This is a genomic window from Niveibacterium sp. (genome assembly GCF_041909475.1).
GTDB lineage: Bacteria > Pseudomonadota > Gammaproteobacteria > Burkholderiales > Rhodocyclaceae > Niveibacterium.
Genome location: NZ_JAYRDJ010000022.1, coordinates 1 through 55,635 on the forward strand (window position 1 = coordinate 1; position 55,635 = coordinate 55,635).

The following is a 55,635-nucleotide window of genomic DNA, read 5'->3' on the forward strand; positions in this document are numbered from 1 at the left end:
TCTAACCTGAACGCTGCGCGCCGAGTAGTCGGGGCACGCGCGGGGCGGCGGGCGCCGCCCCGCGAAACCTTCCGGCATCTTTACTGCCGGAAATGCGATGAGGTGGGGGCCACGTCGCATGGGGATACTGGGTCTTCGGGCTGTCCGGCGCGTGTTCGATGTCTTCTGTGCCGGGGCCAATCAACGGGCAGTCTGCGCACTGCCGCGATCAATCGTTGTCACGAAAATACGCTTGCACCATACGCATGCGTATGGTGCAATGGCTGTCATGACAGGGTCGATCGGGGAGGTCGGCGAGCTGTCCAACTGCAAGGAGTCTTAGCGTGAGTAACTTCATCATCCGCAAGGTTGCGGTGCTCGGCGCGGGGGTCATGGGGGCGCAGATCGCGGCGCACTGTGCAAACGCCGAAGTACCCGTCGTCCTGTTCGACCTGCCCGCCAAGGAAGGCGACCCCAACGGCATCGTCAAGCGCGCGCTCGACGGGCTCAAGAAGCTCGAACCCAGCCCGCTCGCCACCGCCGACCGCGTGCAGTACATCGAGGCCGCGAACTACGAGCAGCACATTGCAAAGCTCGCCGAGTGCGACCTCATCATCGAAGCCATTGCCGAGCGCATGGAGTGGAAGCTGGACCTGTACGCCAAGGTCGCACCGCACATCCGCCCGGATGCGATCTTCGCCACCAACACCTCGGGCCTGTCGATCAACAAGCTCGCCGAGGGTTGCCCCGATTCGCTGCGCCCGCGCTTCTGCGGCGTGCACTTCTTCAACCCGCCGCGTTACATGTCGCTGGTGGAGCTGATCCCCTGCAAGGGCACCGACGCCCCGCTGCTGGACAACCTCGAAGCTTTCCTCACGACCACCCTGGGCAAGAGCGTGGTTCGCGCGATCGACACGCCGAACTTCGTCGCCAACCGCGTGGGCGTGTTCTCGATCCTCGCCGTCATGCACCACACCCAGCGCATGGGTTTGGGCTTCGACGAGGTCGATGCGCTGACCGGCCCGCTGATCGGTCGCCCGAAGTCCGCCACCTATCGCACCGCCGATGTCGTGGGTCTGGACACCATGGCGCACGTCATCAAGACGATGACCGACAACCTGCCGAACGACCCCTGGGCGCAGTACTACGCCGCGCCGCAGTGGCTGCAGGCGCTGATCGCCAAGGGCGCGCTGGGTCAGAAGACCAAGGCGGGCATCTTCCGCAAGCAGGGTAAGCAGATCCAGGTGCTGGATCTGGCGGCGCAGGATTATCGTGACTCGACCGGCAAGCCCGCCGAAGAAGTCGTCGCGATCCTGAAGAACCGGAACCCGGCCGAGAAGTTCGCGCAGCTGCGTGCCTCGGCGCACCCGCAGGCGCAGTTCCTGTGGGCGATCTTCCGCGACATCTTCCACTACGTGGCGGTGCATCTGGAAACCATCGCCAACAACGCGCGCGACATCGACTTCGCGATGCGCTGGGGCTTCGGCTGGCAGCAAGGCCCGTTCGAGACCTGGCAGGCTGCGGGCTGGAAGGCGATTGCGGACGCGATCGCAGCCGACATCGCCGAAGGTAAAACCATGGCCAGCGCGCCGCTGCCGGCCTGGGTCTTTGAACGTGAAGGTGTACACGAAGCTGCCGGTTCCTACTCGTCGTCGGCCAAGGCGATCCAGGGCCGCTCCACGCTGCCGGTGTACAGCCGCCAGCTATTCCCTGAGCGCGTCTTCGGTGAAGCCGAAGAGCGCGGCACGACGATCTGGGAATCGGAAGGCGTGCGTATGTGGACCACGGGTGACGAGGACGGCAAGCGCGTCCCCATCCTCTCGTTCAAGTCCAAGATGTGCGCGGTTGGCGCCGATGTGCTCGATGGCGTGCAGGAAGCGATCAAGCGCGCCGAGCGTGACTACCACGGTTTGGTGATCTGGCAAGCGAAGCCGCCGTTCTCGGTGGGCGCGAACCTGCAGCAGATCAAGCCGGTGCTCGAAGCGGGTGACTTCGCCACGCTCGACAAGGTGGTGGCCAACTTCCAGGCGACCTCGATGGCGATCAAGTACGCCAAGGTGCCTGTGATCACCGCGGTGGCCGGCATGGCGCTGGGTGGCGGCTGCGAGTTCGTGATGCACTCGCCGCGCGCCGTGGTGGCGCTGGAGAGCTACATCGGCCTCGTCGAAGCCGGTGTCGGCCTGATCCCGGCCGGTGGTGGCTGCAAGGAATTCGCGATCCGCGCCGCGCAGGCCGCTTCGCGCACTGCCACCAACGATGCGATGAACTTCCTGCAATCGGTGTTCACGACCATCGCCATGGCCAACGTCAGCAAGAGCGCGAAGAACGCGAAGGAGCTGGGCCTGTTGAAGCAGGAAGACCTCGTCGTCTTCAACGTGAACGAGATCCTGCATGTGGCGCGCAAGAACGCGCTGGCGATGTACGAATCGGCTTACCGCCCGGCGCTGTCGCCGGCCGGCATCCCGGTCGCTGGTCGCAACGGCATTGCCACGCTTGAGATGATGCTGGTGAACATGGTCGAAGGCGGCATGATCAGCGCCCACGACTACAAGGTTGCCCGCGCTGCCGCTGTCGCCCTGTGTGGTGGCGAGATCGAGTCCGGCTCGCTGGTCTCCGAAAAGTGGCTGCTCGACATCGAGCGCGCCCAGTTCGTCGACCTGCTCAAGACCGAGAAGACCCAGCAGCGCATCGCGCACATGCTCGAAACCGGCAAGCCGCTGCGTAACTGACCGGCACGCCAAGGAGAACAGATATGACCCGTCAGATTCAGGACGTCTACATCGTTGCCGCCACGCGCACGCCGGTTGCCAAACGCCGCGGCGCCTTCAAGAACGTGCGCCCCGACGACATGCTGGCCCATGTGCTGTCCGCCGTCGTGAAGCAGGTCCCCGCCTTCGATCTCAACGAGATCGGCGACGTGGTGGTCGGCTGTGCGATGCCGGAAGCCGAGCAGGGCATGAACGTGGCCCGTATCGGCACGCTGCTCGCCGGCTTCCCCAACACCGTGCCGGCGATCACCATCAACCGCTTCTGCTCGTCCGGCGTCAATGCCGTGGCGGATGCGGCGATGAAGATCATGATCGGCGAATGCGACATCGCGATCGGTGCCGGCACCGAGTCGATGACCATCATGCCGACCATGATGGGCAACAAGGTCTCGATCAACCCGGTGGCTTTCGCCAGCACCGACGAGAACCGCGCCATCGCCTTCGGCATGGGCCTCACCGCCGAGAAGGTTGCGCAGAAGTACGGCGTGTCGCGTGAAGATCAGGATGCCTTCGCGATGGCCTCGCACCAGAATGCCTGCGCCGCGATCGCGGCCGGCAAGTTCAAGGACGAGATCACGCCTTACCTCGTGCGCGAACAGTTGCCCGATTTCAAGAGCGGCGCCATCAAGGTCGTCGAGCGCCTGTTCGAGAACGACGAAGGCCCGCGCCCGGATTCCTCGATCGAAGGCCTTGCCAAGCTGAAGACCGTGTTCGCCGCCCGCGGCTCGGTCACCGCGGGCAACAGCTCGCAGATGTCGGACGGCGCCGGCGCGGTACTGCTGATGTCTGAGGCCGCAGTGAAGCGCACCGGAGCCCGCCCGATCGCGCGCTTCCGTGGTTTCTCGGTCGCCGGCGTGCCGCCGGAAATCATGGGCATTGGCCCGATCGCCGCGATTCCGAAAGTGCTGTCGCACGCCGGCGTGAACCTGAGCGATGTCGACTGGTTCGAACTCAACGAAGCCTTCGCCGCGCAGGCGTTGGCGGTGATGCGTGATCTGAAGATCGATCCGGCCAAGGTGAACCCGCTCGGGGGCGCCATCGCACTGGGCCATCCGCTCGGCGCCACCGGCGCGATCCGCGTGGCGACGCTGATGTCGGCAATGAAGCGCGGCGACGCCAAGCTCGGCATGGTGACGATGTGCATCGGCACCGGCATGGGCGCGGCGGGCTTGTTCGAGGCGGTCTAACCTGTCGGCGCGAGGCGGGCGGCGTTTTCTTCGTCGGCCTGCCCAAAAAAAGCCCGCATTTTGCGGGCCTTTTTTTAGTCCGGGCGGATCAGTACGACGTTACGACGTTGCCGCCGTCGCCCACCGCGATGTAGCCGCCGCTGTACCACAGCACGCTATTTTCATTCGCGCCGGTGCTTGTGGCGACCCAGGTCTTGCCGTCATTACTGACCCAAGCCTGGCCGGCTGCGCCAACGGCCATGAAACGCGAACCATGCGCAACGGCCTTCATGTCACCCATTCCAGGCACTGCGATTTCGGTCCAGGCAAGCGTGCTCGGGTCGGTATTCCGATAGACCTTGCCATCGCTGCCGACCGCGAGATAGATCGCCTCGTTGTAGTAACCGTAGGTGACTGAGGTCAGGTTGGCGGGGGCGCTGGCGGTGACTGTGTGCTTACGCCAGCTGATGCCGTCGGAACTCGTGATGATCCAGCCATTGTCGCCCACAGCGTAATACGTGCCGTTCAGCACGCTGATGGACTTGAGGTTGATGCTGGCGTCGGCCGCCGCGGAGGCCGACGCTGTGTAGCGATCGGTGGCGTTGTTGGCGGTATTCGCGGCGGTATCCACGGTTAGCCGATACGCCGTCCAGGTCACGCCGTCGGCGCTGATCGACACCGCACCGCTGTCGCCCACTGCGACGAAACCGACGCTGCCCAGCGCGATGCCGTGCAGGGCCGATGTGGTGTTCGAACTGCGGGCGACCCATTGATCGAGGTAGTTTGTGGACGAACCGTCGCTCGTCCAGATTGCGGCTTTCCCGTTGCCGTCGAGGTCGCCGACGGTCACCGTGCGTGGCGTCGTGCTGTTGTAGGCCGCACCGTAAAGTTTCGGCTGTGAGCTCGCACTCCCCGCCAGCGCCGGAACGGTGCCTGCGCTCGCCCATGTGAGCACTGGTGTGCCCGTCGCCCACGACACGGTACCCACCTGCACGGCGCCGCTGTCACCGACGGCGAGGAAGCGGCTGTAGGCAAACGAAACATGGTTCAAATTGCCAGCGCCCGCTGCAACGTTGGTCGTCCAGACCGAACCCGATTGCCGGGGGATGATGTTTCCAGCCGTCGGTGTTTCGCCGCCTGCCGGGCCGTTCCCGTGTGTTGCATTCAAAAAGAACGAGTACGGCAAACCATTCGTGAGGCCGCTCAAAATATACGGCGAGGTGACCGGCGCAATGATCCCCGCCTCCGGGTACTTGCGATAGTCGTCGCGCGTGGCGTTTTCTGCTTGCGCCTTGAAAAGCCAGTAGCGGAGGTCGGACGTGGCACTCTGATCATCCCAGGTGATCGTCACTTGGCCGTCGCCGGGAACGACCTTGAGGCCGGTCGGCGCATCCGGTTTGTTGTCGTTGCTGCTGCTGCCGCAACCGGCAAGGAGGGCGAGCGAAGTCAGCGTGGCGAGCGCGACGGCGCGCGAGCGGGTGGTGAACACGAGAAGGATTCCTCCAGCAGATTCGGGGCGGCGCGTCGAGCGGGGCTCGCGCAAGTCTTGGTGGTGCAAAGGGATGCCCGCATCGGGCGTGCATCCCTCGCTGCGGTTGGCCGCCGGGGCAAGAAAACGCGTCGAGTCTAGCCGATGGCCCCAAGGCGCACAAACGCCGAACGGTGAGCAAATCTTCCCGCGCGGATTAGGCTGTGCTCCCTAAGCGTTCCGTTGGCGCTTCCGTTTTGTTGTGCCATACCGTACCGTACTGATACGAGCGGCCGGACGCGATCCAGAACAGAGCCGCCGAGGAGACAGACATGAAGCTCACCGACCTGCCGCAAACCGGCCTGGCTGCTGCATTTGCCGCGCAACGCGCCGCGTTTGCGCGCGAGCCGATGCCGGATGCCGCCGCGCGCCGCGCGAACCTCGACCGCCTCGCGCAGCTGCTGAAACAGAACCAGCAGGCGATCTGCGAAGCGATCAGTGCCGACTTCGGCCACCGCTCCCACACTGAAACCCGGCTGATCGAGATATTCCCGAGTCTTGAGGCGATCCGCTATGCGCGGGCCAAGCTCGCGGGCTGGATGAAACCTTCGCGGCGGCACACCGGGCTGTGGTTCCTGCCGGGCCGTTCCGAGGTGCGTTATCAGCCGCTCGGCGTGGTGGGCGTAATCGTGCCGTGGAACTATCCGCTCTACCTTGCGATTGGCCCGCTCGTTGGCGCCTTGGCGGCGGGCAATCGCGTGCTGATCAAGATGAGCGAATTCGGGCTGAACTTCGGCGCGCTGTTCGCACGCCTGATCGGCGAAGCCTTTCCGCCGGATCTGGTCAGCGTGGTGCTGGGCGGTGCCGATGTGGCGGCCGAATTCTCTGCCTTGCCCTTCGATCACCTGTTGTTCACCGGCTCGACGCCGGTCGGCCGCATCGTGATGGCCGCCGCGGCAAAGAACCTGACGCCAGTGACGCTGGAACTGGGTGGCAAGTCGCCCGCGATCGTCGCACCCGGATTCGATATCAAGACGGCTGCGCAGCGTATCGGCTTTGGCAAAACCATGAACGGCGGCCAGACCTGTATCGCGCCGGACTATGTGTTGCTGCCGCGCGGACAGGAAGAGGCCTTCCTCGCCGCCATGCGTGCGTTCGCACACAAGCTCTACGGTGATGCGGCCTCGCCGGATTACGCGAGTGTCGCGCACGACCGCCACTACGCCCGCCTGCAGGCCCTGCTCGATGAGGCGCGCAGCATGGGCGCGCGGATCGAGCCGCTGCTGCCGGACGGCGCGATCAGCGGGCGCAAGATGGCGCCAGTGGTGCTGCTCGGTGGCACACCGCAGATGCGCGTGATGCAGGAAGAGATCTTCGGGCCGATCCTGCCGGTGATCCCGTATGACTCGCTTGATGACGCGATCGCCTACGTCAACGAGCGTGATCGCCCGCTGGCGCTGTATGTGTTCGACGACCAGCGCGGCCGCGTTGAAGCGCTGCTCGATCGCACCGCCTCCGGTGGCGTCACGGTGAACGACTGCATCCTTCATATCGCACAGGACGACATGCCGTTTGGCGGTATCGGCCCGTCAGGCATGGGCCGTTACCACGGGCCGGAAGGCTTCAAGACCTTCTCGCAGCAGCGTGCAGTGTTCCGGCAGGCGGCGCTCAACGGTTCCTCGCTGTTGCACCCGCCGTTCGGCAAACCGCTTGCGGACAAACTGATCAAGCTGATGTTGCGCTGAGTCAGTTGCGGCACCGTGCTTGTGGAATTCCGTCGGTGCCGCTGGCGTCCAATCACAAGAGTGATCGGACTCGCGCAGGTAGAAATGCAAGCATGGAGTCGGGCCTTCGCATCATGAGCATCAACGCATCACGACGTCGCTTCCTGTTTCTCGGCATCAGCGCCGGGGTCGCCACCGCGCTGGGCATCACCGCTGCGTGGCCCGACAGCGCCGCGTTGGAAGACGACGCTTACCACTACGGCTTTCTCACCGCGCAGGACCGCGCGATTCTCGCCGCGCTCGCGCCCGCAATGTTGGCCGGCGCCTGGCCTGCGGATGCCGCGAAGGCCACGACCGAGACGCTGAGCTTGCTGCGCGGCATCGATACCGCCTTGATGGGGATGCCGCCGCGGGTGCGCGACGACATGCGCAAGCTCTTCGGCCTGCTTAACCGTCAGGCGGGCCGCGTGCTGGCCGCCGGTTCGCTGGCAGGCTGGGTGCAGGTCGACCCGATCCGCGCAGCCGCCATCATCACGCGCTGGCGCGACCATTCGTTGGCGCTGATGCAGCAGGCTTACGGCGGGTTGCACGACCTCACCCTCGGCGTCTGGTACGGCAACCCCGAGCATTTTGCGGACTGCGGTTACAGCGGCCCGCCTTCACTGAAGCTGAATCCATGAGCACGCCCCTGCACAATCAGCTACCCGATCCGATCGGCGATGCCTTCGCCGGCAAGTGGCGCGACCATCACATCGACGGCGCGGCGCTCGACAGAGACCTTACGCTCGAAGCCGATGTCGTCATCGTCGGCACTGGCGCGGGTGGCGGCACCACCGCCGAGCGGCTCGCACAGGCCGGCTTGTCGGTGATCTTGCTGGAAGAGGGGGGGCTGAAGACCTCGCGTGACTTCCAACTGGAAGAGCGCTTGTCCTACCCCGCGCTGTATCAGGAATCTGCCGGCCGCAAGACGATGGATCACGGCGTCGGCATCCTGCAGGGCCGTACCGTCGGCGGCTCCACCGTCGTCAACTGGACGACCAGCATCCGCACGCCGGACAACACGCTCAAGCACTGGCGTGAGCAGCACGGTCTCGGTGCGTTCACGCCTGAAGCGCTCGCCCCCTGGTTCGAGCGGCGCGAAGAACGCCTGTCGATTGCCAGCTGGCCGACGCAGCCTAACCGACACAACGCCTTGTTGCGTGACGGCGCCTACAAGCTCGCGATCGAGCCGGTGACCATTCATCGCAACGTCAAAGGCTGCTGGAACCTGGGCTACTGCGGCATGGGTTGCCCGACCAACGCCAAGCAGTCGATGCTGGTGACGACCATCCCCGCAGCGATGGACCATGGCGCACGCCTGCTTTCGCATATGCGCGCTGAACGTTTGGAGCATGCGAACGGCCGCGTCACTGCGCTGCTGGCCCACCCGATCACCGCGCAAGGGCAGGTCAGGCGCGAATACGCGGTACGGCTGCAGGCCAAGCACTTCGTGCTGGCGGGCGGGGCGATCGGCACGCCCGCGCTGCTGCTGCGCTCCAATGCGCCCGACCCGTATCGCCACACCGGTGCGCGCACCTTCCTACATCCGGTAGTGCTGTCGGCCGCCTTGATGCCCGAACCGGTGGAGGCCTTCACCGGCGCACCGCAGTCGATCTACATCGATGAGTACCTGTGGCCGAAGGATGGCAGCATGGGCTTCAAGCTCGAAGTGCCGCCGATTCATCCGCTGATAGCGTCGGTCGTGATGTCCGACTTCGGCGCCGCGCACCGCCACTACATGCGCCAGATGAATCACTGGTACGTGGCGATTGCGCTGCTGCGCGATGGCTTCCATGAGCAGAGCCAGGGCGGCCGTGTGGTGCTCGACGGCCATGGTGACCCGCAGCTCGACTACCCGCTGACCGACTACATCTGGGACGGCGCACGCAAGGCCTTCCATACGATGGCGGATCTGCAGTACGCCGTCGGTGCGAAGACGGTGTTGCCGATTCATCTTGATGCGACAGCGAGCACTCGCGCTTCCGACGCCCATGCGCAGATCGATGCACTGAAGCTCGCTACGCGGCGCACCAAGGTTGTGAGCGCGCATGTGATGGGCGGCGCGGCGATGGCGCCGGACGAGAAGGGCGGCGTGGTGCGGCCCGATGGCGTGCATCACCAGCTCGAAAATCTGTCGGTGCACGACGGCTCTGTCTTGCCGACTTCGCTGGGGGCGAACCCGCAGCTGACGATCTACGGCATCACCGCGATGCTGAGCGAACAACTCGCCCAGCGTCTCGGCAGGGCCTGATCAGGCCGCTGCGCAGCTTGGCCAGATACTGCGTTCGGCAAACACCCCGCGCGCGGCGAAGAGGCCGTTGAGCGCAGCCGGAAAGCCCGCATACACCGCCATCTGCATCAGCACCTCGACGATCTCGTCCGCGCTGATTCCAACATTCAGCGATGCGTGCAGGTGCACCTTGAGTTGCGGGGTGGCGTTGCCCAGGGCGGTGAGCGCGGCGATCGTCGCGATCTCGCGTTCGCGAAGCCCGAGCTGTTCGCGCCGGTAGACGTCGCCGAACGGAAACTCGATCAGATAGCGCGCAAAGTCGGGTGCAATGTCGCGCAGGCTGTCGACGACCCGCTCACCGGCCTCGCCGTCGATCTGTTGAAGGGTTTTCCAGCCCTGTGTGTAACGTTCGCTGTTCATCGTCTGCTCCGGTTGATGTGGATGGCAGAGAGACCGATTGGGCAATCGCGTCGCGGTACCAGGCGAGCTTGCTGTCCAGCGCTGCGAGGTTGTCCTGCAGGCTTGCGAGGCGCGCGGCAACGGCTTCGCGGTGCTTACTGAGCAGCTCCAGGCGTTCGACGAGCGTCGCATCCCCGGCGGCGCGCAGCTGCGCATAGCGGCGCATATCGCGGATCGGCACGCCCATCGCGCGCAGGCGCATCAGGAAGGCCAGCCAGGCAACATCCCGTTGCGCGTACTGCCGCCGGCCGCCCGCATCGCGATGCACCGGTGCCAGCAGTCCGGCACGCTCGTAGTAACGCAGCGTGTGTGCGCTGACGCCAAAGTGCTGCGCCATCTGCGCGATCGACAGGAATCCGTCCATCGGTTTCTCCATGGCCCCGAGCATCGAACTTTGAGTGCACTCCAAGTCAAGCGTTAATTGCCACGTAGCCGTAGTGCCAGCAGTCCGACCCATTCGTGCAGAGCGTAGAAGCCGCCGTAGGCGCTGCTGGCGCTGGGCAACGCCGGCAGGGCTTGCGCTTCGCCGCCTTGCGAACCGAGGTACGCGGTGGGAGCGGGATACACCGTGAAGCCGGCACGTTCGAATTCGCCGACGGAGCGCGGCATGTGAGCCGCGTGGGTGACCAGTGCGATGCGGGTGTAGCCCTTGGGTTGCAGCAGCTTCGCGCTGTACAGCGCATTCTCGTGCGTGTCGAGTGAGTCGCCTTCAACCCAGCGCGTCGCAATACCGAAATCCTCTTTCAGGGTGCGCCGCATCAGTTCGGCCTCGGAGGTGCCGCTGGTGGGCGAGCCACCGCTGACCAGCACAGGCAAGCCGGTCTCGCGCGCGAGTCGCGCGCCATAGCGCACGCGCTCCAGCGTAAGACGGTTCACCGTTTCGCCGCCGAGTTCGGGGGCGTTGCTGCGACGCCCGCCGGCGAGAATCACGATCGCTTGCGCCTGCTTCAGTTGCGCGGCGGCAATCGGCCGGTCGTGTTCCAGCCCGCGCAGCAGCCACGCAACGCTGTCGGGCCAGCACACGATCAGACCAATCACGAGCCCTGCCCACGCAATCCAGCGGCCTGCGCGTGGCCGCCAGCTCTGCCACAGCAGGCCCGCGGCGATGATCACCAGCGGCAGCATCGGTGGCAGCAGGAAAATGCCGATCAGCTTCTTGGCGACGAATGCGATCGAGAGTTGTTCCATGGTCGGCGTTGTGGCGAGCGGGGCGGGGCCAGTATTATCGCAGGCGGTAATCGCCGCCACGGCGTAGGATTCACCCCGTTGCCGCGCGACGGTTCATTGGAGAGCGATCTTGGGTGTGCGTGAAGTCATTCTGGGCGTAGTGGTGCTGCTGTGCCTCTATCTCGCCTATGTCGTCATGCGCCTGTTCCGCGTCTCGCGCCCGCCGCGCCCCGCCACGCCGATCGAACCCGAATACGAAACGATCCTCGATACCGTCGAGGACATTTCGCCCGCACCCCCGGCGACACAGATCGCAGCCGAATCCCTCACGCAAGCCGACCCGGCCCAGTCGCGCACCGAACGCGAAACCTTCGACGCGCTGGTCGAACTGGCGCGTTTGCGCTTTCAGGTTGAAGCGCTGGAAGCCTCCAACGCTGAGCTGCGCGAAGAGGTCGCCAGCTTGCGCGAGACGCTGGGCGCCGACATCGCCGCGCTGCGCAACGCACGCAGCGTATCGCCGCAATACGGCGAAGCCGTCGTGCTCGCGCAGCGGGGCCTTGAAACCGACGCCATCGCCGAGCGTTGCGGTATATCGATCTCTGAAGCCGAACTTGTTGCCGCGCTGGCCCGCGGCGCCCGAACCCAGGAGTAATGCGCATGGCCCCAGCCCGCCCCGCCGCCCCGCCGGAGAACGACGAGCGACGCCAGTTGCTGATGCGCGGCGGCGTTGCCGCTGTGGTCGTGGGGATCTTGCTGGTCGGCCTGCTCGTCTGGGAGCGCACCGCGCAAGAGCCGCTGCCGGCGGTGGAAACGAAGACGGCCGTGGTGCCTACGCCGGCGCAGATCCGCGCGGCGAGCGGCGATGCCGCGCCGGTTGCGCAGTCCGCGGTGCTGACCGAGGCCTCTGCGCCGGTACCGGCTGCCGTGGTCGAGCCGCCCGCGCAGAGCGAACCCGCGTCGGCGGACGTGGCGGAAGAAACCCGCGGCGTGTCGGCGCCCGAGCCCGCGCCGGAACCGGCGCCGCAGCACGCCACACGCAAACCCGCTGCGGCGGCTGAAAGCACCGGCGGCCGCGTGCATCTGCAGGCCGAGCCGGCAACGCCCGCACCTGCGCCGCGCCTCATCGTGCAGACCGAACCTGCACCCGCCGGTGCAAAGCCGCCAGTCGGCCGCGCCTTTGCACTGCAGGCAGGCGTATTCTCCACACCGAAGAACGCCGAAGAGTTGCGTGCCCGGCTGGAGTTGGCGGGCGTGCCGGCACAACTCGAAACCCGGGTCGTGGTGGGCCCGTTCCGCACCCGTCAGGAGGCGGAGCAGGCGCAAGGAAAGCTCAAGGCCCTGGGGCTCGCTCGTGGTCAGTTGGTGACCGTGAAGCAGCCGTAACGAATGACAGAAGACGGCCCTTGTCGGCCGGACAAAGGAGAGGGGAAGCATGCAGATCGACAGCCCGAAGTTCGGCCGTATTGAAGTCGCCGACGACAAACTGATCACGTTCCCGGCAGGCCTGCCGGGCTTCGAGGACTGCCGCCGGTTCGCCCTGCTGCACCCGGATGCGGCCCAGCCGCGCGTGTTCTACCTGCAGTCGGTCGAGCAACCGGATGTGGCGTTCTCGATCGCGTCGCCCGATCAGTTCGGGCTCCACTACGAGTTCAGCCTCAGCGATGTGGAGCTCGCCTCGATCGGCTTGCAGCGCGCCGAGGATGCGGCGGTGATGGTGATCCTGCGGCGTGATGATCCGGACAGCGCCACCAGCCCGCTGCGCGCGATCCTGACTGCACCGCTGGTGATCAACCTCGGTTCGCAGATGGGGCTGCAGAAGGCCATCGCCAATATCGGTTGCGACATCACGCTGCGTTCCGCCGACTGAGTCGCCTCAACCCATTCAGGAGTTTGCTGTGAGCAAGGAAATCATCTCGACCCCGAAGGCGCCCGCCGCGATCGGCACCTATTCGCAGGCGGTGAAAGCCGGCAATACGGTCTATCTGTCAGGCCAGATTCCGCTCGATCCGGTGACGATGACGCTCGTCGACGGGGGCTTCGAGGCGCAGACGGTGCAGATGTTCGAAAACCTCAAGGCCGTTGCGGAGGCGGCGGGCGGTTCGCTCGCCGATGCCGTCAAGCTGACGATCTACCTGACCGACCTGTCGAACTTTGCCACCGTCAACGCCGTGATGTCGCGTTACTTCACCGAACCGTATCCGGCGCGTGCCGCGTTGGGCGTGAAGGAATTGCCGCGCGGCTCGCTGGTCGAAGCCGACGCGATTCTCGTGCTCGGCGCGTAAGCGCGTTTGTACACATCGGGGCCCGCAACTTGCGGGCCTTCTTGCTTTGAGGGCGGCCGCCATGCGATTCGAAGACGACACCGGAAGTGACAATATCGAAGACCGCCGTGGCAGCGGTGGCGGCGGTTTGCCGATCGGCGGGCGTTCGATCGGCGTCGGCACGATCGTGCTTGCGATTGCCGCGTGGTACTTCGGCATCGACCCGTCGGTGGTTCTGAACCTCGCCTCCAACGCTCCCGCGCCACAGCAGCAGCGCCCCGCAGGCCCGGTGCAGGAATCGGCCAGCGAGGCGCAGGCGCGCAAGCTGGTCAGCGTGGTGCTGCACGACACCGAAAAGACCTGGAGCCGCATCTTCCAAGCGGGCGGTGCCGAGTATCCGAAACCCAGGCTGGTGCTGTTCCGCGGCCAGACGCCCACCGCTTGTGGCACCGGCGAGGCGGCGATGGGGCCGTTCTACTGCCCGGGGGATACGAAGGTCTACATCGACCTGGCTTTCTACGACGAGCTTTCGCAGCGTTTCAAGGCGCCCGGAGACTTCGCGCAGGCCTACGTGATCGCGCACGAGGTGGGCCACCATGTGCAGCATGTGCTGGGCATCTCGGACAAGATGCGGCAAGCCCAGCAGGGGCGCAGCGCCGCGCAGAAGAACGCGCTTTCGGTGCGGCTTGAGCTGCAGGCGGACTGTTTCGCCGGCCTGTGGGCCAAGCAGGCGGTTGCGTCGGGCAACCTGACGCTCGAGCCGGGTGACGTCGAAGAGGCACTGACCGCCGCAACCGCGATCGGCGACGATACGCTACAGAAACAGGCGCGCGGTGTGGTGGTGCCTGAGAGCTTCACGCACGGATCGTCCGAACAGCGGGTACGCTGGTTCTCGCGCGGATTGGAGCAGGGCGAGATTGCCGCCTGCGACACCTTCAAGGCGCGCGAGCTGTAACCGAGGCCTGCGCGAAGCTTCGGCGCACGGCGTCTCTGCCCCAGTGGTGGTCGGCGATACGCCCGAACGCTGAGTGCGCCGGGCGCTCGTGGGCCGATAGCTGCCCGGCGCCTCGCAATCAGGTACTGCGCTGGATCACCTCGTCACGCAGTTTGCGCAGCCCCGGTGGCATTTGCAGTGTTGTTCGATCCCAGCCTTCGAGCTCGAGTACGCGATCAAGGCAGGCTTCCATGATCGCGTGCGCTTGATGCGCCGAGGCCGCAATCGTCTCGTGCACGGCCTTGGGCGTTCGGGCTTCGACGATGCATTCGCCCTGATAGCGGATCAACTGCCGCAATTGTCGAATCTCGTTTGCGACTTGCCCCGGGCAAGCGCACATGTAGATCGCCGCTTCGTCGACGATCTTTTCCAGCTCTGCGTCAGAGTATTTTCGGTTCAGGTCCATCATTCCCCCCATTGCAGCGAAAACAATCTGCAGCCCGATGTCGATGGGCGCGGTGAAGTACTGGCGCGCTGCGACGCTTCGAATTCTCCACTTTTTCCGACAATGCGGTCATCGATTGGTGCGGACAGCAAGCCGCAAACGACCGATCGCAGGCACACTCACCATTTCTCGCGTTCATCCATCGCGCTAACCATGCCTACAACCCAGCTTTACCTGGTCCGCGTGATCGACAGCGCCCACCAGTCCGTGGTGATGAGTGGCATCACCGTTGCCGGGGATGCGCGTGAAGCTGCGCGACGCATCTGCCGCGCCCGCTTTGGTAAATGGACTGGTGCAGATCGGGTTGAGACCGTGACGGTCTCGGGGCTGATCGAGCAGTTCGACTTTGCCGACGTCGCGCCGTCGGAGCAGGACTGAAGACGCGTGCGCAGGCTGCGTCGCGGCGGGCGTGATAGCTACGAAGCTGTAACCCCTTACAGTGATTGGCGTCGCGTTCTAGAATGCCGGCCATGCCCGCTGCCCAGCCGACGTCCTCGGACGTTTCCGGATTCTCGACCCTGCCCAAGCCGCTCGCGAGCCGGCTGAACAAACTTGGCCTTTTTCGCGAAGCGGATCTGGTGCTGCATCTGCCGCTGCGCTACGAAGACGAAACGCAGGTATCGCCGATCGCAGGTGCGCCGTTGGGCGTCAGTGCGCAGGTCGAAGGCGTGGTGCTCAGTTGCGAGGTGGGCTTTCGCCCGCGTCGGCAGCTTGTCGCGCGCATCGCCGACGAGACCGGCGAGCTGACGCTGCGCTTTCTGAATTTTTACCCAAGCCAGCAGAAGCAGCTCGCCGAGGGCGCGCGGGTGCGGGTGTTTGGCGAAATCCGCAGTGGTTTCTTTGGCGACGAGATGGTGCACCCAAGGGTGAAGACGGTGCGGGAGGGCGAGGCGTTACCCGCGGCGCTGACGCCGGTGTACCCGACCACGGCGGGGCTTGCGCAAAGTGCGCTGCGCAAACTGATCGACCGCGCGATGAAGCAGATGTCACTCGCGGATCTGCTGCCGGAGGCGCTGCGAAAATCGCTGCGCCTGCCTGAGTTCGAGCGTTCTGTGCGCGCGCTGCATCACCCGCAGCCAGGCATGTCGATCACCGCGCTGGAGGATCGCACGCATCCGGCGTGGCGTCGCATCAAGTTCGAGGAATTGCTCTCACAGCAGCTCTCGCTGCGCAAAGCCTATGCCGCCCGCCGCGCGCGCCGTGCACCGGTGCTGCGCGGCTCTGGCGCGCTAAGTGGCCCACTGCTGGCGAGTCTGCCGTTTGCGCTGACCGGCGCGCAGCAACGCGCGGTAGACGAGATCGCGCGCGACCTGGCGACTCCGCATCCGATGCAGCGTTTGTTGCAGGGCGATGTCGGCTCCGGCAAGACCATCGTCGCCGCGCTGGCGATGCTGCAGGCAGCGGAGGCGGGCTGGCAGGCGGCGCTGATGGCACCGACCGAGATCCTTGCGGAGCAACACTTCCGCAAGCTCGACGCGTGGCTCACGCCACTGGGCATCAAGGTCGCGTGGCTTGCCGGCAGCCAGAAGAAGAAGGCGCGCGAGGCGGCGCTGGCGATGCTGGCCTCCGGCGAAGCCTTGCTGGCCGTCGGCACCCACGCGCTGATCGAAGACCCGGTCGCCTTCCCGAAGTTGGGGCTCGCGGTGGTCGATGAGCAGCACCGCTTCGGCGTCCGCCAGCGTCTGGCGCTGCGTGAGAAGTACGAAGGCTCGGATTCGCCGCTGCCGCACATGCTGATGATGAGCGCCACGCCGATCCCGCGCACGCTGGCGATGAGTTTCTACGCCGACCTCGATGTGTCGGTGCTCGATGAGCTGCCACCTGGCCGTACGCCGATCGTAACCAAACTGGTGGCCGATACGCGCCGCGACGACGTGGTCTCGCGCGTGCGCGATGCCTGCCGTGAAGGACGGCAGGCCTACTGGGTCTGCCCGCTGATTGAGGAGACCGAAGGCGGGGGCGATAGTGGGCGGGGTGGCAAGGGACGTGATCGCGAGGCGCTGCAATTGCAGACTGCGGTGGAGACTTGCGAGCGCCTGACAGCCGAGCTGCCGGAACTCCGTGTCGGGCTGGTGCACGGGCGCTTGAAGGCAGACGAGAAGGCCGCCGTGATGGACGGCTTCATTCGCAACGAAGTCCAGGTGCTGGTGGCGACCACGGTGATCGAGGTGGGCGTGGATGTGCCGAATGCGAGCCTGATGGTGATCGAGCACGCCGAGCGTTTCGGCCTCGCGCAGCTGCATCAGTTGCGCGGGCGGGTAGGGCGTGGCGCGGCCGCCTCGGCCTGCATCCTGATCTACAGTCAGCCGCTGTCTCAGACGGGGCGCGCGCGACTCAAGGTGATCTACGAAAACACCGACGGCTTCGTGATCGCGCAAGAAGACTTGCGGCTGCGTGGCCCCGGCGAGTTCATCGGCGCGCGGCAAAGCGGTAGTGCGCTGCTGCGCTACGCCGATCTGGAAGCCGACGCCGATCTGGTCGAGGCTGCCCGAACTGCAGCGGAAGAACTGCTCGCGCGCCAACCGGCTGCGGCCGCTGCGATACTGGAGCGGTGGCATGGCGGGCGCAGCGAGTACCTGAAAGCCTGAACGTGCACGACAACATCAACAGGGACACGGCATGCATCCGAACGCGCAACTGATCCACGATTTCTACGCCGCGCTGGCACGTAAGGACGGCGCGGCGATGGCTGCCTGCTACGCGCCGGACGGCCAGTTCAGTGACCCGGCGTTCGGTGTGCTGAATGCCAGCGAGGTCGGCGCGATGTGGCGGATGCTGACGGCGCGTGCGGCGGATCTGAGTGTCGTGCTGAGCGATGTGCAAGCTGACGCTGACACGGGCTCGGCGCATTGGGACGCGAGTTACACCTTCAGCAAGACGGGTCGAACGGTGCTCAACCGGATCGACGCGCGTTTCCGTTTTCGCGACGGCAAGATCCTGCAACACGATGATCGCTTCAGCCTTTGGCGCTGGGCAGGTATGGCGCTGGGGCCCAGCGGTGCGTTGCTGGGTTGGGCGCCGCCGATGCAGGCGGCGATCCGTCGGCAGAGCCGGCAGGCGCTCGACGCCTGGCAGCAGCGCGAGGCGCAGGGCCGCTGAGTTTTCCGCGTCGCGTTGGCCGCAGACGTTTTCTGGCGCCCATTTTGTCGGCCTGTGGCACAAAAGCGACGCTGCCCGCGCGCGAGTCCCCAAGCGCGGCCCGCGGCAGTCCTGACAGTAGCAACACCCGCTAGGATCAAGCACGTACCGGCATATCTCGATTGCGCGATTCAGCATGCCCCCAATTCCATGCAGCGCGCATTTGGTACGATTGGCGAACTAAAAAAGAAAAAGAGGTTGTTGATGTCTTACGATGAGCTTGTCACGCTCCAGGCAAACGGCTGGACGGCGCAGGTTGCGCCGGAGTGTGGCGGCCGGCTGTTCTCATGCCAAGCCGAATTCGGCGGCGCAATGCGCGAAGTGTTGGTGCCGGTTCCCCTCGGCCTGCCGCGCGAGCAGGCGATTCGCAATGCAGGCTGCTATCCGCTGGTGCCGTTTTCGAACCGCATCGCGCAGGGGCAGTTCCGTCACAACGGCAACGATGTGCGACTGGCGGCCCACCCGCTCGGTGCACCCCATGCGATCCACGGCATCGGTTGGGTTCGACCCTGGGATGTCGACACCGAAAACGAGCGTGCCGTGACGATGCGGCTCGATGTGCCGGCGGGCGAGTGGCCGTGGGCGTTTACGGCCGAACAGACGATCACGCTCGACCCGGGTGGCCTCACGATATCGATGCTGGTCACCAATCGAAGCAGTACGCCAATGCCCTGTGGCATGGGCTTCCATCCGTACTTCCCGCGCCCGGCCGGCACTCGCTTGCGCGCCCGCGTGCGTGACCACTGGCTCGTGCAGCCAGACCGGATCCCCCACGGTACCGAGCGTGCGCTCGGCCGCTTTCCGCTCGATGGCACGAAAGTGCTCACCACCGGGTTGGATGACGGATTCTCTGGCTGGAACCGCCGCGCGCGGCTGGACTACGCGGATTACTCGATTGCGCTGACGGCCACGCCGGGGCTCGATCACCTTGTCGTGTACTCGCCCGAGTCGGCACCCTTGGTCTGTGTAGAGCCGGTTAGCCATGTGACCAATGCCGCGAACCTGCCGTTTGCGGCGCGCCAAGCGGCTGGCTGGCGCGAGATTGCGCCGGGCGGTTCGTGGCTGGAATCGATGCATCTTTCGGTGCTGCCACCCCGGCGCTGAGGCATGTGGGCGCAAACGGCGCCTGATCGGGCTGTGGTATAAGCGGCGGAGCCCTTGTCCCTGCTGGTATCCCCCCATGAAACGCCTGATTCCGACCCTGTGCGCCGCGCTTGCAGTGACCTACGGCCCTGATGTGCTGGCTGCGAGCAAGACTGCGCCGAAGGCCGAGGTACCCGCAGCGGTGACGCCGGTAACGGGCAAGCGCCCGCGTGTCGGCCTGGTGCTCGGAGGGGGTGGGGCGCGCGGTCTGGCGCATGTCGGCGTGCTTGAAGCGCTGGAGCGCCTGCATGTGCCGATCGACTGCATCGCAGGCACCAGCGCGGGTGCGCTGATCGGCGGCATCTACGCGTCCGGCATGCCGTTGCCGGAAGTCCGCCGGCGCCTTGAGGACGCTGACTGGGACAAGCTGATCGCCGGATCACCAGACCGCCGCAACCTGCCCTACCTGCGCAAGAAAGACGACTACCAGAACCTGGCGGCGATGACGTTCGGCGTTGACGACAGCGGGTTGAAGGTGCCCCGCAGCGTCGTCGGCTCGCAACTGATCGACCGTTTCCTGCGCGAAATGACACGCGACATCTATCGCGAGTCGTTCAGCGATCTGCCTATCCCGTTCGAAGCGGTTGCGACCGATCTGGAAAAGGGCGACATACGCGTGTTCAAGGGCGGCGATCTCGCGATTGCGCTGCGCGCCAGCATGGCGGTGCCGGGCGTGTTCGATGTCGTGAACGACAACGGCCGGCTGCTGGTGGACGGCATGTTCGTGCGCAACCTGCCGATCGAGAACCTCAAGGACAAGGCGCCGGGCTCCTGCGGTGCGGACGTGGTAATCGTGGTGGACGTCGGCACGCCGATGCTCAAACCCGATGAAATCCGTACCTTTGTCGACGTCGCCGCGCAGGCGATGAATATCGCGACCGGGCGCAATGTGCTGGAACAGCGCAAGCTGCTTGCACCGGGCGACGTGCTCATTGAACCGGATCTGACCGGTTACTCCCCGGCGAGCTTTACCTCGGTGAAGGAGATCATCGAGCGCGGCCGGGCCGCAGCACAGCCGCTGGAGGCGCAACTGAGCGCCCTCGCGGTGGACGATTCCGAGTACCGGGGATGGCTTGCAGGGATCGCATCGCGCGCAACCGAGTCGCAGAAACCTTACGACCGCCTGGAGGTCACGCAGACGCGCTTCGTGCCGCCCGACCGGGTCGAGGGCGTGATCAGCGGCAAGGTGCCGCCTGCAACGCAGGAGCAGTTGCTTGAGCGCTTCGATGCGCTCTACGACACCGGCGACTTCGACTCGATCAACTATCGCCTGCACAACGCAGGAGGCCAGCAGGTCGCAACCGTCACGCCGCTGGAACGTAGCGTGGGCCCCAACTACCTGCGAATGGGCATCGACTTCAAGTTCGACACCTACCGCACTGCGACGATCGGCTTCCTTGGCAACTATCAGATGACATGGCTGAACCGCTGGGGCGCGCAGTGGCGCAACGACATCCGGCTCGGTGCCGAATCGTCGTTGAAGTCGGAGATCTACCAACCGCTGGGTCACTCACCGACCTTCCTGGTGGGCAGCGTCTCGTTCGGAAGTTCGTCCTTGCCGCTGTTCGATTCCGAGGGCAACAAGTTGCTGGAAATCGGCGTCAATCGTCGCGGTGCTGAAGTGGGTGGGGGCTACGGCCTTGGCCGTTATGGCGAGCTTCGACTCACGGCCTTCACCGAGCATGTCGAGGGCGAGGTGCTGACCGGCGGCTTGGGCATCACATCCAACGCCACGACGCGGTTGTATGGCGGACGCGCTCAACTCGTGATCGACCAGCTCGACAATCCGAAGTGGCCACGTCACGGGTATTTCCTGCGGACCGACTACGCGGCCGGCCGCATCAAGGACGAGGACGATCTCGCTCAACTGGTTGAGGTGGATGGCGACGCCGCGAGCACCTTCGGCACCTTCACCGTGCGGTCCACGGTGCGGGTACGGGGCTCCCTGGATCAGAAACTCTCGTCGGTGCCGATCCCGTATCAGCTGGGTGGCTTCCTGCAGGTTTCGGGTATGCAGACCAACGAACTGACCGGCGCACGTACCGCGCTGGGCCGCGTCATGGCGTACAAGCAGATCAGCTCGTTGCTGCCGCAGTTGGGTTCAGGTCTCTACGTCGGCGGCTCGCTCGAGGCCGGCAAGGTGTGGAACCAGATCTTCACCGCCAGCAACACGAAGGTGATTCCGGCGGGATCGGCCTACCTCGGCGTCGATACCTTGCTCGGGCCGCTTTACATGGGTGTCGGTTGGGCGGACTACAACGGCGGCAAGTGGGCCGGTTATCTCTATCTCGGCTATACGAACTGATTGCTCGCCCGAAACAAAAAGGGCCGCGTTGTCGCGGCCCTTTTTTTATTGTTATGCCCGAAGTCAGTTGCGGGTATCGAGCTTGAACGGGTTGAAGTCGGTGTGCCGGTCGTACCAGTCCTCGTTCTCGTGTTTCTTCAGCTTGTTCACGATCACATAGGTCAGCGGCGTGAAGAGTACTTCGACGGCGGTCTTGGTGATGAATTGCGACAGCATGAGCGTCGGCACCAGCTCGTTCGGCATGATGCCGCTGTTCCAGAACGCGAGCGGATAGAAGAGTGAGGAGTCGACCGCTTCGCCGAAGATTGTGGAGCCGATCGTGCGGCTCCACAAATGCTTGCCTTGCGTCAGGATCTTCATCTTCGCGAGTACGAAGGAGTTCACGAACTCGCCGCAGGAGAAAGCAATCAGCGACGCGATCGCGATCCGCCAGGTCGAGCCGAAGGCGGTTTCATAGACCGCCTGATTGGGCCAGGTTGGCGCAGGCGGCAAGGCCACGATCACGTAGGCCATGACCGATGCGAACGCGAGGCCCGCGAAGCCGGCCCAGATCACCCGTCGCGAGTAGGCGTAGCCATACACCTCGGTGAGGATGTCGCCAAAGATGTAGCTGATCGGGAAGAACAGCACGCCGGCACCGAAGGTCAGCGTGCCGACCAGCGGCAGGTTCAGCTGCGCCGCCTTGGCGGGGCCGATCAGGTTGGAACAGATCAGGACGGTGACGAAGGCCACCATCACCAGGTCGTAGTACTTGTACTGCCGGATAGGCCGATTCATGGGGGGCTCTCTCTGCTTGAAGGGTCAATGTGAAACATGTATTGGTTTTGTGCCGAGATTCTGGCACGCGCCGCCCCAAGCCAGAACCCACGCACTTCAGGGCACTACAAACACTTCGATCACGATGCGGCGCCGCGGATCCTTGTCGTCGCGCAGCTGTCCGATACGCGCCTCGACCGCCGTGCCGGCGTCCATCGCGGCAGACACGGCATCGTTTTCGGCGCGCGGCAGGTAACCGAGTTTGTGCCCATCCCAATGCACCGTTATCGCGCGGGCGTCGTGCGGGTTGTCGGCTTCTCGCTGCAAAGCGAGCGGGGCGCCGGCGCGCAACTGCGCCCACACCGAGGGCGCTTCGTAGTGGGTAAATCCGGCCAGCTGCGCGCGCTGCACCAGCACGCGCAGGCGTGGTGCGGCGAAGGCTGGCGCCAGGGCGGCGAGCAGCGTCGCCGCGATCAGTAGGCGTCGAAGGCCCCGCGAATCCATTCGATATGCGCGAGGTGGAGGCGGTCGAGCAGCACGACGTCGAAGCGGCAGGGGCGCCCGACCCAGGCCTTGCCGCCATTGGCGAGAAACCACTCGGCGGTGCGCACGAGCTTGGCCTGTTTGGCGGGGGTGATGCTCGCCGCAGCCCCGCCGAAACGCGGGTCGGTGCGCATGCGTACTTCCACGAACACAAGCATTTCACCGTCGGTTGCGACGAGATCGATCTCGCCCAGCTTGCAGCGGACGTTGCGTGCGATCACCTTGAGCCCTTGCCGCGTAAGCCAGGTTTCGGCCAGGCGTTCGGCAAGCGAGCCGTCGCGCAGATGCGGCGGAACTTGCGGTGCCTCGGGCTCGGCCGCAGAATGCCCGCCGCCCAGCACCTTTGAGAAGCCTTCATGGATTCGTCGGATCAGTCGCACGCCCTACCTCCTGCCAACCGCGTTTTGCTCTCGAAGCCGGCGCTCTACATCGTCGCGACCCCGCTCGGAAATCTATATGACATAACCATGCGTGCCGTCGCGGTGCTTGGCAAGGTGGACGCGATCGCCGCTGAGGACACACGTCACACCCGGCGCTTACTCGATCACTTTGGTATCCGTACGCGCCTGCTGGCGGTGCATCAGCACAACGAGCAGGCCGCCGCCGACGGCCTTGTAGGACTGCTTGAGCAGGGGCAGCACATTGCGCTGGTCACGGATGCCGGCACGCCCGCCGTGTCGGACCCCGGAGCGCGCGTTGTGGCGCGGGTGCAGGCGGCCGGCTTCCCGGTCGTGCCGGTGCCGGGCCCGAGTGCGGTGACCACGGCGCTGTCGGCTTCCGGCCTGGTTGAAGGGCGCTTCCTGTTCGTCGGCTTCCTGCCGCCCAAATCGTCGGCACGCTGTGCAGAGCTCGAAGCGCTGGCCGGCACGCAGGCGGCGCTGGTGTTCTACGAGGCCCCGCACCGGGTGGTGGAGTGCGTCGCGGATATTGCGGCGGTTTTGGGCGGGCAGCGCGAACTGGTGGTGGCGCGTGAGCTGACCAAGCTGCACGAGCAGATCGCCCGCATGCCGCTGGCCGACGCGGCCGAGTGGTTTGCGGCGGATTCCGACCGCTGCCGCGGCGAGTTCGTGCTGATCGTGGCGCCGCCGCTCGTCGTGGAAGGTCTGTCGCCCGACACGGAGCGCACCTTGCGCCTGCTACTCGATGAACTGCCGCTGAAAACGGCCGCCAAGCTCGCCGCGCAATTGACTGGCGCGAACAAGAACGCGTTGTACGAGCGGGCGCTCGCGCTCAAGGACGCGGGCTAAGTCTGGGCCGGCGAGCCCGGCTGGTAAACTGTCGCATTCACCGTTCTTCCGGATTCAGCCATGCAGACGATCACGATCACCCGCCCCGACGACTGGCACTTGCACCTGCGCGACGATGCCGCGCTGGCCGCCGTGCTGCCCGATACGGCGCGCCGTTTCGGCCGTGCGATCGTGATGCCGAACCTGCGCCCGCCGGTCACCACCGTCGCGCTGGCGGCCGAGTACCGTGCGCGAATCCTCGCTGCGCTACCGGCGGGCCTCAAGTTCGAGCCGCTGATGACGTTGTACCTCACAGACAACACGTCGCCAGACGAGATCGACCGCGCCAAGGCAAGCGGCTTCGTGCATGCGGTCAAGCTGTATCCGGCTGGCGCCACGACCAATTCGGACGCGGGCGTGACTGCGATCGACAAGGTCTATCCGGTGCTCGAACGCATGGAGCGTGTTGGCCTGCCGCTGCTGGTACACGGGGAGGTGACCCATGCTGACGTGGATGTCTTCGATCGCGAGCGCGTGTTTATTGATCGCGTATTTGCGCCGGTCACGGCGCGTTTCCCGGGTCTTCGCACGGTCTTCGAGCACATCACGACGGCGGATGCCGCGCGATTTGTGAGCGAGGCCGGAGACAACATCGCTGCCACCATCACCGCGCATCATCTGTTGATGAACCGTAATGCCATCTTTGCCGGTGGCATTCGGCCGCACCACTATTGCCTGCCGGTCTTGAAGCGCGAAACGCATCGGCAGGCGCTGGTGGCTGCGGCAACCTCCGGCTCGAAGAAGTTCTTCCTCGGTACCGACTCGGCGCCGCATGCCAGGTCGGCCAAGGAGGCAGCCTGCGGCTGTGCCGGTTGCTACACCGCCAACGCCGGCATCGAGCTGTATGCCGAGGCCTTCGACCAGGCCGGCGCGCTCGACAAGCTCGAAGCCTTCGCGAGCTTCAATGGCCCGGACTGGTATGGCCTGCCGCGTAACGCGGACACGCTGACGCTGGTTAAGGATGCCTGGACTGTTCCCGCGCAGCTCGATTACCTCAACGGTGATCCGCTGGTGCCGCTGCGCGCCGGCGAGACGATCGCCTGGAAACTCGCCTGAGCTGAACCATGCGCCTGCCTGCACTGTTCGCCGTTGTCGCCGCAACATCCCTCCCGCTCTGGCTGACGGGTTGCGAGAACAACGCTGCCGCGTATGAAGTGGATGGTCGCAACCATGCGATCTCGCTGGTGCGCGAGCGCAACTACATCTGGAGCGATGAGGTGAAGCAGGCGCTCGTCGCCGCGCGCTTTCCGGTTTGCCAGCGCCGCTGGGAGATCGTGCCGGGCAACACCGAAGGCCCGAAGATGTCGCTGTACGAGATCCGCGACGGCTTGTTTGTGGCCGTGCAGGGCAAGCATTGGTATGCCATCGGCACTGAGAAGTGCGAGGTTGCCAAGATGGAGCCAAACGGCGACACGCCGCCGGGGCAGTTGCTTGGGGCCTTCGTGCGCAAGGACGATGTGCTGAGTTTCGTGCCAGACCCGGCTGCACGCGCGGCGGGTGCTGCAGCCACGGCAGAGCAGTCGGCGCCGCAGTGAGTGGCCCGGGCCCGGCGGACTTCGCCGATCGGCCTCTGTTCGAATCCTACGCGGACGGCCTTCGCGCCAGCGGCGGACAGCTTCCGTCGCGCGAGCTGCTCGATGCCATGTTCGAGCGGCCGGGGCCTCGCCCCTGTCTGCTGGACGGCTCGCCAATCCATCTGGTCGATGCGCCTCAGCCCGAAGGCTACGAGGCCGGTATCGCCGTCAGTGGCGGCGTGCCGACCCGCGAATTCGACTGGCATGACTACTTCAACGCGCTCGTCTGGCGCCGCTTCCCGCGTGCCAAGGCGGCGCTGAACGCCGCGCACATCGCGGCATTGCAGGAGCGAGGCCCAGCTGCGCCACGTGGCCCGCGCCGCGATGCGCTGACCCAATTCGATGAGTGTGGGGTCGTGGTCTTGGCGTCGGAGCCGGCGCTGCTGGATGTGTTACGCGGCCATTGTTGGCGGGAGTTCTTCTTCGACCGGCGCGGCGCGTGGGGCAGGGCGATCGAGGTGATCGTGTTTGGCCATGCAACGCTCGATCAGTTGCGCGCCCCGTTTGTCGGGCTCTGTGGCAAGGCGCTGCTGCGTGCGGTGTCGCCAGCGTGGTTTGCGCAGCCGCTCGCTGCGCGCTGTGAACCGCTTGATCTGTGGTTGGCCGACGTCATCGCAGACCCCGCTGGGATCGGCGGCGGCCTGCGCTTGCAACCGTTGCCCTTGCTCGGCGTGCCTGGCGTGGTCGCGGACAGCGACAATCCGGACTATTACGCGGACACGCGCCAGTTCCGGCCCTTGCGGCGGGTAGCGCCAACCGCCTGATGTTCCGTATTCGACCCTAAATGAAGGACTGTGCCTCGGCGAGCATTGCCGGGCCGTCTTCGAGGATTGCGCTCAGCTGTTCGGCGTCAAAAGCCAGCTTGTCCAGCCATTCGGTCGGCACCGCCTCGGCGATGGCGTCGCCGGACATGCCTTCCATCAGGCTTTGCGCGCACACACTCGAAATGGCGACGACGGCCGCAAAGGGGCTGGCTTGTTTGGACACGGGGTAGGCGTAAGCCCCCAAGGCATTCTGGATCGCGACCGGGAACTGCCACAGGCGGGCGAGCTCTGCGCCGGCCGCGCAGTGGTCGGCACCAAAGCGCTCGCGTTCAGCTTCGCAACGCTCGGCAGGACTCGCATCAACCATTTCAGCGGCAAGCGCCTGGGCTTCCGCCGGGTGCGCGAGATGCAGCAGAAGATCGCCGATGCGGTGCATTAGCGCGGCGGTGTAGGAGAACTCCACATCGATCCGCGCCCGCCGCGCGATGGAGCGCGCCAGTGCGGCGCTCAGCAAGGCGTGGCGCCAGAACGGCTGCAGTTTCACGCCGGGCACGGCCTTGAAGGTGTTGGTCATGCCCGAGGCAATCACCAGTGTGCGCAGCGCGTTGAGGCCGATGCGGGTGACGGCCTCTTCGATCGCACCGATCTTCCGCGTGGCGCCGTAGTAGGCCGAATTGGCCATGCGCAGCACGCGGGCGGAAAGCGTCGGGTCGTGTTTGACGGAGTCGGCGAGGTCGCTGAGGTCTGCGCTGTCGTCTTCCATCGTCCGCACCAGATCCTGCATGACCTTGGGCATTGCAGGCAGGTCGGGGATGCGTTCAAAGAGTTGTTCGATGGTGCTCACGATCAGGCTCCGGCGGACTGTATTCCAAGAATATCGGCGTCACCCGGCCAGACTTGAATGCAGCAGGGCCGACCGGCGTGAGCGCGGGTCGGCCCTGATCTGCGGCATGCGAGGTCTACTGCTTCTTCATCGGGCAGGTGTTGATGCCCAATAGCCCGTATGCCGGGCATACGCCGAACAGGCCGGTTGCGAGCGGCACGACGCCGATCCAGCCCCAGGCGCCCACGATGCCGGCCGCTGCCAGCCCCACCAGTACCGCACCGCCGCCGATGCGAACCACCTTGTCGATGCCACCCACGTTTGCAGCCATGTCGTGCTCCTTGCCGGTTTGTGTGGGGGTGATTGGATACCGGCTTGCCGCGGCGCGTATGTAACCCTGGTTACACAGCCTCGGGCGCGGCGAGCCGACGCAGGCCGGCCGGGTCGATGACCTCGATCCGCTCGCGCCCGAGGCGGATCAGCCCTTGGTCGGCAAAGCCCTTCAAAAGCCGGCTGACCATCTCGCGCACGCTGCCCAGTTCGTCGGCGAGTTGCTGGTGCGTGATCTGCAGCAGGCGTCCGCGCCCGAGCAGGTGGTTTGCGAGCCGCGCGTCGAGCCGGCGGAAGGCCACTTCCTCGACCAGTTGCATCAGATCCGCCATGCGCTCCGAGACGAGGCGGAAGATGAAGTCGCGGAATGCGGGTTCGGCCATCAGCGCTTCGAAGTCGGGCTGCGGCAATAGCAGCAGGGTGCTGTCGCGCTCCGCGATGCCGCTGGCGTTGTAGTCCGCGTGGCCGAGCAGACAACTCGTCGACACGATGCAGGTCTCGCCCGGCAGCACGCGGTAGAGCGGTAGCTCACGCCCCTGCGCCGAGCGCTTGATGACACGGATCGCGCCTTCCAGTACGAACGGAAATCCGCCGCAGCGCTGGTGCTCGTCGAACACCTGCGCGCCCGCGGGCACGCAGATCCGTTGCCCGCACTGCAGGATGCGTTCGCGCGCCGCTGGCGAGAGGGCGTCAAGCGCGGTGTAGCGGTCGAGCGCGTCGCTCATAGATCGAGGACGGCGACAACCGGGGCGTGGTCGCTCGGCCTTTCAAGCACGCGGGTGCTCTTGTCGACACTGCACTGCGACAGCGCCGCAGCCAACGGCGGCGTCAACAGGATGTGGTCGATGCGCAGACCGAAATTGCGGCGGAAGGCATTCATCCGGTAATCCCACCACGAGAAGCTCTTTTCCGGATGCTCGAACTGGCGGAAAGCGTCGACCAAGCCTAGGTTGGTGAGGGCTTTGAAGGCGTCGCGCTCGGGCGTCGAGACGTGGATTTCGTCTTTCCAGTCGGGGTGCGCGTCGCAGTCTTCTGGCGCGATGTTGAAGTCTCCGGTCAGCACCAGCTTCGGGTGCGCAGCGATCTCGCCCCGCAGCCATTCGGTCAGTGCAGCGAGCCATTCGAGTTTGTAGGCGAACTTCTCCGAACCGACTGCCTGGCCATTCGGAAAGTAGGCGCCGACAACGCGCACATCGCCGATCGTCGCGGCGATCACGCGCGCTTGCGGATCAGCAAAGCCGGGGACATTGCGTTGCACCGCGTCCATCGGCGCACGCGACAGGATCGCCACGCCGTTGTAGGTTTTCTGGCCGTGCGTTTCGAGTCGATAACCGGCAGCTTCGATGTCGGCGCGCGGTACGGTGCTGTCTTCGCACTTGAGCTCCTGCAGGCATACGACATCGGGTTGTTCGCGTGCGAGCCAGTCAAGCAGATGCGGCAAGCGGACCTTGAGCGAATTCACATTCCAGGTGGCGAGCTTCAAGGCGGACCCCAAAAGAAAGAGACCCGCCGATTCTACCGGCGGGTCTTCTTGGGGGGTACGGAGCGGTTATTGAGGCTTGGATGGGTAGCCCGCCCCACTCAGTTCCGACGACCATTCGGATTCAAGGAAACCGTGAATCGGCTTCGCTCCGATGAGCAAAGCCGGCAGACCGATCTCTTCGGGCTTGCTCTTGCCGAGCATCTTGGCCGCGGACGCGGCCTCTTCGGCGTTTGTCAGCCTGACCTCAGAGAACGGGATCCCGCGGCCCTGCAGATACTTGCGCGCGGGGTCGCAGCCATCGCAACGTTCTGCTGCCGTGTACAAGGTTACCGGGTAACGAGACGCCGCCTGCCGGGTCGCGTAAGACATCCTGTCCATCTGGATCGAGCTGCCCTTCAGCATGCGTTCTTCCACCCGTTTCGCATCGGCCGGCGGCGGCATGTCCGAGTAGTGCACCCGGCCGCTTGAATCAACCCAGCGGATGATGCTCTCGGCGTGTGAGGCGGGCGCCGCGCCAAGGAGCCCGATCGCAAATATGGCGGAACAAGCGATTTTGGTGTTCATGCCGTAATCATACCGTGATGGCGCAGCAATGCGTCAGGCTTTGGTGGGCGGCCGCGGAAGGCGGTGAAGGATTCGAGCGCCGGCCGTGAGCCGCCGACGCCGAGCACTTCCTGCATGAAACGTTCGCCGGTGGCGCGGTCGAGCACGCTGCCAGTCTTTTCGGCGGCTTCTTCGAAGGCCGAATACGCGTCGGCCGACAGCACCTCTGCCCAGTGGTAGCTGAAGTAGCCGGCCGAATAGCCACCCGCGAAGATGTGGCTGAACGCGTTCGGGAAGCGTTGCCAGGTCGGCGGGTGGATCACCGCCACCTCGTCACGCACCTGGCGCAGCAGCGCCATCACGTCGCCCGCTGCGGTGTTGAATTCGCTGTGCAGGCGCATGTCGAACAAGGCGAATTCCACCTGCCGCAGCATGCCCAGCCCGGCGTGGAAGTTCTTCGCCGCCAGCACGCGGTCGAACAGCTCGCGCGGCAGCGGGGCGCCGGTTTCCGCGTGCGCCGTCATGTTGCTCAGCACTTCCCATTCCCAGCAGAAGTTCTCCATGAACTGGCTCGGCAGCTCCACCGCGTCCCATTCAACGCCGTTGATACCGGACACGCCGGGCTCTGCGACCCGGGTGAGCAGGTGATGCAGGCCGTGGCCGGCCTCATGGAACAGCGTGATGACCTGGTCGAAGCTGTACAGCGCGGGGCGGCCATCGGCGGGCGGCGATGCGTTGCAGACCAGGTAGGCGATCGGCGTTTCGCGGCCGGCGGCGGTCTCGCGCAGCGAGCGGGCTTCGTCCATCCACGCGCCGCCGCGCTTGGTGTCGCGCGCGTAGGGGTCGAGGTAGAAGTGGCCGATGTCCTTGCCGTCACGCGTCAGCGTGAAGTAGCGGACATCCGGATGCCATACGGGCGCTGAGTCCGGCCGGATCGTCACGTCGTAGAGGCGGCCGACCACGCCGAACAGCCCGTCGAGCACCTTGTGCTCGGGGAAGTACTGGCGCAGCGCTTCTTCCGAAAAGTCGTAGCGCGCCTGCCGCAGCTTCTCCGCGGCGTAGCCCATGTCCCAGGGTTGAAGGTCTGCGATACCCAGCGACGCTGCCGCGAACTCGCGCAGGTCGACCAGGTCACGCTCGGCCGACGGCCGTGCGCGACGCGCGAGGTCGAGCAAAAACTCAATCACTTCTTCCGGCGAGCCGGCCATCTTTGGCACCAGCGATACGCTGGCGTGATTCGGATAGCCCAGCAAGCGCGCGGCTTCCTCGCGCAGCGTCAGGATGCGCGCGATCAGCGGGCCGTTGTCCCATTCCGGGTGGCCGATCTCTGCCGAGAATTCCGAGGCGCGCGTCGCATTGGCGCGCCACACGCGTTCACGTAGCCCGCGGTCGTCAGCTTGCCGCAGCACGGCCATCACGCACGGACCTTGCAGCGTCAGCCGGTAGCCGGTGACACCTGCCTTTTCGGCTACTGCCTTGGCGTTCGCGATGGTGTCGGCGGGCAGGCCGGAGAGCGCTTCCGGGCTCGCAAAGTCCTCGTGCCAGGCGTTGGTCGCGTCCAGCAGATTCTCCGAGAACTTGGCCGACAGCCCTGCCAGTTCCTCCTGGATCGCCTGAAACCGGGGTTTGTCGGCGTCCGGCAACTCGGCGCCGGAAAGACGGAAATCGCGCACGGCATCTTCGATCACCTTGCGGCGCGCGCGCGGCCAGTTTGCGAAATCGCTGCGCGCGGCAAGCGCCTTGTAGCCACTAAACAGCGCAGCGTTTTGACCCAGCTCGGCAAAGAAGCGCGTTACCTCCGGCAGCATCGCGTTGTAGGCTTCGCGCCAGGGAGGCAGATCCAGCACCGAATGCAAATGGCGTACGACACCCCAGGCGCGGCCAAGCCGATCGCTGACATCCGACAGGGGCTGAACGAAGTTCTCCCAGGTCGGCCCGCTGGGCTGGCTGGTCAGCGTTTCGACCAGCGCGCGGGCTTCATCGAGCAGACTGGAAATTGCCGGCGAGACGTGTTCCGGGGTGACAATGTCGAAGCGCGGTGCGCCGGAGAAGTCGAGCAGGGGATTGTTCATGTCGATGACCCAAAAGTTGTGCCGCTATTGTGCCGAAAACACTGCTTGGGCGGTGCGGGCCTGAAACCAGGCCACTGCCACCCGAATACCCCCGCATCGGGGGCGCCATTTTTCCGGAGGTAGTACCAGATGGACAACGCCCAGTCGCAGCGCGAGGCACTTGGTGCCGAGATCGAGCGCGAACTTGCCGACGGCAGCCTGAACTTCCCGACCTTCCTGGAGGTGTCGCAGAAAATCCAGAAGACGCTTGAACGGGAAGACGCCGGACTTGATGCGTTGGTTCCCTTGATTCAGCTCGAGCCGGTGTTGGCGGCGCGCGTGGTGGGTCTCGCCAATTCGGTGCTGTATGCGGGGAGTGGCACGCAGGTGAAGGATGTGAAGTCCGCAGTCATGCGGATCGGACACGCCGCGGTGCGGAGCCTCGCGCTCGCGGTTGCCACTGCCCAGTTGGCGCACGGCGAACGGCTTGGTGCAGCGCGGCGCTATGCAACGCTGTTGTGGGATCACAGCCTCGACGTAGCCGGCTGGGCCTACGCGATCAGTGCCACCTTCCGCACCGTGAGGCCTGACGACGCCCTGCTTGCCGGCATGTTGCACGACATCGGCCAGTTCTACCTGCTCGGCAAGGCAGCGGACTACCCGGCACTGCTGGATTCGGAGAGCGAACTCTCCGACATGCTGCTGTGCTGGCACAAACCGATCGGTGAGGCGGTGCTCAAGGCGCTTGGCATGGCGCCGGAGCTGGCGGATGCGGTCAATGATCGCGAGCTATACGGCTCGATGTGGCCGCCCGCAAGCCTGCCGGATGTGCTGATGGTGGCCTGTCTGTTGGCCGACACCCCGAACCCGCTCACGCTGATGAGCGAGGACGCGCGGACCAGTCTGCGCAAGATCGTCGCGCACGGGATCCCGGACGACGTGCTTGAACAACTGCACCTGGATGCGGCGGACGAGCGGCGCAAGGCGCTTGCTGCGTTGGCGGGTTGAGCCCGCCGCGGCGCGGCAAAACAAAACGCCCGCATCAAGCGGGCGTTTTTCATGGTGTTGCGGGTGACTTAACCGAGCGATTTGCCGGTCAGGCGTTCGTAGGCTTCCACATACTTGGCGCCGGTGCGCTCGGCGACTTCGGTCGGCAGTTTCGGGCCCGGCGCCTGTTTGTTCCAGTCCAGTGTTTCCAGGTAGTCGCGCACGTACTGCTTGTCGTACGACGGTGGCGAGATGCCTTCGCGATAGCTGTCGGCGGGCCAGAAGCGCGACGAATCCGGCGTCAATGCCTCATCGATGATGTGCAGCGTGCCGGCAGCGTCGAGGCCGAACTCGAACTTTGTGTCGGCGATGATGATGCCGCGGCCGGCGGCGTAGTCACGGGCTTCGGAATACAGGCGGATCGCGGTGTCGCGTACCTGAGCGGCGAGGGCGGGGCCAACCAGCGCCTCGCATTTCGCGAAGTCGATGTTCTCGTCGTGTGTGCCGAGTTCGGCCTTGGTCGACGGTGTGAAGATCGGCTGCGGGAGCTTCGCGGCCTGTTGCAGGCCGGCCGGCAGCGCGATGCCACATACGGCGCCGGTCGCGAGGTAATCCTTCCAGCCTCCGCCGATGATGTAGCCGCGTACCACTGCTTCGATCGGCAGCGGCTTCAGGCGCTTCACCACCAGTGCGCGGCCGCGCACCTGCTCGCGTTCGTCTTCGGCCACCACGCTTTCGGGGTTGATGCCGGTCAGTTGGTTCGGCACCACATGCGCGAGCTTGTCGAACCAGAAGTTCGCAAGCGCGGTCAGCACTTCGCCCTTGCGCGGGATCGGGTCGGGTAGCACCACGTCGAAAGCGGACAGGCGGTCGGTGGTGACGATCAACAGCTTGTCATCACTGACGGCGTAGATGTCGCGCACCTTGCCGCGTCCGAGGAGCGGCAGGCTCTTGATCGAGGACTCGAAGAGCGGCTGGGTCATGGCAGGAATCCGGGTAAAACGCGGATTATACCGGTCGCCGCCGCCGACTCAGATGCCCAGGAAACGCATCGGGTCCAGCTTCCATTTCGCCGGATCTTCGTGGCCGACGATACGGTCACCGCCACCACTGCCCAGCGGCCGCGAAAGGTCGAGCAGATACGGCTCGACATAGCCGTTCGACTTGGCCGAGAAGAACACCTTGATTACCGGCGTCAGCAGGCTGCTTTCGTTCTGCTCGGTGACCACACCCAGCTTGCCGGATTCAAGCTTTACCAGCGTGCCGACCGGGTAGATGCCAACGATGCGCATGAAGGCCTGCACCAGCGTCGGCTCGAAATGGAACTTGCTCCATTCGTAGAGCTTGCGCAGTGCGTCGGTGGCCGGCATGCCCTTGTGGTAACAGCGGTCGGCTGTGATGGCGTCGTACACATCGACGATCGCGGCCATCTTCGCAAGGGTCGAAATCTTGTCGCCGGGCAGCTTGTCCGGATAGCCGCTGCCGTCGATTCGTTCATGGTGGTGCAGTGTGATGTCGAGTGGAATCTCGCCGATGTCCGGCGTCTTCAGCAGCACATCCCAGCCGTCCTTGGGGTGGCGCTTGATCAGGTCGAACTCTTCGTCGGTCAGCCGGCCCGGCTTGTTGAGTACCGCATCCGGCACAAAGGCTTTGCCGGTGTCGTGAAGCAGGCCACCGAGGCCGGCCTGGTGGGTCAGCTCGGCGTCCATGCCGACACCGCGGCAGAAGGCGATCAGCAGCGTGCCGACGCTGACCGAGTGCAGGAAGGTGTAGTCGTCCTTGTTCTTGATGCGCAGCAGCGTCAGCAGTGCGCCGCCGTTGCGCAGAACCGACTCTGTGATGTCTTGCACCAACGGTTCAACGGCTTCCATCTCGACGGCCTTGCCCAGCCGCACGTCCTGCATCACGTTGCGCACCATCGCTTCGGCCTGGCTCTTGATCTGCTTGGCGCGGGCCATTTCTGCGGCAACGTCCAGTTTCAGCGGCACGACCGGCTTCTGTGCCGCCAGTTCGATCATTTCCCGCTCGATCGTGGCTTTCACCTCTTCGGCGGTTGGCGCATCGGTCACGTCCAGGCCGCGCGACGTATCGATGTAAACGTCGTGAATACCGGCTGCCATTACCTTTTCGATCTGAGCATCGTCGGAGAGCAGGAAACGGTTGCGCAGGAAGGGGTGTTCCATCCATCCACAATCGAGGTCGTGCAGGAACATGCCAACGCGCAATTGTTCGGCGGATATCTTCTTGATCGAGGACACGGCGGGGATTCCGGACGATGTTGACGACAACGCTTTAACGGCCGTGCCGGCCAGATCTGAACGGCAGCGGAGGCGGGGGCGGCACAGGTGCATGCAATAATTCGTTAATTGGCGGCCTATGCTCCTCGGTGCGCTGCAGCGCCAGGCTGATCCGCCAAGTCTCTGTGCCTAAGCCCCGCTTAGGCGTTTCGTTGATCCATTCCCCTGAAGCTCGAACGAATGTCCTCCCGCCCCCCTACGCCGGCCGAGATCGTGCCGGCTTGGCGCCATGTTCTCAGTGCCGATCTGGCTGCACACGCGCAGCATCCCGCCGCGAGTTTCGTGCAGCTAGCAACGCTCGATGTCGACGGCTTTCCGGCGAATCGCACCCTAACGTTCCGTCGCTTTGGTCAGACCAGCGAGTTGGTCTTCACGACCGACCTTCGTAGTCAAAAATGCGAGCAGATCGCGCACGACGCGAAGGCCGAAGCGTGCTGGTACTTCGCCGACGCGCGGGTGCAGTGGCGCTTGCGCGGCCGTGTCGGCGTTGCTGGCCCGCGTTCGCGTACGTATCAAACCCTTCGTGCCGAGGTCTGGGCTCTCCTTTCCGAATCGTCGCGCCGGCGTTTCCTGTGGCCGACGCCGGGGCAAGCGCTTGGCGAATCGATCGACGCCAGCTTGTCAACACCGAATAGCCCGCCAGCGAGCTTCGGTTTGCTTGTCTTGTCGCCGCTGCGCGCCGGGCGACTTGATTTACGTGCGGCGCCGAATCGACACCTGAGCTGGTCGGCGACCCGCAGCGGGTGGCGAATGACCGAGCTGAACCCCTGACGCGGTACAATCCGCCTTGGAAGTCCGCCAGGCAGTCGCGGTACCGCGAGGTATCGAGGAAAGTCCGGGCCCCGCAGGGCAGAATGCCGGCTAACGGCCGGGCGCTATAAGCCGAAAGGCCCAAGGCGACGGAAAGTGCAACAGAGAGCAGACCGCCGATGGCCCCGCGAGGGGATCAGGTAAGGGTGAAACGGTGGGGTAAGAGCCCACCGCGGACGTGGTGACACGGACGGCACGGTAAACCCCATTCGGGGCAAGGCCAAATAGGGGAGCGTTGAGGCGGCCCGCTGAGCTCCCGGGTAGGCTGCTAGAGCTTCGCAGCAATGCGTCGACCAGAGGAATGACTGCCCCGTCACCGCAAGGGGGCGCGACAGAACCCGGCTTATCGGCGGACTTCCACTTCCCGCCTGTTTTCTGCAGCGATGTTCGGCCGCGATACGCATTTGCTGTATCCGGCCAATCGCTCGCCGCGCCTGCGCTCCAGGCGATGACGATCTTCCGCTAGGCGACAAAATTCAAGCGCTTTCTGCGCTTGTTTCGCTATCCCATTGGATTAATTGAATATTTCTCTGCGTGAAATTTCGCTCGGAGCGATAAGTCATTGTGTTGCTTGAGAAAAACGTCGCGGGGCTCGCTTGACCGGGTTGTTTCTTTTACCTAAAGTGGTGCGAAGTGGAGAAAAATGGGAAAAAGTGGACGTAAGCCCTCTGCGCGTGTCGCAAAGTGGCAGAGCCGCCTCCCGATGAGCTGAAAGGGTTTCGATGTTTCAGGGCGCTGCCGCGCTGAGTCTCGATGCGAAGGGTCGCCTGGCGATCCCGTCGCGGCATCGTGACGCCCTGACCGTCATGTCGAGCGGTCAGCTCGTGATCACTGCGCACCCGCATCGCTGCCTGCTCGTCTATCCGGTGCCCGCCTGGGAACCGATCCGCGACAAGGTCCTCGCCGCGCCCAGCCTTGAGGCGCGTTCCGCGTTGCTCAAACGTTTGCTGGTCGGCTTTGCGCGCGACGAGGAAATGGATGCCGCTGGCCGCGTGCTGATCGCGCCGGAGCTGCGCCAGTTCGCCCAGCTCGACAAACAGGTCTGGCTGGTGGGGCAGGGCAATCACTTCGAGTTGTGGTCCGACGCCGGCTGGCAGAAGCAGCAGGAAGAGATGCTGGCCCTGGGCGCCGATCTGCTTCCGCCTGGTCTGGAGACCTTGTCGCTGTGAGCGCCGAACTGGCGCACGTGACAGTCCTGCTGGACGAGGCGGTCGAAGCGCTCGCCATCCGGCCGGACGGGGTTTACGTCGACGGCACCTTCGGTCGTGGTGGCCACAGCGGCGCAATCCTGAAACGCCTTGGGCCAAACGGTCGCTTGATTGCGTTTGATCGCGACCCGGTTGCGATCGCAGCCGGCAAGGCGCTTGGCGACGCGCGACTGACGCTGGTGCACGAGCCGTTCTCAGCGTTCTCCGGCGCCCTGGATGAGCTGGGCGTGGCGAAAGTGGATGGCGTGCTGCTCGATCTGGGGGTGTCTTCCCCGCAGCTCGACGACGCCCAGCGCGGCATGAGTTTCCGATTCGATGCGCCGCTCGACATGCGCATGGATACAACCCGCGGCGAAACCGCCGCGGAATGGCTTGCACGGGCCTCCGTGCAGGAAATCACCGAAGTAGTGAGGGGGTACGGTGAAGAACGGTTTGCTTACCAGATTGCAAAGGCGCTTGTTGCTGCTCGGGCAGGGCAACCTGTTACAACCACACGGCAACTTGCCGCGCTCGTGGAAAAGGTCGTGCGCACGCGCGAGCCGGGGCAGCACCCTGCGACGCGCACCTTCCAGGCTCTACGGATTCACGTCAATCGCGAGCTTGAGGAGCTGTCGCTGATCCTGCCGCAATGCGTGGATCGGCTTGCGACAGGCGGGCGGATTGCCGTGATTGCCTTTCATTCCCTTGAAGACCGCATCGCCAAGCAGTTCCTGCGTGATGCGTCGCATTCGGTCGAGCCGCCGCGTGGCGTGCCGGTGCGCGCGGCAGATCTGCCGCCGCCGCCGATGCGCCTGATCGGCAAACCGGTGCGGCCGAGCGCTGCCGAGGTGGCGGCTAACCCACGCGCGCGCAGCGCGATCATGCGTGTTGCGGAGCGGATCTGAGCGATGGTTCGCGTCAATGTGATTCTGATCGTGTTGGTGCTGGCAAGCGCGCTCGCGCTGGTGTCGGCGCAGCACCAGTCGCGCAAGTTGTTCATTGAGCTCGAACGCCTGCAGAGCCGTGAGCGCGCGCTGGAGGTGGAGTGGGGGCAGTTGCAGCTTGAGCAAAGCACTTGGGCCGCCCACGCACGGGTCGAGAAGGTGGCGCGCGAACGACTTCACCTTGTTACCCCCGATCCGCGCCACGTGTTGGTGCTCGATGGCGATGCTGGAGCTTCGCGGTGAAGAAGAATTTCACCTTCAACCATAACCCGCTGCTTTCCGAGAAGCTGCCGGTCTGGCGCGCGCGTTTCGTGCTCGTGGTGCTGTTGTCGGCGTCGGTGGCGCTGGTGTGTCGCGCGGTGTGGCTGCAGGGCGTCAAAACCGATTTCCTGCAAGCGAAAGGCGAGTCGCGTTATGCGCGCGTGATCGAGTTGCCCGCCGATCGCGGCAAGATTGTCGACCGCCATGGCGACGTGCTCGCGGTGAGCACGCCGGTGCGCTCGGTGTGGGCGATTCCGGACGATGTGAATCTGACGCCTGCGCAGTCGCGCGAGCTGGCGCGCATGCTGGGCATGGATGCGAGCGAGCTCAACCGCAAGCTCGCGTCCGAGAAGGAGTTCGTGTACCTGAAGCGCCAGGTGCCGCCGGAACTCGCGGATCGCATTTCAGCCTTGAACCTGCCCGGCATTCACGAGCAGAACGAATTCCGCCGTTTCTACCCGACTGGCGAGGTCGCGGCCCATGTGGTTGGTTTTACCGATGTGGACGACAAGGGGCAGGAAGGTATCGAGCTGGCGTTCCAGAAAGACCTGGTTGGTCAGGCCGGCAGTCGCCGAGTGATCAAGGATCGTCGCGGCCACATCGTCGAGGACGTCGAATCGATCAAGAAGCCGCGTGAAGGGGCTGATGTGGTGCTGGCGCTGGATTCGAAGATCCAGTACCTCGCCTACAGTGCGCTCAAGCAGGCGGTGACGGTCAACAAGGCGAAGGCCGGCAGTGCGGTCGTGCTCGATGTGAAGACGGGCGAGATCCTCGCGCTGGTCAACAACCCGACCTACAACCCGAACAACCGCGTCCGTCTCTCCGGTGCGCAGCTGCGCAATCGCGCGCTCACCGACACCTTCGAGCCGGGCTCGACGATGAAGCCCTTCACCGCCGCGCTGGCGCTGGACAAAGGCAAGTTCCGCTTCGACACCATCATCAATTGCGCGCCGGGCCGCATGACGATTGGCTCCGCAACGATTTCGGATGCGCATCCGCATGGTGCGCTTACGGTTGCGCAGGTGATTCAGAAGTCGTCGAACATCGGCTCCGCCAAGATGGCGCTGTCGATGCCGCCGGAAGAGATGTGGCAGATGTTCGACTCGCTCGGCTTCGGCTCGCAGCTCAAGCTCGGCTTCCCCGGTGAGGCGCCTGGCCGCCTGCGTCCGGCGCGGATCTGGCGCCCGATCGAGCAGGCGACGATGTCTTACGGCCACGGGATTTCGGTAAACCTGATGCAGATGGCACAGGCCTATCTGGTGTTTGCGCGCCAGGGCGATCTGATCCCGCTTTCGCTCACCCGCGTCGACACCCCGCCGCTGCACGGCAAGGCTGTCTTTACCGAGCAGACCGCACGTGAAGTGCGCGCCATGCTTGAGAGCGTGACGCAACCCGGCGGTACGGCGACGCTTGCGCAGGTGCCGGGTTATCGCGTGGGCGGCAAGACCGGTACCGCGATGAAGATCGAAGGTGGCGTGTACGCCAACAAGTATGTCTCTTCCTTTGTGGGCCTGGGTCCGATCTCCAACCCGCGGCTGGTTGTTGCGGTGATGATCGACGAACCGAGCGGTGGCAAACACTACGGCGGTGAAGTCGCCGCGCCGGTGTTCTCCGAGGTGATGGCGGGCTCCCTGCGCGCGTTGGGTGTGCCGCCTGACGCGCCGTTGCGCCCGATGCAGGTTGCGCAAACGCAGCGCTCCGATGCGGACGTGAAGGAGGGCATGTGAGCCAGCGCGAAGCACGCCTGATTCTCGATGCACTGGCCTCCAGTGGCGTTGTGCCGAGGCGTCTGTGCGCGGATTCGCGCGCCGTCGAGCCGGGCGATGTGTTCCTTGCGTATCCTGGCGCGCGCAGCGATGGTCGCCGCTACATCGCAGAGGCGGTTCGCCGTGGCGCCGCTGCCGTTCTGTGGGAGCGCGTGGGTTATCACTGGGATGGCGCGGTGGTCGTGCCACACCTCGGTTGGGAAGGTCTCGCGCATGTCGCCGGCGACTTGGCGAGCCTCGTCTACGGTGAGCCTTCTCGCCAGCTGCGCCTGGTCGGTATTACCGGTACCAACGGCAAGACCTCGTCATCGCAGTGGCTGGCACGCTGCTTCACGGCGCTGCATGAGCGCTGCGGCGTGGTCGGCACGCTTGGCATCGGCTACCCCGACGCACTTGAGGAAGGCCTCAATACCACGCCGGACGCGCTGGTGCTGCACGCAGCACTGGCGAACTTTGTTGCGGATGGCGCATGCGCCGCCGCGATGGAAGTCTCTTCGATCGGCCTCGATCAAGATCGTGTTGCCGGCGCGCATTTCGACACCGCTGTATTCACGAACCTGACGCGGGATCATCTCGACTACCACGGTTCGATGGAAGCCTACGCGGCCGCCAAGGCGAAGCTGTTTCGCTGGCCCGCGCTGCGTGCGGCGGTGATCAACCTCGACGACGAATTCGGGCTGGAACTCGCGGCAGATTGCGGTGGTCGCTTGCCGCTGACGATTGGCTACACCGCGGGCGATTGTCCGGAGCATCTGCCCGCAGGTGTCCGTCCGCTGGTCGCCGCAGACATCCACGGCACCGCGACCGGCCAGCGCTTCACGCTGATGTGGAGTGGCATGCGCGAGGAAGTCGAAGTCGGCATCGTCGGCCGCTTCAACGTCAGCAACTTGCTGGCCGTGGCCGGCAGCCTGCTTGCCGCCGGCCATGCGCTAGACGATGTGGCTGGTGTGCTGCAGGCGCTGCATGCGCCGCCCGGGCGGATGCAGGCGATCGGTGGCGTCATGCAGCCGCTGGTGGTGGTCGACTACGCACACACCCCCGATGCCCTTGAGCAGGCACTCAAGGCGCTGCGCCCTGCTGCCCAGGCGCGCGGTGGCCAACTCGTTTGTGTGTTCGGTTGTGGCGGCGATCGCGACCCCGGCAAGCGGCCGATGATGGGCGCGGTCGCGACGCGACTTGCAGACCGTGTCGTGCTCACCAGCGACAACCCGCGTAGCGAAGACCCGCTCGCGATTCTCGACCAGATCCGCGCAGGCGCAGGCGCAACCGCGGTCATCGTTGCAGATCGCGACCGCGCGATCGCCGAGGCGATCGTTCAGGCGGCGCCTGATGACGTGATCCTGCTTGCCGGGAAGGGGCACGAACCCTACCAGGAGGTGGCGGGCGAACGGCATCCGTTTTCTGATCTCGAACATGCACAACTCGCGTTGAAGCACTGGAAGGATCCGCAAGGAGCCTCAGCATGATGAAACTGAGTGAAGTCGCCAGTGCGCTGGGCGCGGCGTTGCGCGGGGCCGATACCGAGTTGCATTCGGTTGGCAGTGATACGCGCACGCTCGCGACGGGGCAACTCTTCGTCGCGTTGCGCGGCGACAACTTCGATGGGCACTACTTTCTCGAGCAGGCTGCCGAAGGTGGCGCAGCCGCTGCGCTGATCGATCAGCGCCACGCAGAGGCGGCCGCGGTGCTGCCATTGCCTTGCGTTGTGGTGCCGGATACGCGCCTCGCGTTGGGCGCAATGGCTGCCTGGTGGCGCAGCCGATTCAGCTTGCCCTTGATCGGCGTCACAGGTAGCAATGGCAAGACCTCGGTGAAGGAAATGTGCGCCGCGATTCTGCGCGCGCAGGCACGGATCGATGGCGCCGACGATGCCGCCGTGCTCGCGACGGTCGGCAACCTGAATAACGACATCGGTATGCCGATGATGCTGCTGCGTCTGCGCGCGGCACATCGTTTTGCCGTGCTCGAGATGGGCATGAACCATCCGGGCGAGATCGATTACCTGACACGTATCGCGCGGCCCACCGTCGCGCTGGTCAACAACGCACAGCGCGCCCACCTTGAAGGCATGGGCGGGCTTGATGCGGTCGCGATCGAGAAGGGTGCGATCTACAACGGACTCGGAGAGTCGGGGATCGCGGTCGTCAACGCGGATGATCCGCATGCCGAGCGTTGGATCGCGACGAACGCCGGCCGGCGCTGCATCCGCTTTGCCATGAACGCCGCTGCGGAAGTCCGCGCGACCGCTGAACTCGGTGCGCTCGACGCGCGGGTGGTGATCGAGACGCCGCAGGGCGAGGCGCGCTTCACCTTGCAGGTGCCCGGCTTGCACAACGTACGCAACGCGGCGGCGGCCGCGGCTGCGACGCTCGCAGCGGGGGCGTCGCTGCAAGCGGTTGTGGATGGTCTGGGTGGCTACACCGGCACCAAGGGGCGACTGCAGTTGCGTCGCGCTGCGGGTTCTGGCGCCGCGCTGCTGGACGACACCTACAACGCAAATCCGGATTCCGTTCGTGCAGGCCTCGACGTGCTTGCAATGACTGCGGGCCGCAAGGTGTTCGTGTTCGGCGACATGGGCGAGATCGGTGATCGCGCTGCGCAGTATCACGACGAGATCGGCGGCTATGCGAAGAGCCAGGGCGTGGACGTGATGTTCGCGCTGGGCGAGCACGCGGCTGTTGCCGCACGCAACTTCGGCGAGGGTGGTCGCCATTTCGACGACATCGACGCGCTGGTCACCGCGCTGCGCGAAACCCTGACACCCGACACCGTGGTGCTGGTGAAGGGTTCTCGCTTCATGAAAATGGAACGTGTGGTCGACGCGCTGGCGTCGGTCGATTGATCGGCAGGACTCAAGGCAATGCTTCTCGAACTCGCTCTCTGGCTCGGTCAGGACATCCGCACTTTCAACGTGTTCGGCTACATCACGCTGCGCACGATGCTGGCTGCGCTGACGGCGCTGGTGATCTCCTTCATCTTCGGCCCCGGCGTGATCCGCTGGCTCGCCGCAAAGAAGATCGGCCAGGCGGTGCGTGATGACGGCCCCAAGTCGCATCTCACCAAGGCGGGCACCCCGACCATGGGCGGCGCGCTGATCCTGATCGCGATCGCGATTACCACGCTGCTGTGGGGCGACCTGAAGAACCGCTACGTGTGGGTCGTGTTGCTGGTGACGCTGGGCTTCGGGGCGGTTGGCTGGGTCGACGACTGGCGCAAGGTCGTGTACCGCGACCCGAAGGGGCTGGCTTCGCGCTGGAAATACCTCTGGACCTCGCTGATTGCAGGCGCAGCGGCGGTATATCTCGGAATGACCGCCACGGTGCCGGCGCAGACCGAGTTGATCGTGCCCTTCTTCAAGAGCGCGGTGTATCCGCTCGGTGCGGTCGGCTTCATGGTGCTCGGTTACTTCGTCATCAACGGCACCAGCCATTCGGTCAACCTGACCGACGGCCTCGATGGCCTTGCGATCATGCCGACCGTGATGGTGTCTGCCGCGTTGGCGGTGTTCGCCTACGTCGCGGGCCACGTCGGTTTCTCGAAATACCTTGGCGTGCCCTATGTAGCTGGCGCGGGTGAACTCGCCGTGTTCTGTGGTGCGCTGTGCGGGGCCGGGCTGGGCTTCCTGTGGTTCAACGCTTACCCGGCCGACGTGTTCATGGGGGACGTCGGCGCGCTCGCGCTCGGCGCTGCGATGGGGACCGTCGCGGTGATCGTGCGCCAGGAAATCGTGCTCTTCATCATGGGCGGTCTGTTCGTCGCCGAAGCGATGTCGGTGATGGTGCAGGTGGCCTACTTCAAGTATTCCGGCGGCAAACGGATCTTCCGTATGGCGCCTTTGCATCACCACTATGAACTCGGCGGCTGGAAGGAAACGCAGGTGGTCGTCCGCTTCTGGATCATCACGCTGATGCTGGTGCTGTTCGGCCTCTCCACCCTGAAGCTGCGCTGAGCATGGACGACGCAGTGACTTTCCGCGACAAACCGGTACTGGTGCTGGGGCTTGGTGAATCCGGCCTCGCCATGGCGCGCCATCTGGTGCGGCAGGGCGCGCGCGTGCGTGTAGCGGATTCGCGTGCGGTGCCACCCGGGCGCGAGGCTCTGGCTGAAATGCCGCAGGTTGAACTGCGCTGCGGCGCATTCGATGCCTCATTGCTGGACGGCATAGAACTGCTCGCGATCAGCCCCGGTCTGGACCCGCGTCAGGATCTGGTGACGACGGCGCGTGCGCGTGATATCCGTGTCACCGGCGAAATCGAGCTGTTCGCGCAGGCGCTGGCAGCGAGTGGCTGGCGCGCGCCGGTCATCGCGATCACCGGCACCAACGGCAAGACCACCACTACGGCTTTGACCGGCGCTCTGTGCCGCACCGCAGGGCTCGACGTCGCAGTCGCCGGCAACATCAGCCCGGCGGCACTCGATGAGTGGATGCGCCGCGAAGATGCGGGTACGCCGGCGCAGGCCTGGGTGCTCGAACTCTCCAGCTTCCAGCTTGAAACCTGCGACAGCTTCACGCCGGACGCCGCCGTCGTGCTCAACATCAGCGACGACCACCTGGATCGCTACGACGGTCTGGATGCCTACGCCGCCGCCAAGGCGGTGGTCTTCGATCGTTGTCGTGTGCAGGTGATCAACCGCGACGACGCGCGCGTGGTGGCGATGCGCCGCGCCGGCGCTGCCTTGAGTTTCGGCCTTGGCCGTCCGGCGAACACATCGGAGTTCGGGCTCATCGATCATGTTGGTGCTCAGTGGTTGGCCTTCGGTGACGCTCCGCTGATGCCGCGTGCCGACCTGCCGCTCGCGGGCGCGCACAACGTCGCGAATGTGCTCGCAGCGCTCGCGCTCGGGCATGCGATCGGGTTGCCGATGCCGGCAATGCTTGAAGCGCTGCGCGAGTTCCGCGGTTTGCCCCATCGCGTTGAGCCCATCGCCAAGCGGGCCGACGGTGTGGTGTTCTACGACGACTCCAAAGGCACCAACGTCGGCGCAACGCTGGCGGCCCTCGAAGGGCTCGGTCAACGCGTCGCGCTGATCGCAGGCGGCGATGGCAAGGGACAGGATTTCTCCCCGCTGCGCGACGCGTTCGCGCAGCACGCCCGCGTTGTCGTGCTGATCGGACGCGATGCAGGCCGGATCGAAGCAGCAGCCGAAGGCTGCGGTGTCCCGATGATTCACGCGGCGGATCTGCCTGCCGCGGTCGCGCTGGCCAATGCCCATGCGCAGGCGGGCGATGCGGTGATGCTGTCGCCGGCATGCGCCAGCCTCGATATGTTTCGCAATTACGCCCACCGGGCCGAAGTGTTCTGCGAAGCGGTGTGGCAACTGCCGGGGGTAACGCCTTCATGAGCGTCCTCGCCCGCTTCGCGACAATGTTCGCGCGCACTGAGCCGGGCCTGCCGATGGGTTCCCACGCGGCGCACCGTGCTGTCGGGCGTCTGACTGGCGCGCCGCAGGCGCCGCGCGAGCTTGATCCGTTGCTGATATGGTCTGCCGCCGCTCTGCTGCTGTTTGGTGTGGTGATGGTGTTCTCGTCGTCGATCGCGACAGCCGAGGGCAACCGTTTCACGCATTACCAACCAACCTTCTTCCTGGTTCGCCATGTCGTGTTCCTGCTGATCGGGCTTACAGCGGGCGCGATGGTCTTTCAGGTGCCGATCGCGACGCTGCAGAAACTCGCGCCAGTGCTGTTCGCCGTGGGGGTCGTGCTCCTGCTGCTGGTGCTGATTCCGCATGTGGGGCGCGATGTGAACGGCGCGCGGCGCTGGATCGGCTTTGGCTTTGCGAACCTGCAGCCATCCGAATTGATGAAGCTGGGTGTCGCGCTCTACGCCGCCGACTACACCGTGCGCAAGCTCGACGCGATGAAGAGCTTCCGCCATGGCTTCCTGCCGATGACCGGCATGATCCTTTTTGTCGGCTTCCTGCTGCTGCGCGAGCCGGATTTCGGCGCATTCGTCGTGATCACCGCGATCGCGTTCGGCATCCTGTTCCTCGGCGGCATCAACGCGCGCATCTTCGGCGGCCTGATCGTCGCAGCGGTGATCGGCTTCATTCTGCTGATCTGGCTCTCGCCGTACCGGCGCGAGCGCATCCTTGGCTTCATGGACCCGTGGCAGGACGCCTTCGGCAAGGGTTATCAGCTCTCGCATGCGCTGATTGCGTTCGGGCGAGGCGAGTGGACCGGCGTTGGGCTCGGTGCAAGCGTTGAGAAGCTCTTCTACCTGCCCGAAGCACATACCGACTTCCTGCTCGCGGTGATCGCGGAGGAACTTGGCTTTGTCGGCGTGCTGGCGGTGATCACGTTGTTCGCGATCCTCGTGCAACGTGCGTTCGCGATCGGCCGTCAGGCGCACCTGATCGAGCGCCACTTTGCCGGCCTCGTTGCGCAGGGCATCGGCATCTGGCTGGGTGTTCAGTCCTTCATCAACATGGGCGTAAACATGGGCCTGCTGCCGACCAAGGGCCTCACGCTGCCGATGATGAGCTTTGGTGGCTCAGGCATCCTGGCTAACTGTGTGGCGCTCGCTGTTCTGTTGCGCATTGATTGGGAAACGCGTCAGCTTACCCGCGGAGGCCGTGCGTGACGGCGCCCGCCCGTAAGCTCACGGTGATGGCGGCCGGCACCGGTGGCCACATCTTCCCCGGACTGGCGATTGCACAGGCGATGCAGGCGCGCGGCTGGTCCGTGCGTTGGCTCGGCACCGCACATGGCATGGAAGGCGACATCGTGCCGCGCCACGGACTCGCGCTGGATACGATCGAGTTCGCCGGATTGCGCGGCAAGGGCCTCGGGCATGCGATTCGTGGTGCGTTTGCCTTCTTCTCCAGCCTGTTTCGCAGCGTCAAGCTGATACGTGCGGCGGGAGCTGATGTTGTGCTTGGCATGGGGGGCTACGTGACGGTGCCGGGTGGTATCGCGGCGCGCCTGAGTGGTCGCCCGCTCGCGCTGGTCAACGCCGATGCGGCGCCGTTGCTGTCGAACAAGCTGCTTGGACCATTCGCCAAGCGTGTGCTGTTCGGCTTCGCTGGTGACTTTGGTTCGCTGGCCAGCAAGGCCGTTGTGACCGGCAACCCGGTGCGCCGCGAAATATGCGCGCTGCCGGAACCGGCGACTCGCTATGCCGACCGTACCGGGGCGCTCAAGGTGCTGGTGGTGGGCGGCAGCCTCGGCGCCCGCGCGCTGAATGAGGCCGTGCCTGCGGCGCTGGCCGCGGTGGCGCCGGCTGCGCGCCCGCAGGTGACGCACCAATCGGGTAAGGCCAACATCGATTCGCTGCGCGAACGCTATGCGAAAGCCGGCATCGAAGCCGAACTCGTGGCCTTCATCGACGACATGCCGCGCCGCCTGGCGGAAGCGGATCTGGTGATCTGTCGTGCTGGCGCAGTCACCGCGGCCGAACTGACTGCGGCGGGCGTCGCCAGCATCCTCGTGCCGCTGGTTGTATCGACGACCTCGCACCAGCGCGACAACGCCGAGCTGCTAGCCAAGGCCGGCGCCGCGATTCACCTGCCGCAAGCCGAGTTGTCGGCAGAAAAACTCGCCTCGCTCCTACAGCAGATCGACCGCCCACGTTGCCTTGCGATGGCCAACGCGGCGCGCAGCATCGGCAAGCCCGATGCGACCGAACGCATCGCAGACATCATCGAGTCGCTCGCCAGCGGGGGTAAGGCATGACGGCCCCCGGTCTGACGCGCGCGGCCCGGTACACTAGAGGGTTTTTCCCTCCCGGGTGTGAGTCATGAAACACAAGATCAAACGCATCCACTTCGTTGGCATCGGCGGAGCCGGCATGAGCGCGATCGCCGAGGTGCTGGCGAGCCAGGGCTACGCCGTGAGCGGCTCTGACCTGGCCGACAACGCGACCACCCGTCGCCTTGCCGGCCTCGGAATCAAGGTGGTGCAGGGCCACGCCGCTGAGAACGTGGCCGACGCGGATGCAATCGTGACCTCGACGGCGGTGCAGCGCGACAACCCCGAAGTGCAGGCCGCGCGCGCGCGCCAGATTCCGGTGGTGCCGCGAGCCCAGATGCTGGCCGAGCTGATGCGCCTGAAGCAGGGCATCGCGATTGCCGGCACGCACGGCAAGACCACCACAACAAGCCTTGTCGCCAGCGTACTGAATGCTGGTGGTTTTGACCCGACCTTCGTGATCGGCGGCCGCCTTAACGCCGTCGGTGCGAACTCGCGTGTCGGTACCGGCGAGTTCCTCGTCGCCGAAGCGGATGAATCCGACGCCTCGTTCCTGATGCTGAGCCCGGTGATCTCGGTCGTCACGAACATCGACGCCGATCACATGGAAACCTACGGTCACGACTTTGCGCGGCTGAAGCACGCGTTCGTGGATTTCCTCAATCGCCTCGCCTTCTACGGCGTCGCGGTGCTGTGCGTTGACGACCCGAATGTGCGCGAGATCATGCCCTTCGTCTCGAAGCAGATCATCCGCTACGGTCTCAGCCCGGACGCGCAGGTGCGCGCCGAAAACGTGCGCGCCGTGGGTGGGCAGATGCACTTCGATGTGGTGCGCCAGAACGGCAGCACGGTGCGTTACCCGGTCACGCTGAATCTGCCGGGTATGCACAACGTGCTCAATGCACTTGCGACGATCGCGGTGGCGACCGAGGTCGGCGTGCCGGACGAAGCGATCGCGCGCGGTCTTGCCGAATTCCAGGGGGTCGGCCGTCGCTTCCAGCGCTACGGCGAAGTCGCGCTGCCCGCGGGCGGCAGCTTCACGCTGATCGATGACTACGGCCATCACCCGGTCGAGATGGCGGCAACGCTGGCCGCCGCGCGCGGCGCTTTCCCCGGGCGCCGCCTGGTGCTGGCTTTCCAGCCGCACCGCTACACCCGCACGCGCGACTGCTTCGAAGACTTTGTTCGCGTACTTGGCACGGTTGACGCTTTGTTGTTAGGGGAAGTCTACGCAGCGGGCGAGGCGCCGCTGGTGGCCGCAGATGGTCGTTCGCTGGCCCGCGCGATCCGCGTGGCCGCCAAGGTGGAACCGCTGTTCGTCGAGGACATCTCGGAAATGCCGTCGCGCATTCTCGAGTCCGCGCGCGACGGCGATGTCGTGATCACGATGGGGGCCGGCTCGATCGGTGCGGTCCCCGGCAAGCTGGCGCAGGTGTAGCAAATGACGGACGTGAAAGAGCTGGGCAAGGTTGCAGTATTGATGGGCGGCTCGTCCGCCGAGCGCGATGTGTCCCTGATGTCGGGGGGCGCGGTGCTCGACGCACTGCGTGCGCGTGGCGTGGATGCGCATCGCTTCGACCCGTCCGAGCGCGATGTGATGGCGCTGCGCGACGAGGGCTTCGATCGTGCCTTCGTGATCCTGCACGGTCGTGGCGGAGAGGACGGCACACTGCAAGGCGTGCTGGAGACACTGCGTATCCCCTACACCGGTAGTGGCGTAATGGCCTCTGCGATCTCGATGGACAAGTGGCGCACCAAGCTGGTGTGGCTGGCGGCCGGTCTGCCGACGCCGCGCTTCCGCCTGCTGGATGCCGAAACCGACTGGGACGATGTCGCGCGCGATCTTGGCCTGCCGATCTTCGTCAAACCGGTGCATGAAGGTTCCAGCATGGGTGCGACGAAGGTCACCGAGGTGGGCCAACTGAAGGAGGCCTGGGCGCTTGCAGCGCGCTTCGATTCGCTGGTGATTGCCGAGGAATTCATCGAGGGCCAGGAGCTGACAGCCCCCTTCCTGGGCGACAAACCGTTGCCCTTGGTGCGCATCGCCGCGCCGGACGGCAAGTACGACTACCAGAACAAGTACTTCACCGATGTCGTGCAGTACCACTGCCCGTGCGGCCTGTCGGCCGAGCGTGAAGCTGAGTTGCAGGCGATCGTGATGCGTGCTGCGGCGGTGCTCGGGTGCCGCGGCTGGGGGCGTGCCGACCTGATGCTGACCGCCGACGGTCGCGCCTACTTGCTCGAAATGAACACCGCGCCGGGTATGACTTCGCACTCGCTCGTGCCGATGGCGGCTCGTGCGGCGGGCATCGTGTTCGAAGACCTGTGCGTCGAAATCCTCAAGGGGGCCGCGCTTGGCTGAGCACCAACCCGCCTTCGGTCGCAGCACTTCGACGGCACGCCCGGCGCGCGCCGTCGTGGAGCCGCGCGGCCTTTGGCACCGACCGGAGTGGATGAATGGCATTGCGGATGCGCTGCTGCTTTTCGCTTCGGTTGCGCTCGGCTATGCCGCGATGCGTGCGGCGCTCGCGATGCCTTTGTTCGGTTTCCGTGAAGTTGTGGTGGTGTCGCCGTTGTCGCAAGTCACCGCCGCGCAGCTGGAGTTTGCGGCGCGTTCTGGCCTGAAAGGCAACTTCTTCAGTGTCAGTCTCGATGATGCACGCGCTGCATTCGAGAAGCTGCCGTGGGTGCGTCGTGCCGAAGTGCGGCGCGTGTGGCCAGCAACGCTCGAGGTCAAGCTCGAAGAGCATGTCGCGGCGGCGTACTGGCGCGCCGGCGACAATGGCGATACGCGGCTCGTGAACCAGCAGGGCGAGGTATTCGTCGCGGCGACCAACGCCCATCTGCCGGTGTTCTCGGGCCCCGAGGGCAGCGCTTCGCAGGTGCTCGAACGCTATCGCGATTTCGCTTCGCAACTCGCATCGATCAGCGCAGTGCCGGCAGCCCTCAATTACTCGCCCCGACAGGCTTGGCAGATCCGCCTGGAAGATGGGCTCGTGATCGAGCTCGGCCGTGATCAGCCCAACACCCCGCTTGGCGAACGCCTTGCGCGATTCGTATCAGTTTGGCCGCAGGCGCGCACTCGCCTGCAGGCGCCCGCGACGGTGGCGGACTTGCGCTACCCGACCGGATTTGCGGTTCAACTCGCCGCGGCCCCCAGCAACAAGGCAAAACAATGAGCAAGGAATACAAGGATCTGATCGTCGGCCTCGACATCGGCACCTCGAAGATCACCGCGCTGGTCGCAGAGATGAAGCCGGACGGTCGCTTCGAGGTGGTCGGTGCCGCATCGCAGCCTTCCAGCGGGCTGCGCAAGGGCGTCGTGGTCAACATCGAAGCCACCGTCGAAGCGATCTCAAAAGTCGTGCAGGAGGTCGAGATGATGGCCAACTGCAAGATCCGCGACGTCTATACCGGCATCGCGGGCAGCCACATCCGCAGCTTCAATTCCAATGGCATGACGCCGATCAAGGATCGCGAAGTCACGCCGCTCGACGTTGAGCGTGTGATCGAGACGGCCAAGGCGATGCCGCTGCCGGCCGACCAGCAGATCCTGCACATCCTGACGCAGGAATTCATCATCGACGGCCAGGATGGTGTGCGCGAGCCGATCGGCATGAGCGGCGTGCGGCTCGAAGTGAAAGTGCACATCGTCACCGGCGCGGTGTCTGCGGCGCAGAACCTCGTCAAGTGCGTGCGTCGTTGCGGGCTGGAGGTGAATGACCTCGTGCTGCAGCCGCTCGCATCGAGCTTCGCGACGCTGACCGAGGACGAAAAAGAACTTGGCGTTTGCCTCGTTGATATTGGCGGCGGCACGACCGACATCGCCGTGTTCACGCAAGGCGCGATCCGACACACGGCCGTGATCCCAGTTGCGGGCGATCAGGTCACCAATGACATTGCCATGGCGCTGCGCACGCCGACCGCCGAGGCCGAGGAGATCAAGATCCGCTACGGCGTTGCGATGCCGGCCTTGGTTGATCCGGAAGCGATGATTGATGTGCCGAGCGTTGGCGAGCGCGCGGCGCGCAAGCTCTCACGCCAGGCGCTGGCTGATGTGATCGAGCCGCGTGTATCCGAATTGTTCGAGCTGGTGCAGGCCGAACTGCGTCGCAGCGGTTACGAAGAGTTGCTGTCGTCCGGCCTGGTTCTGACGGGCGGTTCTGCCGTACTGGCTGGCGTCGTGGAGCTGGGCGAAGAGATTTTCCACACGCCGGTGCGCATCGGCATTCCGCATTACCAGGGCAGCCTCGCAGACATGGTTTGCCATCCGCAGTACGCAACGGCGATGGGTCTGCTATTTGAGGCTGCGGCGCAACGCAGGCGGGGGCTGCACGCAAGCGAAACGCGTAGCGTGAAGCAGTCATTTCAACGAGTTATGGCGTGGTTTGCACGCAATTTCTAAGCGCGCGAGCCAAAGTATTTCACGGCGTCGCAATTGCATGTGGCATGACGCCGATATTTAGTTGTAAACTTTCATTGGCGTACTATATTTAGGTGGTTGTTAAATTCCCCGACAGCGGGGTTAACCACCTGCGCCAGGGCTGAATCAGGAGGCTAGGCAGATGTTTGAGATCAGGGAAAAAGAAGCCGTCGGAACCGTCATCAAGGTGATCGGGATTGGCGGTGCGGGTGGTAACGCCATCGACCACATGATCCGCGAAGGGGTCAAGGGGGTTGAGTTCGTGTGTGCCAACACCGATGCCCAGGCTCTCAAGCGCAGCAGCGCTCCGACCAAAATCCAGCTCGGCGATTCCGGCCTCGGTGCGGGCGCCAAGCCTGAAGCTGGCCGCACCGCTGCGCTGGACGCGCGCGACCGTATCGCCGACGCGCTGACCGGCGCGCACATGGCCTTCATTACCGCAGGTATGGGCGGCGGCACCGGTACCGGGGCGGCGCCTGTCGTTGCCGAGGTTGCTCGCGAAATGGGCGTGCTGACGGTCGCTGTGGTGACGAAGCCCTTCGATTTCGAAAACCGCAACCGCGTCGCCGACAGCGGCATCGAAGAGCTCGCGAAGCATGTCGACTCCCTGATCGTCGTGCTGAACGACAAGCTGATGGAAGTGCATGGCGATGACGCCAGCGTAGAAGAGTGCTTCCGCTCGGCTGATAATGTGCTGCGCAACGCCGTCGGCGGCATCGCAGAGATCATCAACATCCCGGGCCTGGTTAACGTCGACTTCCAGGATGTCCGCACCGTGATGGCCGAGATGGGCCGCGCGATGATGGGGTCCGCTGAAGCGGCTGGTATCGACCGCGCACGTATCGCTGCTGAACAGGCTGCCTGTTGCCCGTTGCTCGAAGGCGTTGAACTCTCTGGCGCGCGTGGTGTGCTGATCAACATCTCGGCGAGCCGCTCGCTGAAAATGAGCGAAGTGCGCGAAGCGGTGAACACCGTGCGTGCTTTTGCCCATGCCGATGCTTTCGTGATCTACGGCACCGTGTTTGACGAAGCGATGGAAGACCGCATCCGCGTGACCGTCGTTGCGACCGGCCTTGGCGTTGCGAAGGCTGCCGCGCAGAAGCCCCCGATGCATGTGATCCGCACTGGTACCGACAACGTCGGTATCGAGGTCAACTACGCGGATCTGGAGCAGCCCGCCGTGATTCGCCGCCAGCATCGCCGCTCGACGGTTGAGGCGATGAGCGCCAACGGTTTCGGTACGCTCGATATCCCGGCCTTCCTGCGCAAGCAGGCGGACTGAGCAGTCGCTGATGAATCGAACGCCCCGCTTCGGCGGGGCGTTTTCGTTTCCGGATATTGATCGCCTATGCTGACGATAGGGGATGCCAATCGTCGCCCTTGGCCTGCGTGATAAAATCGTTTCCGATCAATCTCTTGCCGGAGCCCGTCTATGCTCGGACAACGCACGCTGAAGACCATCGTCACCGCCACCGGGGTCGGTCTGCACAGCGGTATCAAGGTAACGCTCAGCCTGCGCCCGGCCGCACCGGATACCGGTATTGTCTTCCGCCGTGTCGATCTCGATCCGCCGGTCGATCTGCCTGCGTCGCCGTATTCGGTCGTCGACACGCGTTTGTGCTCCGGCCTGCAGCAGGGCGAGGCCAAGATCGGTACCGTTGAACATTTGATGTCGGCGCTGGCCGGGCTCGGCGTCGACAATGCCTATGTCGATGTTGATGGCCCCGAAATCCCGATCCTCGATGGCTCTGCGGCGCCGTTCGTATTCCTCATTCAGTCGGCCGGCATCGAAGAACAACCCAAGCCAAAGCGCTTCCTGCGTGTCTTGAAGCCGGTGGAGGTGAAGGAGGGCGACAAGTGGGTTCGCCTTGATCCGTACGAAGGGTTTCGCCTTTCCTTCTCGATCCAGTTCAATCATCCAGCGATTGATCGTACCGGCACCGCGGTTGCGGTGGATTTTGCCGAGCACTCCTATGTTCGGGAAATCTCGCGTGCTCGTACCTTCGGTTTCATGCACGAGGTGGAGTACATGCGCGATGCCGGTCTGGCGCGTGGCGGCAGCCTCGACAACGCAATCGTGATGGACGAATACCGCGTGCTGAACGCAGACGGGCTGCGCTACGGCGACGAGTTCGTCAAACACAAGGTGCTGGATGCGATCGGTGATCTTTACCTTGCTGGCCACCCCTTGCTCGCTGCGTACTCGGCGCACAAGTCGGGCCACGCGCTCAATAACCAGGTGCTGCGGGCGCTGCTCGAAGACAAGAGTGCCTGGGATCTGGTGAGCTTCGATCGCGACGAAGATGTGCCGCGGTCCTTGGCGCACGCATTTGAACTTCCTGCCGCGGCTTAAGGCGTGCTGATACTTCGCCTGCTTGTCGTGCTGGTCGCGATCGGCGGTGTGGCGAGCTATTTCGCCTATCTGTTCACCGGCGGCGCGGCTTACCTGCGCGTGGCAAAGAACCTTGCGCGCTTTGCCCTCGTCGCAGTGCTGGTGTTCTTCGCCCTCTTGCTGCTCGAGCGCGTGTTGATGCCGGTTTTCTGATCAGGAGCGGCGCCGCGCCGCCCGTTCAATCAGACGCGCCAGCGGTCCTGCGAGCGGGGAGCGTTCGGTCAGCTGTTCCTTCAGGTGTTCCAGCCCGGCCAATACGTTGTCGTCGATTTCGCGCACCGGAGGTGGGCGCCGGGCGTCGGTGTTCTTCGGCAAACGGACGCGAACGCGGATCTCTTCCACCGGCGCGCCTTGCGCCGACAGGCCTTCGCGCAGCCGCGGCAGCAGCATTTTGAGCCGCGCCGCCACCGTGGCGTTCTGCACATGCAAGGCGAGAATGCCGCCCTGCAGGTTGGCGACTGCGACTGCGCCCTGCAGGTAGTCGGGTAGTTGCAGGTCGAGCTGGCGTTGCAGCCGCACCAACTGGCGTGCGTGTTCCTGCAGTCTTGCGAGCGGCGAATCGCCGCCCACGAGGGTGCCGATCAGACGTGCGCGAGGTGGCCGACTCATACGTTTGCCCCCCGCGTCCGGGGGCATTGCGGACCGCGTGTTAGAATCGCCACTTTTACGCCTGACCCCCGAGTCACCATGATTGCAGGCCTACTCAAGAAGATCTTCGGCAGCCGGAACGAGCGGCTGGTTCGCCAATACATGTCCACCGTGCGCGCGATCAACGCGCTGGAGCCGGGCATCGCGGCATTGACCGACGAACAGTTGCGCGCGAAGACGGACGAGTTCAAGCAACGCCACGCAAACGGCGAATCGCTCGACAAGCTCCTGCCGGAGGCGTTCGCCGTGGTGCGCGAAGCTGGCAAGCGGGTGCACGGCATGCGGCATTTCGATGTGCAGCTCATCGGCGGAATGGTACTGCACTACGGCAAGATCGCCGAGATGCGGACCGGTGAAGGCAAGACGCTGATGGCGACCCTGCCCGCCTATCTGAACGCCCTGTCGGGCCAGGGCGTGCACGTCATCACGGTTAACGACTATCTGGCCAGCCGCGACGCGGACTGGATGGGGCGGGTCTATGGTTTCCTTGGCCTGACCTGTGGCTGCAATCTGTCGCAGATGACGCACGAGGCCAAACAGGCCGCATACAGCTGCGACATCACCTACGGCACCAACAACGAATTCGGCTTCGACTATCTGCGCGACAACATGGTCTATTCGACCAGCGAGCGCGTGCAGCGTGGCTTGAACTTCGCCGTCGTCGACGAAGTCGACTCGATCCTGATCGACGAAGCTCGTACGCCGCTGATCATCTCCGGCCAGGCGGACGATCACACCGATCTGTACGTCAAGATGAACGCCGTCGCGCCGCTGCTGAAGAAGCAGGAAGGCGA

The 55,635-nt window shown here is 64.9% G+C and carries 56 protein-coding genes and 1 other RNA gene (1 of these 57 only partly in view); 40 read left to right on the top strand and 17 right to left on the bottom strand.

The features are described 5' to 3' along the window. The first annotated feature begins 323 nt into the window (after nt 1–323). Nucleotides 324–2,708: a 3-hydroxyacyl-CoA dehydrogenase/enoyl-CoA hydratase family protein gene (locus ACE3P0_RS14480; protein WP_374403400.1), complete on the top strand. Its 2,385-nt coding sequence runs from the start codon at nt 324–326 to the stop codon at nt 2,706–2,708. A 23-nt stretch (nt 2,709–2,731) separates the two neighbouring features. Then, the gene (locus ACE3P0_RS14485) at nt 2,732–3,934 is read left to right on the top strand and encodes an acetyl-CoA C-acyltransferase (protein WP_374403403.1); all 1,203 of its coding nucleotides are present in this window, start codon (nt 2,732–2,734) and stop codon (nt 3,932–3,934) included. A gap of 88 nt (nt 3,935–4,022) precedes the next feature. Here ACE3P0_RS14485 and ACE3P0_RS14490 read toward each other — a convergent pair whose 3' ends face one another. Further along, nucleotides 4,023–5,402, bottom strand: coding sequence for a hypothetical protein (locus tag ACE3P0_RS14490; protein WP_374403404.1), 1,380 nt, complete (start codon nt 5,400–5,402; stop codon nt 4,023–4,025). A gap of 281 nt (nt 5,403–5,683) precedes the next feature. Between ACE3P0_RS14490 and ACE3P0_RS14495 the strand changes: the two genes are divergently transcribed. The 3 genes from ACE3P0_RS14495 (at nt 5,684) to ACE3P0_RS14505 (ending at nt 9,395) form a co-directional block, all read left to right on the top strand. After that, a complete protein-coding gene (locus tag ACE3P0_RS14495) occupies nt 5,684–7,126 on the top strand; it encodes a coniferyl aldehyde dehydrogenase (RefSeq protein WP_374403482.1) in 1,443 nt (480 codons plus the stop codon). 92 nt (nt 7,127–7,218) lie between these two features. After that, nucleotides 7,219–7,785, top strand: coding sequence for a hypothetical protein (locus ACE3P0_RS14500; RefSeq protein ID WP_374403407.1), 567 nt, complete (start codon nt 7,219–7,221; stop codon nt 7,783–7,785). After that, nucleotides 7,782–9,395, top strand: a complete 1,614-nt coding sequence (locus tag ACE3P0_RS14505) for a GMC family oxidoreductase N-terminal domain-containing protein (protein WP_374403409.1) — start codon at nt 7,782–7,784, stop codon at nt 9,393–9,395. The genes ACE3P0_RS14500 and ACE3P0_RS14505 overlap by 4 nt, the downstream gene beginning before the upstream one ends. Here ACE3P0_RS14505 and ACE3P0_RS14510 read toward each other — a convergent pair whose 3' ends face one another. The 3 genes from ACE3P0_RS14510 to ACE3P0_RS14520 are packed head-to-tail and all read right to left on the bottom strand — an operon-like array spanning nt 9,396 to nt 11,021. After that, on the bottom strand, nt 9,396–9,794 hold the full coding sequence (locus ACE3P0_RS14510; protein ID WP_374403410.1) for a carboxymuconolactone decarboxylase family protein: 399 nt from the start codon (nt 9,792–9,794) through the stop codon (nt 9,396–9,398). Next, the gene (locus ACE3P0_RS14515) at nt 9,730–10,197 is read right to left on the bottom strand and encodes a MerR family transcriptional regulator (RefSeq protein WP_374403411.1); all 468 of its coding nucleotides are present in this window, start codon (nt 10,195–10,197) and stop codon (nt 9,730–9,732) included. Before ACE3P0_RS14515 ends, ACE3P0_RS14510 begins: the two co-directional genes overlap by 65 nt. 53 nt (nt 10,198–10,250) lie before the next feature. After that, nucleotides 10,251–11,021, bottom strand: a complete 771-nt coding sequence (locus ACE3P0_RS14520) for a YdcF family protein (protein ID WP_374403412.1) — start codon at nt 11,019–11,021, stop codon at nt 10,251–10,253. 115 nt (nt 11,022–11,136) lie between these two features. On the opposite strand from ACE3P0_RS14520, the gene ACE3P0_RS14525 reads away from it, so the two are divergent. The 5 genes from ACE3P0_RS14525 to ACE3P0_RS14545 all read left to right on the top strand — a co-directional run bounded on the left by ACE3P0_RS14525 (nt 11,137) and on the right by ACE3P0_RS14545 (nt 14,216). Then, on the top strand, nt 11,137–11,652 hold the full coding sequence (locus ACE3P0_RS14525; RefSeq protein ID WP_374403413.1) for a DUF2802 domain-containing protein: 516 nt from the start codon (nt 11,137–11,139) through the stop codon (nt 11,650–11,652). 5 nt (nt 11,653–11,657) lie between these two features. Beyond that, a complete protein-coding gene (locus ACE3P0_RS14530) occupies nt 11,658–12,383 on the top strand; it encodes an SPOR domain-containing protein (RefSeq protein WP_374403414.1) in 726 nt (241 codons plus the stop codon). Between the two features lie 49 nt (nt 12,384–12,432). Further along, entirely contained in the window at nt 12,433–12,867 is a 435-nt protein-coding gene (fliW, locus tag ACE3P0_RS14535) for a flagellar assembly protein FliW (protein ID WP_374403415.1), read from the top strand. A gap of 28 nt (nt 12,868–12,895) precedes the next feature. After that, a complete protein-coding gene (locus ACE3P0_RS14540) occupies nt 12,896–13,282 on the top strand; it encodes a RidA family protein (protein WP_374403416.1) in 387 nt (128 codons plus the stop codon). 61 nt (nt 13,283–13,343) lie between these two features. Continuing rightward, a complete protein-coding gene (locus ACE3P0_RS14545) occupies nt 13,344–14,216 on the top strand; it encodes a neutral zinc metallopeptidase (protein WP_374403417.1) in 873 nt (290 codons plus the stop codon). Between the two features lie 118 nt (nt 14,217–14,334). Here the strand turns inward: ACE3P0_RS14545 and ACE3P0_RS14550 are convergent, their stop codons facing one another. Next, entirely contained in the window at nt 14,335–14,664 is a 330-nt protein-coding gene (locus tag ACE3P0_RS14550; RefSeq protein ID WP_374403418.1) for a hypothetical protein, read from the bottom strand. A 189-nt stretch (nt 14,665–14,853) separates the two neighbouring features. Here ACE3P0_RS14550 and ACE3P0_RS14555 point away from each other — a divergent pair, with 189 nt between their 5' ends. The 5 genes from ACE3P0_RS14555 to ACE3P0_RS14575 all read left to right on the top strand — a co-directional run bounded on the left by ACE3P0_RS14555 (nt 14,854) and on the right by ACE3P0_RS14575 (nt 21,286). Then, a complete protein-coding gene (locus tag ACE3P0_RS14555) occupies nt 14,854–15,078 on the top strand; it encodes a hypothetical protein (RefSeq protein ID WP_374403420.1) in 225 nt (74 codons plus the stop codon). Between the two features lie 92 nt (nt 15,079–15,170). Further along, nucleotides 15,171–17,288, top strand: a complete 2,118-nt coding sequence (gene recG, locus ACE3P0_RS14560) for an ATP-dependent DNA helicase RecG (RefSeq protein ID WP_374403421.1) — start codon at nt 15,171–15,173, stop codon at nt 17,286–17,288. Nucleotides 17,289–17,319: 31 nt separating this feature from the next. Further along, entirely contained in the window at nt 17,320–17,799 is a 480-nt protein-coding gene (locus ACE3P0_RS14565) for a nuclear transport factor 2 family protein (protein ID WP_374403423.1), read from the top strand. 243 nt (nt 17,800–18,042) lie between these two features. Further along, nucleotides 18,043–18,942 (top strand): aldose 1-epimerase, encoded by a 900-nt coding sequence (locus ACE3P0_RS14570; protein WP_374403424.1) that lies wholly within the window; start codon nt 18,043–18,045, stop codon nt 18,940–18,942. 76 nt (nt 18,943–19,018) lie between these two features. After that, complete coding sequence (locus tag ACE3P0_RS14575; RefSeq protein ID WP_374403425.1) at nt 19,019–21,286, top strand: patatin-like phospholipase family protein; 2,268 nt, start codon at nt 19,019–19,021, stop codon at nt 21,284–21,286. 63 nt (nt 21,287–21,349) lie between these two features. Here ACE3P0_RS14575 and ACE3P0_RS14580 read toward each other — a convergent pair whose 3' ends face one another. The 3 genes from ACE3P0_RS14580 to ACE3P0_RS14590 all read right to left on the bottom strand — a co-directional run bounded on the left by ACE3P0_RS14580 (nt 21,350) and on the right by ACE3P0_RS14590 (nt 22,965). Then, nucleotides 21,350–22,063: a queuosine precursor transporter gene (locus tag ACE3P0_RS14580; protein WP_374403426.1), complete on the bottom strand. Its 714-nt coding sequence runs from the start codon at nt 22,061–22,063 to the stop codon at nt 21,350–21,352. 96 nt (nt 22,064–22,159) lie between these two features. After that, nucleotides 22,160–22,546: an HIRAN domain-containing protein gene (locus tag ACE3P0_RS14585; RefSeq protein WP_374403427.1), complete on the bottom strand. Its 387-nt coding sequence runs from the start codon at nt 22,544–22,546 to the stop codon at nt 22,160–22,162. Then, on the bottom strand, nt 22,516–22,965 hold the full coding sequence (locus ACE3P0_RS14590; RefSeq protein WP_374403428.1) for a YraN family protein: 450 nt from the start codon (nt 22,963–22,965) through the stop codon (nt 22,516–22,518). Before ACE3P0_RS14590 ends, ACE3P0_RS14585 begins: the two co-directional genes overlap by 31 nt. An 87-nt stretch (nt 22,966–23,052) precedes the next feature. Between ACE3P0_RS14590 and rsmI the strand changes: the two genes are divergently transcribed. From rsmI to ACE3P0_RS14610, 4 genes are read left to right on the top strand one after another with little or no spacing between them, the layout of a single operon-like run. Continuing rightward, nucleotides 23,053–23,832, top strand: coding sequence for a 16S rRNA (cytidine(1402)-2'-O)-methyltransferase (gene rsmI, locus ACE3P0_RS14595; protein WP_374403429.1), 780 nt, complete (start codon nt 23,053–23,055; stop codon nt 23,830–23,832). Nucleotides 23,833–23,892: 60 nt separating this feature from the next. Beyond that, nucleotides 23,893–24,927, top strand: coding sequence for a dihydroorotase (gene pyrC, locus ACE3P0_RS14600; protein WP_374403430.1), 1,035 nt, complete (start codon nt 23,893–23,895; stop codon nt 24,925–24,927). Between the two features lie 8 nt (nt 24,928–24,935). After that, a complete protein-coding gene (locus ACE3P0_RS14605; RefSeq protein WP_374403431.1) occupies nt 24,936–25,406 on the top strand; it encodes a hypothetical protein in 471 nt (156 codons plus the stop codon). After that, nucleotides 25,403–26,209: a DUF3025 domain-containing protein gene (locus tag ACE3P0_RS14610; protein WP_374403432.1), complete on the top strand. Its 807-nt coding sequence runs from the start codon at nt 25,403–25,405 to the stop codon at nt 26,207–26,209. Before ACE3P0_RS14605 ends, ACE3P0_RS14610 begins: the two co-directional genes overlap by 4 nt. A gap of 16 nt (nt 26,210–26,225) precedes the next feature. On the opposite strand, the gene ACE3P0_RS14615 is transcribed toward ACE3P0_RS14610, so the two are convergent. The 6 genes from ACE3P0_RS14615 to ACE3P0_RS14640 all read right to left on the bottom strand — a co-directional run bounded on the left by ACE3P0_RS14615 (nt 26,226) and on the right by ACE3P0_RS14640 (nt 31,460). Next, nucleotides 26,226–27,053, bottom strand: a complete 828-nt coding sequence (locus ACE3P0_RS14615) for an HDOD domain-containing protein (protein WP_374403433.1) — start codon at nt 27,051–27,053, stop codon at nt 26,226–26,228. A 115-nt stretch (nt 27,054–27,168) separates the two neighbouring features. Continuing rightward, on the bottom strand, nt 27,169–27,363 hold the full coding sequence (locus tag ACE3P0_RS14620) for a DUF2892 domain-containing protein (RefSeq protein ID WP_374403434.1): 195 nt from the start codon (nt 27,361–27,363) through the stop codon (nt 27,169–27,171). Nucleotides 27,364–27,433: 70 nt separating this feature from the next. Next, complete coding sequence (locus tag ACE3P0_RS14625) at nt 27,434–28,087, bottom strand: Crp/Fnr family transcriptional regulator (protein WP_374403435.1); 654 nt, start codon at nt 28,085–28,087, stop codon at nt 27,434–27,436. Further along, nucleotides 28,084–28,845 carry an exodeoxyribonuclease III gene (xth, locus tag ACE3P0_RS14630; protein WP_374403436.1) on the bottom strand — a complete coding sequence of 254 codons (762 nt, stop codon included), beginning with the start codon at nt 28,843–28,845 and terminating at the stop codon, nt 28,084–28,086. Before xth ends, ACE3P0_RS14625 begins: the two co-directional genes overlap by 4 nt. A 66-nt stretch (nt 28,846–28,911) precedes the next feature. Next, nucleotides 28,912–29,409: a DUF4124 domain-containing protein gene (locus tag ACE3P0_RS14635; RefSeq protein ID WP_374403437.1), complete on the bottom strand. Its 498-nt coding sequence runs from the start codon at nt 29,407–29,409 to the stop codon at nt 28,912–28,914. Beyond that, entirely contained in the window at nt 29,406–31,460 is a 2,055-nt protein-coding gene (locus tag ACE3P0_RS14640; protein ID WP_374403438.1) for a M3 family metallopeptidase, read from the bottom strand. Before ACE3P0_RS14640 ends, ACE3P0_RS14635 begins: the two co-directional genes overlap by 4 nt. A 129-nt stretch (nt 31,461–31,589) precedes the next feature. On the opposite strand from ACE3P0_RS14640, the gene ACE3P0_RS14645 reads away from it, so the two are divergent. Beyond that, nucleotides 31,590–32,447 (top strand): HDOD domain-containing protein, encoded by an 858-nt coding sequence (locus ACE3P0_RS14645; protein WP_374403440.1) that lies wholly within the window; start codon nt 31,590–31,592, stop codon nt 32,445–32,447. A gap of 68 nt (nt 32,448–32,515) precedes the next feature. Here the strand turns inward: ACE3P0_RS14645 and ACE3P0_RS14650 are convergent, their stop codons facing one another. Both ACE3P0_RS14650 and ACE3P0_RS14655 read right to left on the bottom strand, forming a co-directional pair. Beyond that, nucleotides 32,516–33,409 (bottom strand): phosphoribosylaminoimidazolesuccinocarboxamide synthase, encoded by an 894-nt coding sequence (locus tag ACE3P0_RS14650; protein WP_374403441.1) that lies wholly within the window; start codon nt 33,407–33,409, stop codon nt 32,516–32,518. A 48-nt stretch (nt 33,410–33,457) separates the two neighbouring features. Next, entirely contained in the window at nt 33,458–34,684 is a 1,227-nt protein-coding gene (locus tag ACE3P0_RS14655) for an HD-GYP domain-containing protein (protein ID WP_374403442.1), read from the bottom strand. A gap of 219 nt (nt 34,685–34,903) precedes the next feature. Here ACE3P0_RS14655 and ACE3P0_RS14660 point away from each other — a divergent pair, with 219 nt between their 5' ends. The 19 genes from ACE3P0_RS14660 to ACE3P0_RS14750 all read left to right on the top strand — a co-directional run bounded on the left by ACE3P0_RS14660 (nt 34,904) and on the right by ACE3P0_RS14750 (nt 54,346). Further along, a complete protein-coding gene (locus tag ACE3P0_RS14660) occupies nt 34,904–35,494 on the top strand; it encodes a pyridoxamine 5'-phosphate oxidase family protein (RefSeq protein WP_374403443.1) in 591 nt (196 codons plus the stop codon). 19 nt (nt 35,495–35,513) lie between these two features. Then, nucleotides 35,514–35,895: RNase P RNA component class A (gene rnpB / locus ACE3P0_RS14665), an RNA gene on the top strand. 360 nt (nt 35,896–36,255) lie between these two features. Next, entirely contained in the window at nt 36,256–36,702 is a 447-nt protein-coding gene (mraZ, locus tag ACE3P0_RS14670) for a division/cell wall cluster transcriptional repressor MraZ (RefSeq protein WP_172196848.1), read from the top strand. Beyond that, entirely contained in the window at nt 36,699–37,625 is a 927-nt protein-coding gene (rsmH, locus tag ACE3P0_RS14675; RefSeq protein ID WP_374403444.1) for a 16S rRNA (cytosine(1402)-N(4))-methyltransferase RsmH, read from the top strand. Before mraZ ends, rsmH begins: the two co-directional genes overlap by 4 nt. Nucleotides 37,626–37,628: 3 nt before the next feature. Further along, the gene (gene ftsL, locus ACE3P0_RS14680) at nt 37,629–37,907 is read left to right on the top strand and encodes a cell division protein FtsL (protein ID WP_374403445.1); all 279 of its coding nucleotides are present in this window, start codon (nt 37,629–37,631) and stop codon (nt 37,905–37,907) included. Further along, nucleotides 37,904–39,652 carry a peptidoglycan D,D-transpeptidase FtsI family protein gene (locus ACE3P0_RS14685; RefSeq protein ID WP_374403446.1) on the top strand — a complete coding sequence of 583 codons (1,749 nt, stop codon included), beginning with the start codon at nt 37,904–37,906 and terminating at the stop codon, nt 39,650–39,652. The genes ftsL and ACE3P0_RS14685 overlap by 4 nt, the downstream gene beginning before the upstream one ends. Continuing rightward, nucleotides 39,649–41,157, top strand: a complete 1,509-nt coding sequence (locus ACE3P0_RS14690) for a UDP-N-acetylmuramoyl-L-alanyl-D-glutamate--2,6-diaminopimelate ligase (RefSeq protein WP_374403447.1) — start codon at nt 39,649–39,651, stop codon at nt 41,155–41,157. Before ACE3P0_RS14685 ends, ACE3P0_RS14690 begins: the two co-directional genes overlap by 4 nt. Then, nucleotides 41,154–42,533, top strand: coding sequence for a UDP-N-acetylmuramoyl-tripeptide--D-alanyl-D-alanine ligase (murF, locus tag ACE3P0_RS14695; protein WP_374403448.1), 1,380 nt, complete (start codon nt 41,154–41,156; stop codon nt 42,531–42,533). Before ACE3P0_RS14690 ends, murF begins: the two co-directional genes overlap by 4 nt. 18 nt (nt 42,534–42,551) lie before the next feature. Further along, nucleotides 42,552–43,640 (top strand): phospho-N-acetylmuramoyl-pentapeptide-transferase, encoded by a 1,089-nt coding sequence (gene mraY, locus ACE3P0_RS14700; RefSeq protein ID WP_374403450.1) that lies wholly within the window; start codon nt 42,552–42,554, stop codon nt 43,638–43,640. Nucleotides 43,641–43,642: 2 nt separating this feature from the next. After that, nucleotides 43,643–45,034, top strand: a complete 1,392-nt coding sequence (gene murD, locus ACE3P0_RS14705) for a UDP-N-acetylmuramoyl-L-alanine--D-glutamate ligase (protein ID WP_374403451.1) — start codon at nt 43,643–43,645, stop codon at nt 45,032–45,034. 53 nt (nt 45,035–45,087) lie between these two features. Then, on the top strand, nt 45,088–46,272 hold the full coding sequence (ftsW, locus tag ACE3P0_RS14710; RefSeq protein WP_374403483.1) for a putative lipid II flippase FtsW: 1,185 nt from the start codon (nt 45,088–45,090) through the stop codon (nt 46,270–46,272). Continuing rightward, complete coding sequence (gene murG, locus ACE3P0_RS14715) at nt 46,269–47,363, top strand: undecaprenyldiphospho-muramoylpentapeptide beta-N-acetylglucosaminyltransferase (protein ID WP_374403452.1); 1,095 nt, start codon at nt 46,269–46,271, stop codon at nt 47,361–47,363. Before ftsW ends, murG begins: the two co-directional genes overlap by 4 nt. Nucleotides 47,364–47,427: 64 nt before the next feature. Then, nucleotides 47,428–48,816, top strand: coding sequence for a UDP-N-acetylmuramate--L-alanine ligase (murC, locus tag ACE3P0_RS14720; protein WP_374403454.1), 1,389 nt, complete (start codon nt 47,428–47,430; stop codon nt 48,814–48,816). A 3-nt stretch (nt 48,817–48,819) separates the two neighbouring features. Then, on the top strand, nt 48,820–49,740 hold the full coding sequence (locus ACE3P0_RS14725; protein WP_374403455.1) for a D-alanine--D-alanine ligase: 921 nt from the start codon (nt 48,820–48,822) through the stop codon (nt 49,738–49,740). Next, nucleotides 49,733–50,557, top strand: a complete 825-nt coding sequence (locus ACE3P0_RS14730) for a cell division protein FtsQ/DivIB (RefSeq protein WP_374403456.1) — start codon at nt 49,733–49,735, stop codon at nt 50,555–50,557. The genes ACE3P0_RS14725 and ACE3P0_RS14730 overlap by 8 nt, the downstream gene beginning before the upstream one ends. Continuing rightward, nucleotides 50,554–51,783, top strand: coding sequence for a cell division protein FtsA (ftsA, locus tag ACE3P0_RS14735; protein WP_374403457.1), 1,230 nt, complete (start codon nt 50,554–50,556; stop codon nt 51,781–51,783). The genes ACE3P0_RS14730 and ftsA overlap by 4 nt, the downstream gene beginning before the upstream one ends. A gap of 160 nt (nt 51,784–51,943) precedes the next feature. Continuing rightward, nucleotides 51,944–53,083, top strand: coding sequence for a cell division protein FtsZ (gene ftsZ, locus ACE3P0_RS14740; protein WP_374403458.1), 1,140 nt, complete (start codon nt 51,944–51,946; stop codon nt 53,081–53,083). Between the two features lie 150 nt (nt 53,084–53,233). Further along, nucleotides 53,234–54,154, top strand: a complete 921-nt coding sequence (lpxC, locus tag ACE3P0_RS14745) for a UDP-3-O-acyl-N-acetylglucosamine deacetylase (RefSeq protein ID WP_374403459.1) — start codon at nt 53,234–53,236, stop codon at nt 54,152–54,154. Nucleotides 54,155–54,157: 3 nt separating this feature from the next. Beyond that, nucleotides 54,158–54,346: a hypothetical protein gene (locus ACE3P0_RS14750; protein ID WP_374403461.1), complete on the top strand. Its 189-nt coding sequence runs from the start codon at nt 54,158–54,160 to the stop codon at nt 54,344–54,346. Here ACE3P0_RS14750 and ACE3P0_RS14755 read toward each other — a convergent pair whose 3' ends face one another. Continuing rightward, nucleotides 54,347–54,802 (bottom strand): DciA family protein, encoded by a 456-nt coding sequence (locus ACE3P0_RS14755; protein WP_374403462.1) that lies wholly within the window; start codon nt 54,800–54,802, stop codon nt 54,347–54,349. Nucleotides 54,803–54,880: 78 nt separating this feature from the next. Here ACE3P0_RS14755 and secA point away from each other — a divergent pair, with 78 nt between their 5' ends. Then, on the top strand, nt 54,881–55,635 hold the beginning of the coding sequence (secA, locus tag ACE3P0_RS14760) for a preprotein translocase subunit SecA (RefSeq protein ID WP_374403463.1). 1,975 nt of this gene lie beyond the right edge of the window; the window shows 755 of its 2,730 coding nt (coding positions 1–755); it begins with the start codon at nt 54,881–54,883; its stop codon lies beyond the right edge, outside the window.

Excerpts from the sequence above, each read along its gene's own strand:
- ACE3P0_RS14575 (WP_374403425.1), top strand. The coding sequence starts at position 19,019 with ATGAAACGCCTGATTCCGACCCTGTGCGCCGCGCTTGCAGTGACCTAC.
- ACE3P0_RS14530 (WP_374403414.1), top strand. The coding sequence starts at position 11,658 with ATGGCCCCAGCCCGCCCCGCCGCCCCGCCGGAGAACGACGAGCGACGC.
- ACE3P0_RS14650 (WP_374403441.1), bottom strand. The coding sequence starts at position 33,409 with ATGACCCAGCCGCTCTTCGAGTCCTCGATCAAGAGCCTGCCGCTCCTC.
- ACE3P0_RS14550 (WP_374403418.1), bottom strand. The coding sequence starts at position 14,664 with ATGATGGACCTGAACCGAAAATACTCTGACGCAGAGCTGGAAAAGATC.
- murD (WP_374403451.1), top strand. The coding sequence starts at position 43,643 with ATGGACGACGCAGTGACTTTCCGCGACAAACCGGTACTGGTGCTGGGG.
- ACE3P0_RS14545 (WP_374403417.1), top strand. The coding sequence starts at position 13,344 with ATGCGATTCGAAGACGACACCGGAAGTGACAATATCGAAGACCGCCGT.
- ACE3P0_RS14505 (WP_374403409.1), top strand. The coding sequence starts at position 7,782 with ATGAGCACGCCCCTGCACAATCAGCTACCCGATCCGATCGGCGATGCC.
- ftsA (WP_374403457.1), top strand. The coding sequence starts at position 50,554 with ATGAGCAAGGAATACAAGGATCTGATCGTCGGCCTCGACATCGGCACC.
- pyrC (WP_374403430.1), top strand. The coding sequence starts at position 23,893 with ATGCAGACGATCACGATCACCCGCCCCGACGACTGGCACTTGCACCTG.
- mraY (WP_374403450.1), top strand. The coding sequence starts at position 42,552 with ATGCTTCTCGAACTCGCTCTCTGGCTCGGTCAGGACATCCGCACTTTC.
- ACE3P0_RS14620 (WP_374403434.1), bottom strand. The coding sequence starts at position 27,363 with ATGGCTGCAAACGTGGGTGGCATCGACAAGGTGGTTCGCATCGGCGGC.
- recG (WP_374403421.1), top strand. The coding sequence starts at position 15,171 with ATGCCCGCTGCCCAGCCGACGTCCTCGGACGTTTCCGGATTCTCGACC.
- fliW (WP_374403415.1), top strand. The coding sequence starts at position 12,433 with ATGCAGATCGACAGCCCGAAGTTCGGCCGTATTGAAGTCGCCGACGAC.
- murC (WP_374403454.1), top strand. The coding sequence starts at position 47,428 with ATGAAACACAAGATCAAACGCATCCACTTCGTTGGCATCGGCGGAGCC.
- rsmI (WP_374403429.1), top strand. The coding sequence starts at position 23,053 with ATGCGTGCCGTCGCGGTGCTTGGCAAGGTGGACGCGATCGCCGCTGAG.
- ACE3P0_RS14625 (WP_374403435.1), bottom strand. The coding sequence starts at position 28,087 with ATGAGCGACGCGCTCGACCGCTACACCGCGCTTGACGCCCTCTCGCCA.
- lpxC (WP_374403459.1), top strand. The coding sequence starts at position 53,234 with ATGCTCGGACAACGCACGCTGAAGACCATCGTCACCGCCACCGGGGTC.
- ACE3P0_RS14500 (WP_374403407.1), top strand. The coding sequence starts at position 7,219 with ATGGAGTCGGGCCTTCGCATCATGAGCATCAACGCATCACGACGTCGC.
- ACE3P0_RS14755 (WP_374403462.1), bottom strand. The coding sequence starts at position 54,802 with ATGAGTCGGCCACCTCGCGCACGTCTGATCGGCACCCTCGTGGGCGGC.
- ACE3P0_RS14605 (WP_374403431.1), top strand. The coding sequence starts at position 24,936 with ATGCGCCTGCCTGCACTGTTCGCCGTTGTCGCCGCAACATCCCTCCCG.
- murF (WP_374403448.1), top strand. The coding sequence starts at position 41,154 with ATGATGAAACTGAGTGAAGTCGCCAGTGCGCTGGGCGCGGCGTTGCGC.
- ftsZ (WP_374403458.1), top strand. The coding sequence starts at position 51,944 with ATGTTTGAGATCAGGGAAAAAGAAGCCGTCGGAACCGTCATCAAGGTG.
- ACE3P0_RS14580 (WP_374403426.1), bottom strand. The coding sequence starts at position 22,063 with ATGAATCGGCCTATCCGGCAGTACAAGTACTACGACCTGGTGATGGTG.
- ACE3P0_RS14520 (WP_374403412.1), bottom strand. The coding sequence starts at position 11,021 with ATGGAACAACTCTCGATCGCATTCGTCGCCAAGAAGCTGATCGGCATT.
- ACE3P0_RS14515 (WP_374403411.1), bottom strand. The coding sequence starts at position 10,197 with ATGGACGGATTCCTGTCGATCGCGCAGATGGCGCAGCACTTTGGCGTC.
- ACE3P0_RS14485 (WP_374403403.1), top strand. The coding sequence starts at position 2,732 with ATGACCCGTCAGATTCAGGACGTCTACATCGTTGCCGCCACGCGCACG.
- ACE3P0_RS14635 (WP_374403437.1), bottom strand. The coding sequence starts at position 29,409 with ATGAACACCAAAATCGCTTGTTCCGCCATATTTGCGATCGGGCTCCTT.
- ftsW (WP_374403483.1), top strand. The coding sequence starts at position 45,088 with ATGGGTTCCCACGCGGCGCACCGTGCTGTCGGGCGTCTGACTGGCGCG.
- ACE3P0_RS14565 (WP_374403423.1), top strand. The coding sequence starts at position 17,320 with ATGCATCCGAACGCGCAACTGATCCACGATTTCTACGCCGCGCTGGCA.
- ACE3P0_RS14660 (WP_374403443.1), top strand. The coding sequence starts at position 34,904 with ATGTCCTCCCGCCCCCCTACGCCGGCCGAGATCGTGCCGGCTTGGCGC.
- ACE3P0_RS14555 (WP_374403420.1), top strand. The coding sequence starts at position 14,854 with ATGCCTACAACCCAGCTTTACCTGGTCCGCGTGATCGACAGCGCCCAC.
- ACE3P0_RS14640 (WP_374403438.1), bottom strand. The coding sequence starts at position 31,460 with ATGAACAATCCCCTGCTCGACTTCTCCGGCGCACCGCGCTTCGACATT.
- mraZ (WP_172196848.1), top strand. The coding sequence starts at position 36,256 with ATGTTTCAGGGCGCTGCCGCGCTGAGTCTCGATGCGAAGGGTCGCCTG.
- ACE3P0_RS14725 (WP_374403455.1), top strand. The coding sequence starts at position 48,820 with ATGACGGACGTGAAAGAGCTGGGCAAGGTTGCAGTATTGATGGGCGGC.
- ACE3P0_RS14645 (WP_374403440.1), top strand. The coding sequence starts at position 31,590 with ATGGACAACGCCCAGTCGCAGCGCGAGGCACTTGGTGCCGAGATCGAG.
- ACE3P0_RS14585 (WP_374403427.1), bottom strand. The coding sequence starts at position 22,546 with ATGGATTCGCGGGGCCTTCGACGCCTACTGATCGCGGCGACGCTGCTC.
- ftsL (WP_374403445.1), top strand. The coding sequence starts at position 37,629 with ATGGTTCGCGTCAATGTGATTCTGATCGTGTTGGTGCTGGCAAGCGCG.
- ACE3P0_RS14510 (WP_374403410.1), bottom strand. The coding sequence starts at position 9,794 with ATGAACAGCGAACGTTACACACAGGGCTGGAAAACCCTTCAACAGATC.
- ACE3P0_RS14570 (WP_374403424.1), top strand. The coding sequence starts at position 18,043 with ATGTCTTACGATGAGCTTGTCACGCTCCAGGCAAACGGCTGGACGGCG.